The organism is Beijerinckiaceae bacterium (genome assembly GCA_004564215.1).
GTDB lineage: Bacteria > Pseudomonadota > Alphaproteobacteria > Rhizobiales > Beijerinckiaceae > Methylocapsa.
Genome location: CP024846.1, coordinates 3,244,024 through 3,301,033 on the forward strand (window position 1 = coordinate 3,244,024; position 57,010 = coordinate 3,301,033).

The following is a 57,010-nucleotide window of genomic DNA, read 5'->3' on the forward strand; positions in this document are numbered from 1 at the left end:
TATCAATGCTCGTGCGCGCGCCCAGCCTCACATCGACCATGTCGCGCTATTTGATCGACCGGATCGCGGCGCAGGCGAATATTGAGCTTTCGTGCAACACCGAAATCGTCGCGCTCGCAGGCTCAAGCGAAGGGCGGCTCGAACTCGTGCGCTGGCGGCATGCGCCAACGGGCGCTGAAACGGAGCGGCCAATCCGCAATGTGTTTTTGTTTATCGGCGCCGACCCGGCGACCAATTGGCTGCGGGCCTGCGGCGTTGGGCTCGACGAAAAGGGATTTGTCAGAACCGGTCCTCAAGCGGCGACGGCCGACGCCTCAACGGAGGGGCCACGCCGCAAACCGCTCCCGCTCGAATCGAATGTTCCGGGCGTGTTCGCTGTCGGCGATGCGCGGGCCGGCTCGGTGAAGCGGGTTGGCGGCGCCATCGGCGAGGGTGCGGCTGCAGTCGCGCAAGTCCACAGTTTTCTCAAATCGATGTCCGGTGGCTGAGCGCATCGCACACCCGGCCATGCGATTAAAGTTTGGTCGCTCCAACATTAGTCTTCGCCGCGAGCGGCCCGCGCCCGACAGACTCAATGCTGATCGCGTTCGTCGCGGTAGAACCAGTAGCCCGGCCAATCATAATGGGTGTGCAATTGCTGCTCATAAGCATGATCGACCATGGCGACCGAGTCCCACGGCGGGCTGGCCTTCACTTGCGCGCGGGTAATGTTCAGCTCGACATGGCGGTCCGCCCAATCAATCTCGCGCACAGCATAAGGCGAGATCAGGACATGCTGCCCCGGCCACCAATTGCGAGTGTCGACGCCGAGGTAGCGGATGTCCCAATTGGCGTGATCGAAGACAAAATTTTCGATATGGCCAATTTCACCATCGGTCGCATGGAGGCGATAGCCGGTGACCTCGGTGACGCTGCGAAGATGCGGATCGGCTTCATCGGAAGAGGCTGACTCCTCCGCCACTTCTTCCTCCACCGGAGCAGTCTTGATAAGGGGCGGTGGCGAAAAGGGCGTCGCAATCGCACCAACCCCGAAATAACTGTCGCCCCACATCGGATCCCAGCCATAGTAGTCATAGAGATGAGATTGCATCTGACTCGACACCGGCTCATGATCCCGCAAATCGGGGCTTCCTACGACTTCCGCCTTGGTCAGCTTCACCCCAATCGATTGCCGCACGGGATCCGGTACTTCGAGCGCCGAGGGATGCAGCAGAATTCGCCGATGGGGCAGCCAGTCCCCGGGATCGAGGACAAGCCATCTAATCTTCCAGCTCTGGTCGTCGAACAGAAAGTCGCTGACGACGCCGATCTTACCGTCGGCGGCCTCGACCGCGTAACCCTTGAGCGTTGATTCGACGAACAGCATGTCGGACTTCCTCGATAGGATGCTTCTTTATTTAACGGGTTTAGGTAACGGCGCGTTCGCTCTCGTCCAGCCTTGTCACTTTAGCGGGGTCTATTTGTCAATGCGGCCTATCGAGATCGGGAACGATTTTTACCTCGGTCCAGCTCAATTCGCGCAATTGTCATCAAGCAATGCTTCCGCGCTGACGATATCCTTCGGTGACGCGCCGGAGTCATTGGCCAAAAGATAAAATCCGGGCTTCCCGTCATTGAAGGTCGCTCCGAATACAGCGAGGGTTTGGTTCCCCATGGAAAACTTGCCTGACGGAAGCCCATGCGCCAGTAATTTAAAGGGATCGACTTGATCCAGGCTGTCCGTTTCGACTTTCATCGCCACAAATCTGTGCCCGAGAAGTCCTGAACGCAGCGAAGACCAGGCTCCGTGAATCTCCGCTTGGTGGCGGCGCAGGAAATTGGCGACCGGCGGGGCAATGCAGGCAACGTGAATATGCAGCTGATCCTGGCTGCGACTGGCCGCCGAATTGATTGCCATCCCGATCTTGTCACGCGGCAGCTGGCGGTGCGAGCCTTCCTCGACGAAGCGGCGGGCGTCCCAGGCCGCCTCCCAATAATTGGGCGTGGCATCTTCCTGCAACGCCGGGCTTTCAATGCCGGAAATGGGCGTGGTCGGAACAACGATGATATGGGCGGTACTCGAGGGCTTCTGCAGCACGGCAAAGCCTCGGTCGAGACCTTTGGCAATGTTGACCTCCGTGCAGGGAAACGCGACGCCGAAGCCGCGATAGGCGGGCAGGCAAATGTCGTGGACAACCACCCACAGGCCGTTTCTGTTGGCTGCGGCAACACATGGGGGTGAAGCCGCGAGCGCCGCAAGGATCGGTCCCAATATGGCGGCGAAACGCGTGACTCTGTGCAAAAAGAACCCCATCGAAACGCTTCTCACTCTCGAATGGCAGCAAACGGCCAGCTTTTCCCAAGTCAAAAAAATGCAGTGCTCAATGAATATAAGTACATTTGCGCTCCGGGCCGTCGAGCGAAATCGATGGCGAGTTCACGGAGCGGTTTCGCGTTCTGCGTGTGGAGCGCCCTCCTCGGTCGATGGACACCTCTGGGTTCATCCATTTGTATTGACGAATTGCAGCGTGAGCACTAGCGTCAATCAAGCAAAAGCCGACACGCGGAGAACGCCGGTCGGGACGTGTTCGCGGCCAATGCGCCGCGCAAGGCGTGACCGGTTCGGGGTCGAAGGGGGAAAATTTGCAAGTAAATGTCCCCAAGCTGGATATTCAGCAGGCAGGCCTCACCACCATTTCGGTTGGTCAGGTTGCGATCGGGCCGATCACGGTCGGCGATCTCGTCTTGAACAACACCGATTTTGCCCTCACGGGGGCGCAGGGCCTTCTCAAGAATGTGAATGTGACGGTCACGGTGAAAATTTCCGTCGAATGGCATGTTCATGTTGGATTGCCGGATGGAATTCCGGACATCGACGTCGGCGATACCTATGATCTTGGCTCACTCAGCTTCCCGATGCCGGTCGGCGATATCGCAATTCCCGCGTTGAACAACGTCCATATCAACATCCCGACGTTGAACGCGCAAAATCTGTCGGTGTCGGCCAACCCCTTGAGCCTTCAGCTTCAGAACACGACCGCCGATCAAATCCATATCGACCATGCGACGCTGCCTTCGGCAGGCTTCACAATTGCAGGCTTGGCGCTGGCCTCCGTGGAAGGCGAGGCGGTCAGCGTGCCCGCCGCGAAGGTGGATCAGGCGACGATCCGCCATGTCCATGCCGATCCGATCAAAATTCCTTCGTTCACGCTCGGCAATCTGCATCTCCCCGCCGCGCAGATCCCGCACGTCAGCAGTTCGGCGCCGCTCGATATTCCGGCCAATCTGCAGACGAGATCGGTGGGCTTCGACGCCGGCATTTTGCGGATCTCGATCAAGGTCAAGCCCTCGGCATTATCGCACATCGATCATCTGGAAATATCCAACGCAAACGCGAGCGCCACCGTTGGTCAGATCGTGCTGCATAATGTTGTGCTACCCTTTGATGCTCTGAATCTTACATTATCTCAGATCGGGATCAATACGATCGAGATCCCGGCGTTTACCGTCGCGTAGAGGAGGCCCCAATGGCCGACGACGAAACTCCCGAAGTTACGATGGTTCCGGTGAAGAGATACGACGTCAACGTGACACTTGACGAAATTCTCACTCCGCTCGTGGAAATCAGCAACCGGCAAGTCCCGACCGCGACTGGGATCCAAATGACGCAATTGGAGCCGCACCTCCAAAAATTAAGCGATCTCGCCAAGCAGCTAAAGGAGGTTGTCGGGCAGATCAATGAGATCCATCCCGCTCTGCTGACCCCGCAGACACAGAGGCGATCGACGACCGAGTGATCTTTGTAAAATGCGCGCAAGGGTGCGCCGAGACGTCAAGCGAGCGGAAGGGTGGGGCGCATGTTCACGACGATCGCGGAAGCCGACATCAAGCAACTTGGGATCGGCGCCATCAGCGTAGGGCAAGTGGGAATTGGCCCGATCAAGATCGGCCATCTTGTCGTCAGCGACTTCGAGCTTAATGCAGCGGGCGACGGCGCCGTACTTCGCAACTTTCGAGTCATCATCTCATACGACATGAGTATCGAGTGGCGCCTTCGCCTTGAAGTTCCGGGAGTTGCGGCAGAGGACAGCGGCACTGTGGAATTGGGCATTCAAAATTTCGAAGTGGGGTTTGGCGATCTCAAGCTGCCGGGGCTTGAGAATCTCAAGATCAAGATTGACAGTCTGAACGTCGATAACATCGCCGCCGCCGCTGCGCCGATCACCAATCTTGAGTTGGGGAAGGCTGTCGCAGAACAGATCAAGATTCAGAACGTCAAACTGCCGACGCAAGGATTCACTCTGGCCGGGCTTGGACTCGGCGCCCTGAAAGTCGGTGGCGTTGGCGTTCCGGCCGCAAACCTCGATTCGTTTAAGATCGGCCGGTTGAAGGGCGATGCATTTCCGCTCGGCCAGATGTCGATCGGCAATCTCTCGCTTCCCAGCGCTTCGATTGCCGACATTGCCAGCCAAGGTGTCGATGTGAGTGCTGTGCCGAGACCCAAAGCCTTTCATATCGATTTGGGTTGCCTCGATCTCACGATCAAGGTCAATCCGAAGGCGGCAGCGCACATCGACCAATTGCTGATCCACAATGTTTCCGCGAGCACGTCGATCGGCAAAATCGAATTGCGCGATGTTGTGGCGCCCTATGAGTTATTGAACCTGACCTTGGCGCAGCTCGGGATTGACACGATTTCGGTTCCACAAGTCTCCATCGCTTGAAGGAGTGGGCAGATGTCCGATAACAAGGACTTCGACTATGAATATGTGGAAGTCAAAGTCACCAAAAAGATCGAGATAACGCTTTCGCCCGGCGAGTTGCTTGCCTTGGCCCAGAGGCAGGCCGGGGCGGTGGTGAACACGGTGCAGGACGCGCCTCGGCAGGGCGCTGGCCGCATCGCCAAGATGGGGCAAGCTCTGAAGGACACGGTCATGGGACGACCCAAGGATTCCGGCTAGCTCGATGTGCCTGGTTTGAACTCAACCGCCTCGGCACAGCCTTGGGTTTTGCCACGCGCCGGTGTTCGTGTTGACGCTCGCGTCGACGATTGCAAAGCCTAAAAACCATAGACGAGCCTCAGCCCGGCTTCGTAGCGCTCAAAATTTGCAAGATCGGCATGGCGGGCTCCGAAATCCGGAACCTGGAATGCCCAGGCGAACGATGCCGTTAAGCTCTTGTCCAATTGCAGAAATACGTGCGGGCCCACGAACAGCGCGTGAGACCTAGGGAAACCATAGGGCGCGAAATTCTCATGGCGGATCTCCGCGCCGACGAGAAAATTCGGGGTGATCACATAAGAGCCACCGACCAGGACCGTGAAGGAATCGTCGCGCAACCACTGGCCAGCCAATGGCCTCCAGAATGGCGCATAAGCGAGGTTGAGTTCCATAAAGAGTTGGTTGGGGATCACCTCCTTGTCGATGAGCAAGGCCGCGGTAATGGCAGCATTGTCGTTATATCTTCCGAACCCGGGATCGGTGCGGCGCCATTCCGGGTCGAAGGTGAAGGTCATCCCAAAGGGCGACGTCAGCCGATTGAGGATATTCCACCGAATTTCCGCGACAATTCCGCTGAGATTCGCCCCATTTCGGATGCTGAGGCGGGGGTCGTGGATGTTGAGATAATCGGTGAGAGTGCCAACCGAGAATCGAAGCTCATCGGTCACGGTGTACCGAATCGAAGTGTCGTTGGCGATGTTGAAATCGCGTCCGATCGCCCCGAAGCTTCCCCCCGTAAAGCTCTCGATCTCCCATTCTCCCTGAGCGCCAATATCCGATCCCTCGCCAAACCCGAAGATGTGCTCGGTGTCGAAATGCGGCCCGGCATGGCCGTTGTCACTCTGGGCCTCGGTTTGCGACAGTGCGGGCTTGGCTAAGGCGAGCAAAAGGACCATTGCACAGGCAACTATCCTCGTGTGCACCATGTATTTCCCTCCATGGACGCATTTAGAAGTCGCAAAAGCGATCTTTAGGTGCGGTACATAAAGTTAGCTAAGGCTAATAATTGTGTCAACGGCAAAGTCGGGTGGGCCGTCCGATTGGCGGTCCCGAACCCGTTCTAGCTCTTGGTCAGGCGGGGAGTTTTGGCTAGGAGTGCTCTTCCGGGGAGCTGAACATCGCGTTCGGGTTACGCTCTAGGATAGACTGATCGGCAATATGAGGAGCCTGCGATGACCGGCGCTGACAATGAAAAGCAGGAGACCGCTCGTCACGCCGAACGGTTCGGGCGGGTGCGCGACGCTCATCAACGGGAATTGGCCGAAGATTATGTCGAGCTGATCGCCGATCTCATCGACCAAAGAGGGGAGGCGCGCGTCGTGGATTTAGCGGGGCGCCTGGGTGTGACCAATGCGACCGTCAACAACACGATCCAGCGGCTCCAGCGCGATGGTCTGGTGACAAGCAAACCCTACCGCTCAATCTTCCTGACAGTGCAGGGCAAGGAGTTAGCCGACACATCGCGTGAGCGCCATCACGTGGTTCGGGAGTTTCTTGTCGCGCTCGGCGTCGATCTTGAGACGGCGGACATCGACGCCGAGGGAATCGAGCACCATGTCAGCGATGCGACACTGGGCGCTTTCCGCGGCTACCTAAAGAAGCATCGGCCCGTTCGCTGAAAGTGGCAAACCCTTGAGCAAGGTCAAGGACATGTCGCTGTATGCGGACTAGGGTTAGGCATATCAACAATGGAAAACCCGCATGCAATTTAAGAGTGTCTGTCTCGCCCTGAGCTTCGGTGAATTGATCCCGGAGCCCGAGGAACCAAGCTTTGCCGCAGAAAACTATGCCATTTCCTTCTGTGCGCGCGAGCAAGCCCATCTTTCGGTCTTTATGGCGGCGCCAAATCTTCGTCTCCCGAGCGCCGGATTTGTTCCGCTCACGCATGCGCTGGTCGATGAGATCAACGCCGAGCGGTACGCCCATGCCGAAGAAGCCCAAAAAAGAATCACAAACGCCGCAGCGATTGCGGGCGTCACCGTCGAATTTCAAATCGTGCAGCAATCCTACACCGAAACAAACCAATGCCTCGCTGCGGCGGCAAGAACGAGCGACATCGTCATCGTTTCCCGACCGACGGAAGGCCTTTCCCTCGACCGGGACCTGACGGAGGCCATGCTGTTCGCCTCGGGGCGGCCGGTCCTTGTGATCCCGGCAAACTGGGTGCGCGGGGCCGAGTTTCGAAATATCATGATTGGCTGGGATGGCGGCGCTCGGGCGGCGCGAGCCGTCGGGGATGCCATGCCTTTTCTTTTGCGCGCGGAAAAAGTCGAGATCGTTTGTGTTTCACCCGACTCGGAAAAGAGCATGCGTGGGGCCGATCTCGCGGCTCATCTCGCGCGACACTGCAAAAGCGTGACGGTCACGGAGATTCCGGTGCAGCATGGCAATGTTGCCAAAGCCTTGGCAAGTCATGCGGCGATGGGGAAAATGGATCTGATGGTCATTGGCGCCTATGCGCATCCCAAGCTGCTTCAGATGGTGCTCGGCGGTGTTACAAGTGGTATGCTGTCGGAAGCGGAGCTGCCGGTTCTTCTTTCCTACTGAGTCCGAGCCTTTGATGGGGAGTCCATGCCATCGGCGTAGGCGATGGCCGATCCGAAATACTTCGGCTGGTTGACATGAACCTTCCCAGCGATCCAAATCCAATGGAGAAACCAAGCGGGCGGATGCTGCGTCGTTTAAGAGAGCCAAAATGGCGCGTGGTTCGCATTCCAGCCGGTGGGGTGTTCGTTCTTCTGGGGCTCGTCGGTTTTCTTCCTATTGTCGGCTTTTGGATGGTGCCGGTCGGGCTGGCAATACTGGCGGTTGACTTTCCGCTTGCGGGTCGCCTTCTCCGAAAACTGAGGATCATATTCCGCTGGTTACGACGCTCCTTCCATCGTTGGAAGGGAGCGACAAACTCACCTAAATGAAGGCACGGCGCCAGGATGTTTGAACCGGCATTCAGCGTAGTCTCGTTCATCAACGCGCGCATGGTGCGACGTGCTCTCATCGCGATCGCAATATTGGCACTTGGTGTCGGCATTACTCTCGCCCTCACCGGACGCAAGGACCTTGCGGAATGGATTTGGGCGGCGGGTACAATTCCTGTCGCCGCAAGCCTCGCCATCTCGATCGTTCGCAATCTCTTAGCCGGAAGGCTTGGCGTCGACGCCGTGGCGTTCCTGTCCATGGTGGCCGCCTTGGCGCTTGGCCAGACCCTGGCTGGAGTGGTGGTCGCCATTATGTATGCCGGTGGCAACGCTCTGGAGGATATTGCAATTCGGCGCGCCGAGCGGGACTTGAAGGCTCTGGTGGACCGCGCGCCGCGTGTGGCGCATCGAAAACGCGATGCATCGTTCGAGGATGTGCCGATCGAACAGATATCGATCGGCGATGCCCTTCTCGTGCGTGCGGGCGAAGTCGTTCCCGTCGACGGCCAGATCACCACTGCGAATGTTTCCCTCGACGAGTCGGCCGTAACCGGAGAGCCAATTCCGATCACAAGGCGGGGAGGGGAATTGGCGCGGAGCGGTACGATCAATGCCGGCGAGACATTCGAAATGCAGGCGTCGACGACGGCTGGAGAAAGCACTTATGCCGGCATTGTAAGCTTGGTCACGGCGGCTCAAACAGCCAAAGCCCCCTTCGTCCGGATGGCGGACCGCTTTGCGCTTCTTCTTCTGCCTGTGACGCTTTGCCTGGCGGGAGCCGCCTGGGCATTTTCTCATGATCCCATTCGGGCACTGGCGGTTCTCGTCGCCGCGACTCCGTGCCCGCTGATCCTGGCAGCCCCGGCCGCCTTTATCGCAGGGGCGGCGCAGGCCGCCCGCCGTGGCATTCTGATCAAGGGCGGCGGACCGCTCGAAGCGCTGGCACGCGCACACACGGTGATGTTCGACAAGACAGGCACTTTGACCGTCGGCGGGGCAAGGCTAGTTGCGATCGAAACGGCTCTGGGCGAAGACCCCGACGAAGCGTTGCGGCTTGCTGCGTCTCTTGAGCAAGCCTCGCATCACATTGTCGCCGCCGCGATTGTGTCCGCCGCCTTGGCCAAGGGCCTGTCGCTGCAAATGCCGCGAAAGATACGCGAGACCATGGGATCCGGACTCGAAGGACTCGTGGACGACCGAATGATTTGTGTCGGTTCGCATCGACTTGTCTATGGAGGAACACGGCCGGAAGAATGGGCGTTTCGCGCTTTGCGGCGCGCTTCCTGGCGTTCCGCCCTCAGCGTCTTTGTTTCGGTCGATGGCCGCACGATTGCCGCCTTGCTTCTCGCCGATGAACTGCGGCGCGAAACGCCTCGCGCCGTCCAGGCTCTGCGTGCCGCGGGCGTGGCGCGCATTGTCATGGTGACCGGCGATCGCGCCGATTCGGCCGAGACGATTGGCGCCGCGCTGGATCTCGACGCCGTGCTTTCCGATCGCGTTCCGTCCGACAAGGTCGATGCGGTTGCAACCGAGCAGCGGCTTCACCCGACATTGATGGTCGGCGACGGCATCAATGATGCCCCGGCCTTGGCTGCGGCGGACGTCGGCATCGCCATGGGCGCTCGTGGCGCAAGTGCTTCCTCGGAGGCGGCCGACGTGGTCATTCTGGTCGATCGATTGGACCGCGTTTCGGATGCGGTGGTCATCGCTAGGCGCACGCGGCGCATTGCCATCGAAAGCATTGTCGCCGGAATGTCGCTTTCCGCGATTGCAATGGGAGCCGCGGCTTTTGGCTGGCTGACGCCGATTGCCGGAGCGCTGACACAAGAGGTGATAGATGTCGCGGTGATCCTCAATGCGCTGAGGGCTCTCGGACCGGCGCGCGCGCCCCACCGGCTCTCGATGCCGGCGGGGACCGTGCAGGATCTCCATGAGGATCACCAAAAAGTTGAGGCAAGCCTGGACCGGTTGCGCCAGATCGTGGACGCGCTGGACGACGCCAGGCCCGAGATGGCGGTCCAATTCATTCTTGAGGCCAATCGAATCGTGGGCAAGGAGATTGTCGCGCACGAACGCGAAGACGTGGGCAGCGTTTATCCATGGTTGGCAAATATCCTCTCCGAGGCGCATGGCCTCAATGCCATGAGTCGCGCGCATCGCGAGATCCTTCATCTCGCAAGGCTCTTGGCTCGCCTGTCGGAGGGGCTTTCCCCAAGTGAATCGGATAGATATTTGATCCGGGATGCGCAACGCATCATCGAGTCCATCGAATCTCTCGTGCGTCTCCACAATGCGCAGGAAGAGGATATTTACGAGGAGGCCGTCGATTGGAGTGCCGAAAGCCCCTCTTCAACGGCCGGCTCTTTGCGCGCGCCGAGCGCGCGTGACGGGAAAGCAAAAAATCCGCCCCAAGATAAATTCCAAAGCACCCGCACGCGCCGCGCGGGGTGGCGTACGGCGGTTGCGACATTCGTCGTCGTTATGCTGGCGTTCGGGGGCGGCTGGATCCTGTCCTCGCTGCATCGGGATCGGCCAACCCAGTACCGCACCCAGTCACTCGAGCGCGGCGCACTCGTCCGCAGCGTGGACGCGAACGGCGTTCTTGCGCCCACCGCGACGGTCCCGATCAGCGCCCGCAGGACGGGCACGATCCAGTCGCTTTCCTGCGACGTCACTATGCAAGTGAAGGCTGGCCAGCTCTGCGGGAAACTCGATCCGCGTGCCCTTCAGGACGCCCTCGATCGGGCCAAGGCGGAACTCTCGGCGGCAAAAGCCACGCTCGCGACGGACACGGTCGCTCTCGACGCCGCGAAGGCCGCCGTCGCGCGCGACGAGAAGCTGCCAAAGCGGCGGGCCCACAAGGCACTCGCTCAATCGCGCGAGGCTTTGACGCGAGCCCAGTCGCAGGTGAAGCGTGACGCGGCGGCGCTCGCCGCGCGTCAGGCCGCGCTCCGTGCCGCCGAGATCGCTCTGGGTTCGACCGATCTTGTTTCACCGATCGAGGGAACCATCGTCTCGCGCAGCGTCGAAGTCGGCCAGAAAGCGACCCCCTCGGATCGGCTGTTTCTGGTTGCGGATCTGTCAACTCTGCAGCTCATGGCCAAGGTCAACGAGAAGGACATCGGCGCGCTCAAGCCCGGCCAGACAGCGCGTTTTACCGTCGAGGGGTTTGCGGACCGCGGCTTTGCCGGAGAAGTGACCCAGATTGATCCTGCGCCGCCGACATCCGAACCCGCCGCCGATTATAATGTCGCGATCCATGCGCCCAACCCCGAACTTTTGCTGAAACCCGGCATGACGGCAAGGATCGAGATCGAGCTTGCGCGGCGCGAAGATGTTTTCCATGTGCCCCATCAGGCGCTGCGCTATGCGCTGCTATCGGCGGCCGAAAGCGGCGCCGGCGCGCCCAAGGAAGGCTGGTCGCCGCTGTTGATCCTGCGCGCCGGAAAGCCGATGGCGATCCTGGTCAAGCCGGGTCTCGACGATGGAACCGCGACGGAAATCATCGCGGGCGATCTCCGCCCGGGCGATGAGCTGATCCTCGGCGAAAGCAAGGACGTTCCAGGCGAGCAACAGCCTTGCCAAACCAAACCAAACCAATTTGACAACACTGATTGTGGGGATCGCGTAGCTGATTAAGGCGACAACAAATAGGGCAAGGATGCGCAGCAATGCCGAGCGTTGCCACAGCGCCGCGTAGCCGGGACCCTATACGCGGGTTCGGAATCGATTGATCCGTCGCCAGAGCGATGAGCTCTTTTCGGGAATACCAAGCGGAAGCAATCCACCGGTGGTCGACTGAGGATCGATGTTGCAGCCGATCGGATGACCAGTCAGCGCCGCGATCTCCGACTGCGGCCGCTGTGATGCCTCAGATCCGACAGTCGCGTGAAAAATGATTGGGATACCGATCTCCGCTGCCATCTTGATAGCCGTCTGCAGCTGCGTGTCGCTATCATTGTGCCGAAAAAGGATGTACTTCCACACAGCGCGAGTCGGACTCTTGCTCAAACGAATTGCATCCGCCAAATCGCGCGCAAATTGAAGGGCTCGCTTGAAATCGCCGGCGCGGCGATACCCTTCGTAGGAACTTTGATCCACCCCGTCCAAGGCCAGTTTAATTTCGTTAAGCCCGCAATCGGCTATTTCGTCAGCGCGGTGCTTCCCAAAATTGCCGTTTGTATCCAGCCAAATATTGGACTCGGGAAACAAGGCGCGCGCGAGCCGCGCCATATCGGCCACCCTGGAATGAAATAATGGCTCTCCAAATCCAACCAAACCCATGTCTCGCAAGCGCAATCCACTAGCGTGAATGCTGTTCAACGCCTTCTCATAAAGCTCATAATCCAGCAAGACGCGCGCCGGCGGGTTTTGTGTCAATCGTTCAAAGGTGCAAATGCAGGCTTCGCAGTAAAGGTTACATTGATTGCTCGGCTCTATGTGGAGATCGATATAGTCATATTTCTCTTTCGTATCAAAATCCGTCAGCCGAGATGGACACCCGTCACAAAAACTGAAGGGCTCATAACCGCTTGCAAAACTCTCCCGAATGAAACTCATCATTGGGCCATTGTAAAACGCTGCGATATCAACGTCGCGTAAATCTGCGAGAACGTCCCAGTACCGCATGCACGAGCAAGACATAGTCCCGTCCGCTTTGACGAACAGTGACTGGAGCTGCATGCATCCTTTGAAATTAGTCTTGACCCGATTTTCTCGGAATTTCGGTATTTGTTCTTCCGTCACCATGTTCAAGGCCGGCGTAATGGTTTCACTCATTTTTCGCTTCCTTGCGTAAATGCTTTGTGCCGCCCACAGTCCTTTTTCGCACTCAACACGCAAAGGCAGTCTGGTTAGCCACTCAAGCCCAATACATGCTAATCAATTGCGTCGGATGGTCGGAGTGACCTCACGATCCGATCGCCAATGAGACCCTAGGCGCGGGTCCGAAATCGATTGATCCGTCGCCAAAGCGACGAACTCTTTTCGGGAATGCCGAGCGGAAGTATCTCACCGCTGGTCGACCGAGGATCGATGTTGCAGCCGATTGGCTTACCGGTCAATGCCGCGATCTCGGGCGCGGGCCGCTTTGATGCCTCTGATCCCACAGTCGCGTCAAAAATGATTGGGATACCGATCTCACCCGCCATCTTGATGGCCGTTAGGATCTGATTGTCGCTATCATTGTGCCGAAAGAGGATATACTTCCAGACCGCGCGGGTCGAACTCTTGCTCAAACGAATCGCATCCGCCAGATCGTGAGCAAATTGAAAAGCTCGCTTGAAATCACCGGCACGACGATAGGCTTCGTAGGAACTCTGATCTACCCCATCCAAGGCAAGTCTAATTTCGCTGAGCCCGCAATCGGCTATCTCTTCGGCGCGTTGCTTTCCAAAATTGCCGTTTGTGTCCAGGAAAATATAGCAATCGGGAAACAACTTACGCCCAAGCCGCGCCATATCGGGCGCCTTGGAATGGAATAATGGCTCTCCAAATCCAACCAAGGCCAAGTGCCGAACGCGCAATCCAGCAGCTTGGATGTTGTAGAGCGCCTTCTCATAAAGCTCATAATCCAGCGAGACCCGCGAAGGCGGGTTTTGAGTCAAACGCTCGAAGGTGCAAATGCAGGCTTCGCAGTAAAGATTACATTGATTACTCGGCTCGATATGGAGATCGATGTAGTCAAATTGCTGTCTTGCATCAAAATCCGTCAGCCGAGACGGGCACCCCTCGCAAAAGCTGAACGGCTCATAGCCGTTTGCAAAACTGTCCCGAATGAAACTCATCAACGGTCCGTTAAAAAACGTTGCGAGATCAACGCTGTGCAAGTCAGCCAAAATGTCCCAGTACCGCATGCACGAGCAGGAGATCGTCGCGTCGGCTTTGACGAAAACCTGGTAGAGCTGCGTGCATCCTTTGAAATTGGTCTTGACCCGATTTTCTCGGAATCGAGGTATTTGTTCTTCCGTCACCATATTCAAAGTTGGTGTAATGGATTCGCCCATTTTTCGCTTCCTTGCGTAAATTCTTAACTGATTGTTGCCAGAATGTTCACGCAATAAATATTATCTTGGCACTTGGGACGCCAACCTAACGCGCAGTCGACCCAGTATACTCTAATTGCGGCCTCATCCTGCTTTCTTTCCACTTTCCTGACAAGGAGGGGCCGGTACGTTTGGAAGCGCACCCGTCGGATTTCGAGCGTGCCCCGTTTCGTGCTGTAAAGACGCTGGTCTAGGCGCGATTCGCCACTTTCACGTTCGAATTACAGGACCGATGACCTGTACGTGGTAACTTATCCGTCCCAATCTTCCGGGCGATAACTAAGTGTCGGCAAGAAATCGACGAACCACGAAACGGATTTGTCGACGACGATTGCTTACGCTAGGGTATTTGGACCCAACATTATCCAGAGGAAACCAGTGTTCGTTCCACTAGAGGTTGATTACGCGCAGTCGCCCATCGAGCCGCTGTTCGACGTATCGGCCTCTGCCGATTGGAAGTTTCGCCTCTTGGCCGACTTGCTGGCGGACCGGAATTTTCGTGCCGATGGTGAGGACCAGGCAGTCCGACGTGCTCTCGACATGGGCTGCTTTCAGCGCATCGATATCCCCGGCACGAAAAGAACCACGAGTTCCGATCACTCGCGGGTCGCAGTGCTGGGCGGCAATCCACTGCAAACACTTTTCGGTATGCTCACAGACACGGACGGCTCGATCCTTCGCCCGCGAGCCAAGTGGTGCTACCTTGAGCCGACGCTTCCCGACCTGACGGGTAAGACGGTGCTCGATGCTGGGTGCAATTGCGGCTTTTTTTCCTTTGAGTTCGTTCGGCTGGGCGCGGCCCACGTGACCGGCTGCGACCTCGTTAAGGCCAGCGTCGACGCAGCCTCCTATCTCGCGCGCGAGAAGAAGTGCTCGAACAAGGTGAGGTTCGTCTGCGACGATTTCACGCGGTCAACCGAACTCAAATCGCACGACGTTGTGTTCATGAGCGAGGTCTTTACCCACTCACCAAGCCCGGTCAACACACTATATGCCGCTGCCCTTCTTGCCGAGGAGACGCTAATCATCGACGACTTCTTCGAGCGCCAGGACGGGCCGCTCGATTTCTACGTCGCTGTATCGTCAGAGAGCGAACCATTCCCAGGGACCAAACCGGGCCAATTCGTCTTTCTTGCGGCTTCCGTATCAGAGCGCCTGCTGCTTAAATCGCTGCGGATAGCCGGAGTGCTGCCATCAAGGGTTCGACGACTGCAAAACCCGATGGAGCCGCGTCACACGCTGATCATCGCCGACATGCGTGGCGCACGCGAGCGCCGGGAAAACGAGTTGTGGCATCCCTATCTGCGCTCGATGATCGGGGAGGAGCGCAGGTCGGCACATGCAGACCCGTCCACTCCCTCATAGGGTCCTTATCAGAATGACGATAGGCTGTAAGTCCTGCCCTAATGGGCTCAACTCAGAGGAAAATTCGTCCTCGCTGGCCATCGGCCGAAGCCGAGCCGCCAACTAAGGTTTTATGATTGCTCCTGCAGCCCATCTCTACTCCGGACAACGCACTCAACACGCAAAGGCGGTCTCGTCAGTCCACTCAAGCCCGTCTTCCGCAAACCAATCGATGTGATCGCGGTAGAGCGTTCCAAAGTCCTGGTGGCGGGATTTGTCCATATCGTTTGTAAATTTGAGGAAATTAGTGAAATCAGCGCGGTATTGGATACTTTCGTGTTCCGCCAAAAACGTCAGCATGTATTGAGCTGACGCTATATTTTGTGGACGGCAGTTTCCTTCGAGATAAGATTGCAGCCGTTCGGCAGCAATTCTTCGCGCTGTTTTTGGCAAAACAAGCGCATTGAGATATTGCGGGCCCACCAAAAAATGGGTGTATCCATCAATGCCATTCTCGTCGCAGTATTTTAAAATGTCCGTGACGTGCAAGAGATTATATAATTGTACTGCTACGCTGAACGTTCTCACAACATTTGGAAGATCGGCGATCCGCGCAAGATTTTTTTCTATTTCCGACCAATGAGCTGGATAGCGGATGTATTCAAGATAAGGGCCTATGCCGTCGATGCTCGCGCACAAATGCACCTGCTTGAGTTGCGCCAGCTTCTCCAGGGTCGATTGCTTGAGAACGGTCATATTGGACACGATTTCGAACGTGACATGCGAGGCCGCGCCATTCACAATCAATAGATCGAGGATTTCTTCAAACTCTTTCACCAATAGCGGCTCGCCGCCTTGAAAAGTGATACATCTAAGCTGATCGGGTTCGCTTAGAATTTCCCCGAACATGACTTCCTTATTTGCCCACCATCCCTCATTGCAGGAGAATCTCGTTAAAGCACGTTCGTTGGAGGCTGCTCTCACCTCTGACGGCTTGCGCTCAAGCCACGCATCCAGCAGGGCTACCCCCAACGGGCGCCCACCAAATGCTTCAGCGCCCGAGATGAATTCGATTTCGATCTCCGGCTGATTGCCTAGTCCCGGGCGTTCGAAGCGCTCCGTCCAGTCGCCGGAAATCTCGCCGTGAAACTGCTCCAATCCATTTATACGAATGGACACCGAAGTTTTGTTTCGGTAGCCGCGGAGGGAGATGCCAATCGCACATATATCAGCGCCAGGTGGAACGGCCAGAGTCATTTTGCCCGCGCCATTCGTCCAACGCAGGCCGCCGAAGGCACCGCCTTCGTAGTCGTAAAAGCCCTGGTAGCCGACGCCAAAATGGGATCGGGGAGCAAAGTGTAAATTATTGCTCCGCCACCGTGCTACGTCCGGGTAAACCGCTGGCATCCATTTATTGTGAACGGGATCATTCTCGATTCGGGAGGAGTATTGGCTGGAACACATGCGGCAAGCCAAATTGCACAAATTGCCCATGTTGAGCTGAAGGACTTGGGGTCGAGATGCGACCTTCCATTCCTTGGTTCTAGCGTCTTCCAGAAACTCCTCAGGCGTCTTGTCGCTGGCTGCAAGCCAAACCGAGTTCTGCATGATCCGGCGGCTTTGGCCGACCGATGCTTCTTCGCGATAGCAACGCGCGCAAGCCGAAATCTCTTCTCCCGCGGCCATTCCGCGGCGAGCGTCCCGCATATACTTCGAGTTCCAAATGTCCTCGTAAGTTTCGGAATAGAGGGACATTGCGCGGCCGCCATCGGAGATGTCCTCGCCCGCGATGCAGCACATCTTAACCGTGCCATTCGGCGCAATTTGTAAATGGTTGAATGCAAGGACACAGAATGTGTCCTTGCCGCCAATTGCGGCCGCAGGGGTTTCGATACTCCGGCTTGACTCGAGCGCTTTCGGCGCGCGCTTCAGGCGCCGGAGAAGAAACCCAAAAAAGCTCTTGATGCTCATGGTATCCGGCCCAAGGAATTTAACCTGCGTCTACGACCTGAAAAGGAATTTTTACCCGACTTTCTTCCCACCCAACTTTCAACGTATTCGCGCCAGCACAGCAGCGATCTGCCAGATTGCTACGGCACGCCAGCGAACCGTCTCACGATAATACGCACCGAGTTGGAAGGTGGCGGAGCGCCGAGCTGAAAGCGCGCGCATGCTCATCCTCCGCCTCTGAGTGCACCGAATCTCACTTCATACATTTTCTAAACAGGGTCAAGTGGGGCCCTAAGTGCCCTGTTCCACACCGGTTCAGGGCACCAAATGCTTGGCGCCGCCCTGTCACATTGTGCCGATACCCTATATCCAGCCAAGCTTGCTGACGTGGCTGACGGCTCGGTATCCGGCACGAGGCGAGCTGCTGTCGATGTGCCGATTCTCGGCATATTGCCGCGCAATAATGTTTTTTTGATAAAGGCCGCAGGGGGAGGCTGCCTGAAATGACGTCTCCTAACCTACGAGAATGCCTCGACTCCGTCGGAAAAAATCGTAAGGTTCGGCGCCAAATTTAGGGAGAGAAGCATGTTTAAGTACGCTGTCGCGCTCGCGGTGGGACTGACCGTCCTGACCACGCACGCGCCGCTGGCCGCGACCGACAACAAACCGCCAGAAGAAGAAAAGACCGTCACGGTGGAGGGAGCCAACGCCGAGGAGGCGACCGTCGCAGCCACGAAATGGATCGACGACCACGGCGGGATTTTTGTGCATCGGATCATGCTTCGCAAGGATGGGGATAAAACCATTGCAAGCATTGTCTACGTAGAAAAATGGTAAGCTGCCGAGGCTTGTCCCCGATCGGCAATCGGCCAAACTCATCGCTGGCCGAGCGTCTTCTCGACGAGAGCCCGCTCTTTCTTCAACTGGCTTCTGATGTCGTCTCCGCCGCCAATCTTCGACCGCCGCTTGGTCAGGCAAAGACTTGCCCGCGCCGTGAAGTCAGGCTTGGAGGAGTTTCTTCTGGTCCGCGCGCTCGAGGATTTCGGTGAGCGCTTCCGAACCATCAAGCGGGAGTTCAACTTTATTCTCGACGTGGGCACGCCGTCGTCCCGGCTTGCCGCATGGCTTAAGAATGAGTTTCGACCCCACCTGCTCGTCAGAATGTCGCCGCTGGCCGAGACGGCCGGCGACGAGAATTTGTTGCGCTTGGTGGGCGACGAAGAAAACTTGCCGCTCGCGCCGGAATGTTTCGATCTGGCGGTATCGGCCCTCTCGCTGCAAAGTCTCAACGATCTTCCAGGCGGACTCCTGCAGATCCGCCGCGCGTTGAAGCCGGATGGTTTGTTTCTTGGTTGCCTTCTCGGCGGACGAAGCTTGCAGGAACTGCGAATGTCTTTGGCCGTGGCTGAAACCGAGATGAGCGGTGGCGTCAGTCCGCGCGTTGCGCCATTTGCCGATGTGCGCGATATGGGCGGCCTGCTGCAAAGAGCCGGTTTTGCGTTGCCGGTCGCCGATAGCGAACCGCTGACCGTGCGATATGAAAGCATGTTCGCTTTGATGGCGGATCTGCGCGCCATGGGAGTCACCAACGCGCTCGAAGCGCGATTGCGCAAACCGGTGCGGCGCGAACTGTTTTTGCGCGCTGCAGCCGCTTATGCGGAGCGCTTCTCCGATCCGGATGGACGCATAAGGGCGACTTTTGAGCTGATCTTTGTCTCCGGCTGGGCGCCGCACGAGAGTCAGCAAAAGCCTTTGGCGCCCGGATCCGCCAAGATGCGGCTCGCCGATGCGCTCGGGCGTAAGACGAACCCAGCGAAATGAAACCGCCCGAAGATCATAGCGCGCGACACGAGCTACTGAACAAGCTCCCAGGTGACCTGGACTTCGATATGTAACGTTAAAACACCGGGCTCAATGGGAATAACAGCGGAAGCCTCGCGCGGCGGAGCGGCCATCATTTTCGGGGCCATCGCGGCGGCTATGGGGTAGGGGGCCTGCGTCCCGATTTCGAGCACCCGTCCGAGCTTGAGGCCTAGCCCGTCGGCATAGCTGTTGGCTTTCCTTAGCGCGTCGCGGACGGCGTCCCCACGCAGCCCATCGTATTTCTGCTCTTTTTCAGCAAAGTCGAATTCAATGCCCTCGAAATTATTGGCGCCTTTGTCGATCAATTGTCGCGCCAGGGTGCCGGCCTTCGAAATGTCCTTGACCCGGATGCTCAAGCCATTGCGGGCGATGTAGCCGCGCAGACTTCTTTTGGTCAGGCGGCCATTTGAATCGCGACTCTCATCATAGACCGGCGAGAGGGTCACAGACACAGTTGCGACGTCCCGGGCGTCGATCCCTTGCGCCTTGATCTCGCCGATGATCGCCTGCGCGGCGCGGGCATTGTCGCGCGCCGCGTCGGCGGCGTTGGGCCGCTCGGTTTCAACTCCGAGCGATATGATCGCAATATTCGGGACCACCTCGGCATTAGCTCCCCCGCTCGTGGTGATGGAGGGGACCGAATTTTTTAAGGACACGTCCTGCGCGGAGGCGCAATGCGTCCCGATCGCCAGAATAAAAACGAAAGCGACGCCGGCCCATGGCGAGGGTAAAATCTTCCGCATGGAAAAACGCTCGATAGCCAACAGGAAAAGGCTCGCCGTCATTGGTGGAGGCTCGCGGCATCAGGGCGCATAATAGACATGCGGTTCGCCGGGCGGGCGCCATGCTTCGAGATCGCCGGCCAACCGGCGGAGCGGATGGGGCCGATAGCTCGAAAGGCGGGCCCATCGCAATCGGGCGGACAATGATACTTCGTCGGCGGTGTCCGGTCCCGGTCGGTCGGTTGAACCATTGAGCTTGATGACAAGGTCGCCAATTCCAAATTTATCTTTGGGGAAGTCCGCATCAGGACACGCTTCCTGACTATAGCGCGCGAGCTCATACTCATCGAAGGCCAGCCCGGCGCGCGCTGCCCCTTCCGCGATCCATAACAAGGCAGGGAGCGATACGCCGCCGTCCGCGCTGCCGCCGCCCACGCAGCCATGGCCGCCCGGAAACCAGACCTGCTGGTAAGGGCGGTTGGCATAGGCGAGGTCATTGGCATGCGCATTTTGATTGAGCGCCCCGATATTGTCCCAAAGGGCGGGCGCGAAGCTGTTGCGGCGTTCGTCGATCGAAACCGCATGACGGGCCGAGCGGACGAAGCGCGACAGGGTCGTATCGTGGAATTGATATTTGGCGTCCCATAGGGCCGCGAAAGGCACTTTGCGGGGCACTCCAAGAGACCCGACCGTATCCCACACCCCCAGATATTGAATCCAGGCGCATCTGTTTGTGGGACTTAAAGAGTTGGAATTCGCTGGGTCATAGGTCTTTCCTTCGACGAACGGTGTTTCCGGATGGCAATGATCTGCCCGAAACTGCGTCAAAGTAGTTTGGAACGCGGCTTTGGTTGCTTCGGAGGCTCCTTCGTGCGGACGGTTCCGGTAAAGAGCGGTTGCCTCATGGACAAGGTTCGCATCGTTTCTCTTGAGGATCCAAAGGTTCCGCAAGAGTCCTGCCAGGCTTCGAGCCGTATATGCGCCACGACTGAAACCAAAGATGAAAACGCGATCGCCGGGGTTATAGTTGAGACTTAAAATCTCGTAGGCACGGGCGATCTTCCGATCGAGCCCTTTACCCGTCACGCCGCCGACCAAACGGGTCGTGACCTCGGCGACGCCTTGGCCTACGCCGACGCCGTCGTCATAATAGACGAATTGAGTGTTTCCGCCGGCCGTTGCGGCACGGACCGCCCGGGCGAGCCTGCCGACATTCGTCGGATTTCGCTGGTTGAGATGTTGCCAGGTTCCGTCGCAGAAGATGGCGATGTTCTTGCCTGTTTCCGGCATTTCAAATCCCCCCTTGTTTGACTGCGGGCGCAAGCAAATCTGTCGACCGGCAGCCTGATCAATAATTGGCCCGCGCGTACGGGTAGAATTTTTAGCGGCGCGGGGAGCCGCATCGCTCAGGACGATGAGCGGAGCGCGGCGCCAGAACGCCCAAAAACCAACTTCAGCTTTACGAAACTATCCAAGGATCCGTGAGGGCGCAATCTGGACTTTATTCGGACTTGCCAGGATAACGAATCGCAATCCTGGAGAAATCCAAAAGGTCATGCTAATCCTATAATGATCATGTCCCATCTTGCCGAACCTCTTCCAACCTTCATCGAGGCCGTTCCCGGCCGCTCCCTTTCGCTCGCGGGCGCAACCCGGCGAGAGCTTGCGGTGGCGCTTGCCGGCGTAGGGGTGCCGGAGCGGGAAATCCGCATGCGCGTGGCGCAGCTCTGGCATTGGATTTATCATTCCGGCGCAACGTCCTTCGATTCCATGGCGAATGTCAGCAAGGTGATGCGCGGCAAGCTCGCCGAGCGATTCACGCTTGCGCGGCCCAAAATCGTCGCTGAACAGGTATCAAGCGATGGCACCCGGAAATGGCTGATCAGGCTCGATCCAAGCGACGCCCGCGACAAAGGCGCCGAGGTCGAATGCGTCTATATCCCTGAAAGCGATCGTGGCACTTTATGCGTTTCGAGCCAGGTGGGCTGTACGCTGAGCTGCTCATTCTGCCATACCGGAACGCAGAAGCTGGTGCGCAATCTGTCCACGGCGGAAATCATCGCCCAGCTCCTGATCGCGCGGGAAAGACTTGGCGATTTTCCGGGACTGTCGCCGCCCGAAAATGGTTTCGTCCCTGGCGATGGTCTGCGCGCGGTGTCGAATATTGTTTTCATGGGCATGGGGGAGCCTCTCTATAATTTCGACCATGTGCGAGACGCCGTCGCGGTAATGTCCGACGGCGACGGGTTGGCCTTGTCGAAACGCCGGATCACGATTTCGACGGCCGGTGTCGTGCCGCGCATGGAGGAACTTGGTCGCGAAACGGGCGCGATGCTCGCGATTTCCCTTCATGCCGTGCGCGATGATTTGCGCGATAGGCTTGTCCCGCTCAATAAGAAATATCCGATCAAGGATTTGCTCGCGGCCTGCCGGAGCTACCCAGGCGCCTCCAATGCGCGGCGCATCACCTTCGAATATGTCATGCTGAAGGACATCAATGATTCACCCGCCGACGCGCGGGAGCTGGTGCGGCTTCTCAAGGGCATCCCGGCCAAGATCAATCTCATTCCGTTTAATCCCTGGCCGGGCGCTCCTTATGAGTGTTCGTCGTGGGAGCGGATCGAAAAATTTTCCGACATCGTGTTCAATGCCGGCTATGCAAGCCCGGTGCGGACGCCGCGCGGGCGTGATATTCTGGCGGCCTGCGGCCAGTTGAAGAGCGAAACAGAAAAGCTGCGGGCGAGGGCGCGGCTCGCGCTTGAGTAGGCTCTCTCGGGATTGCCACTCTAGAGCGCTTCCCGATCAGATGGAATCATCTGATCGAAAAGGAATCGCTCAAGTTCAACGAGTAGGAGCATGTTCTGATCGAAAAAGTCGGTCAACTTTTTCGGAACATGCTCTAGCTCTTGATTCGCAGTCCCAGCAGCGCAAGCCCCGTCAGGCCCAAAGAAATTAAGGTGTTCCAGGCCGCGAGCGAAAGCCCGAAGACGTGCAGGGCCGCGGCATCGCACCGGGTGACCTTGACGGTCTGCAATTGCTTCAAGAAATCCCCGACCGAGGCAGCATGGTCGAGCGACCCGGTGCATTCCTTGGGGCCCGGCCAAAACCCCCATTCGACGCCCGAATGATAGGCTCCGAACATCGCGCTCCCGGCGAAAATCAGCGCGAGCGCGGCGAAAGCCGCGATCAGCGGAATTTTGGGTCCCTTCGCCGCGAACAGGACGGCGAGGGCCGCGATTGGAATTGCAACATAATAGGGGATGCGTTCCTTGAGGCAAAGCTCGCAAGGGGCATAGCCCAGGGCTTCGAAGATGAGCGCACCGACGATCGACAAAACCGCGATCGCAAGGATCGCAAGCGAGATGGCGAGGGGAGGTTTGAGGCGCATCGGTGCTAAATGACCTTTGCAGCGATCCAGAATCCCACGACGACGGCAAGTGCCAGGATAACCAGGAACCAGCCGAAATATTTGTCGAGAAGCCGCTTGATCGGTTCGCCATAATGGTTCAGCAGCACGGCGATCAGAAAAAACCGCGCGCCGCGCGTGACGAAAGACAAGGCAATGAAAAGCGGCAGGCTGTAGGCCAGAAGGCCGCTTGTGATGGTCACGATTTTGAAGGGTATCGGCGTCAATCCCTTGAACAGGATGACGGCCCAGCCCCAATGCGCATAGAGTGCGCGTAATTCATCGACCCGCGCGCCGTAACCGTAAACAGTGATAAGCCATTTGCCGACGGTCTCGAAAAGAAGCGCTCCAATTGCATAACCGAGCACCGCTCCTGCGACCGAGCCGACCGTGCAGATCAACGCATAGATCCAGGCGCGTGACGGCCTAGCGAGCGACATCGGGATGAGAATAGCATCGGGCGGAACCGGGAAAAACGAGCTCTCGGCAAATGCGATGATGCCCAGCGCCCATGGCGCTTGCGAGCTTTCCGCGAGGCTCAGGGTCCAACGATAAAGCTTTTGAAACATAGTCGATCATTCACCGGGTCAGGCATCGGCTGGGTGCGAATGCAACGCAAAAGGGAAGATGGCCCCTGCTTATACCCGAGTGGACCACAATTGAAAGTAGCGGAAGCGTGGGCTGTTTTTCGGTCCCGATCCGGTGGCTCAGACGATGGTGTCAATGACGCCATCCTCAACGCGAAGGGCCGGTGACAATGGCAGTTTTGCCGGAAAGATCGATGTGCGTGGGGCCTCCATGAGTCATCTGGATCATCAACAGTGGGGTGCGCGGGCGCACTTGCTTTGCCGGTGCGCCAGTAGGCTGAAATCAATCAGTTGTGCTATGACAGCCAAGTGTTCATTTGCCACCAAACCGCAATTTGCCCTATGGAAACGCCGGCGTGCGCCTTCTCTGGATTGGAACAATAGTGACGTTGAATCTCTGCGCTTCAGCGATTTCGGCCGACCCCGTCGTGAGACCGACCGGCACCCCGTGGCCGGACACATTGCTCGCGCGGGTTGAGGCGCTCGCCTTGATCGAGACCCTGAACGCGAAGCTTCTTGGCGCCCATACCGCGACGGAAGTTCTCGATAAATGGTGCGCCGATCACAAAATGGCGAGCGATCCCACGGTTCGGGCGCGGATTGTTGCCGGCGCCAAAAAGCCGGTCTCGGCGGAACAACGCGAGAGGCTTCAAATCGGCGCCGACGAGAAAGTCGCCTATCGGCGGGTCGAACTCACCTGCGGAGAGCATGTCCTGGTCGAGGCGGATAATTGGTATGTGCCGAGCCGGCTCAGCCCGGAAATCAATCATGTCCTGGAAACCACCGACACGCCGTTTGGCCGGGCGGTCCAGGCGGTGAAGCCCATTCGCCAGAATTTTGCGGTCGAAATCCTGTGGAAGCCACTTCCCGACGGGTGGGAGCTGGGGCCGAGCGCGGCGGACCGGCCGCATGAGAGCCTGACTATACCTTGGCAGTTATTCGAGCATCGAGCGCTCGTCTACGATAGCGCGCATCGGCCGTTTTCGGAAGTGAACGAGATTTACACCCGCGAAACCCTGGCTTTTGGCCCGCCGTGAGCCCTTCCGTATAGGAAACGCGATGGCCGGCGCGCAGACCAGCTTGCGGAGTCTGTCAAAGCTGCTTCACAGCCCCATCGGCGCCCGTGCTTTGCCGTTCTTGCGAAGCCTTGGGCGTCTTGCGACCGATGTTGTGTTCCCGCCGGCCTGTCTCAACTGCCGCCAATCCACGGATAGGGCAGGCGGGCTCTGCGCCGCGTGTTGGGCGCAAATGCGCTTTATTGAGCGGCCTTTTTGCGATCGGCTCGGCACGCCTTTCGCGGCCGATTTCGGCCATGACGGGCTTATCTCGCCCGAGGCGGTTGCCGATCCTCCGGTTTACGGGCGTGCCCGGGCTGTGGCGCTTTTCGAGGACGGCCCGGCGCGCCAATTGGTGCATCGGCTGAAATACGGCGATCGGATGGAACTCGCCAAGCCGCTCGGGGCTTGGATGGCGCGCGCGGGCCAGGAACTTTTGACCGAGGCAGACCTCCTTGTGCCGGTTCCCTTGCATCGCCGTCGTCTTGCCGCCCGCCGCTTCAATCAGGCGAATGCCTTGGCGCAGGCGATCTCGGCCGAATCGGGCGTGCCGGTCGATCCTTTCGTCCTCGCCCGGGTGAAGCCGACCCCTTCGCAGGTGGGACTGTCGCGCTCGCAACGGGCGCTCAACATGCAGGGCGCTTTTCGGGTGTCGGAGCCGCACGCCGCGCGGCTCGAAGGGCGGCGCATTGTCCTGATTGACGATGTCATGACTTCGGGCGCGACCGTCAACGCCGCTTCTCGCGCGCTTCTTCGCAGTGGCGCCAAACATGTCGATGTGTTGGTTTTTGCCCGCGCGGTTTAGTGGCCGTGGGAAGGGCCAGCCCTAACAGAAGCGTGGCGCGCGGGGGCGCGCCACGCGGAAGATATGCCGGTCTGTCGGTCAGCTAAAGCTTATGCCGCCGAGCGCCAATAGCCCGACAAGAACAACAAAAAAGCCAGCGATAATGGCGATCATTCCGGCCTTTCCATACAGGCGACCCGTAAAATACGCCGCTGCGCCGAAAAGGATGATCATCGCAATCAAAATGACAAGGCTGGCGCCGCTGCCCTCTACTCTATCGATCTGACCGGTTCCAATGGGATTCACAATAGCCATCGTCCACTCCCTTTTTTCCCGCTTATTGGTTTCAGTCGGCCCCCCTCCCTGAGCCAAAACTCTCTGCGTATGATCTACGCAGTCAGCCGACCGTCTCCCTGCAGGGTTAGTAGCTCACGGGGTCCATGCTGCGGGGCATGGTCGCACATCCTAGCAGAGAATTTTGCGCTTTCATAGAATCTTCAAAATCCACTGATCCAGATCAGACTCTTTTAAAATAATCGTCAGGAATCCCCGGTGGGTTCTTTGTTCAATGCTCTGATTTTAAAGGTGTTGTGCTCAAAAAATAGGCGATTGATGAGGACGATGCAGAGGCAGCCTGGGCTCGTCCTCAACCACGTTCGTTCGACCCCGCCCGATCGACGAAGGTTGAGGTTGTCGTCCCATCTGACTTCCCAACATCTCTGGCGCGCCGCGTCAAAATCGCTTGGCGGCGATTCGGAAAATAGCTCAGGCAGCTCTGGCAGCCAGGTCCGGGGCCACCTTGAAAGTCGCTTCAGTTTTCGCCTTGATCTCGTCCAAGGTCACCCCGTCGGCAAGTTCGATCAGAGTCATGCCGCCGTGTCCTTCCTTGTCGATCGAAAATACCGCCAGATCGGTGATGACAAGGTCGACCACGGCGGTGCCGGTGAGCGGCAGGCTGCAGTGATGCAGCAATTTCGGCTGGCCTTTCGCGGTGTGTTCCATGACGACCACGACCCGCTTGACGCCAGCGACGAGATCCATTGCGCCGCCCATCCCCTTCACCATCTTGCCCGGGATCATCCAATTGGCGAGATCTCCGCGCTCGGAGACCTCCATCGCGCCCAAAATGGCGAGATCGATGTGACCGCCGCGGATCATGCTGAAACTATCGGCCGAAGAGAAATAGCTCGTGGTCGGGAGTTCGGTGACGGTCTGTTTGCCCGCGTTGATAAGGTCTGCGTCCTCTTCTCCCTCGAACGGAAACGGCCCCATGCCGAGCATGCCGTTTTCGCTCTGCAGCTGCACATGCATTCCAGCCGGAATAAAATTCGACACAAGCGTGGGAATGCCGATCCCCAGATTGACGTAGAAACCGTCGTGCAATTCCTTGGCCGCGCGCTCCGCCATCTGATCCCTGTTCCAGGCCATTTGCTCTTCTCCTCAGGCGGCGACGCGCGGGCGCGTCGTGTGTTTTTCGATGAGTTTGGTGATGTTGGGAGTGTGGATGATGCGGTGAACGAAAATCCCCGGCGTATGGATGCAATCGGGATCGATTTCCCCTGGCGCAACGAGATTCTCGACCTGTGCGACAGTTATTTTTCCGGCGCTTGCCATCATCGGGTTAAAGTTACGCGCGGTCTTGCGATAGACGAGGTTGCCTTCCGTATCGCCCATATAAGCATGGACGATCGCAACATCCGCGACGAGGCCACGCTCCATGACATAAGTGGCGCCATCGAATTCACGCAGCTCCTTGCCGTCCGCGATCACGGTTCCAACGCCGGTCTTCGTGAAAAAAGCCGGAATGCCGGCCCCGCCGGCCCGAATCCGCTCGGCGAGCGTTCCTTGTGGATTAAATTCCAGTTCGAGTTCACCGGAAAGATACTGGCGCTCGAAAAGCTTGTTCTCGCCGACATAAGACGAAACCATTTTTTTGATTTGCCGGGTCTCAAGAAGAAGCCCCAGGCCCGCCCCGTCGATGCCGGCATTGTTCGAGATCACGGTCAAATCCTTGACCCCCAAATCGCGGAGGGCCTCGATAAGGACATGGGGAATTCCGCAAAGGCCGAACCCGCCGGACATCAGGACCATTCCGTCCCTCACGATATCGGTAAGGGCCGCTCTGCCATCGGGGAAAACTTTATTCATGGTCGACCTCGCTGCGGCCCTCGCTTCCCGCTGGCCGGACTTAACTCTGCCATTTACCACGCTTCTCCGACCGCTGGCCGGGGTGCGGTAGCTGAAGTGCTTCTATCGGGTTGGAACCGCCGTAGTCTATATCCCAAGCAATGATTTTGCCAGGGCGGAGCAGGGGCCCCGCAGATTGCTCGGTTTTTTGAGGGCGTGTGATGGATCTCGGCTTGCCGAGCTTATCCGCCGGCCTTTTTTGGGCGGTTGCGAGACAATTCGGCTTTGCCGACATCAAAGGGCGGGCTTGGCCGCCGTGACCAGCGTGTTCACTCCATCCCGTCCACGAACCTCAACCGGCTTGAACCCGAGTTTTTCCATCAGCGCGAGGGAGGGGCCCAACCGCATGATGTGATCGGGCGATTCATCGCTGAAGAGATGGATGATCCATTGCTCCAGCAGATCCACCCGGTTGAGGGCCGAAAAAACTTGAAAATAATGGCGTATTTCATCCTGGGTCAGGCGCGTGTGTTGGGCGGTATCGTCGAGGCCATAGCGGTCCCCATTCACAAAAATGCCGCCAGGCCGCAGCACCCGAAAAATCTCGGCGAGGACGCGGACGCGATAGGCTTCGATGAAATTGTGCAGCGAATAGGCCGAAGCGACCAGATCGATACTTTCCGCCGGAAGGAATTGGAGGGCCGCGAGCGCATCCGCTTCGACCAGCCGCACCCGCCCTCGATCCATGAATGCCGACAAAGCGACGCGGGCTTGGTCCAGCATGGTCGGCTCGTTATCGACGGCAGTGATGATCAGATCCGCGCGGGATCGAAGCAGGGCCTCTGTGGTTCTGCCCGTGCCGCACCCGATCTCAAGCACGTTCAGCGCGCCCGTCTTCGATGGCGGCAAGCTCGCGACATAATCTCCAACGCATTGGCTCATCGCCGCTACGGCAGGGCAGATCAGATCGAGCAGTTGATATTCTTGGCCGATCGGACCGGAAAAAAGCCGTTCGACCTGGTCGTCTGCCGTGCTACCCGCGGCGATGCTCTGGCGCGTCAATGAGAATGTCCTGATAATATTGCGCCAGAGTCCGCGAACCCGATTGCGTCAATATCTGGATGGCTGAGTTCTGCGGCTCAATTACATCGCGTGCTTGTCGTTATGCATGGAAGCTCCCTCCGGTGCTGCGTCTTCCTTGGGCGCGGTATCATCCGGCTCGACCATGAAGTGGATCGGCACGCTGTGAAGCTTTTCGAAGATAAGAGTGCCATCGACCATCGAGTCTTCGGTCAATGCCTTGGTAATTTTGTTGAACCTGATTTGATAGGTGCTGGGGCTGAGTTCGATGCTGCCGTGCGGTTTGATCAAAAGCCCGTGCTCGACGACCTTGGAACTGAATTTGCCGTCTTTTTCGGTGATTTGATAAATAACGCCATCACCCGCTCCGTCGAGCGTCGCGCCCAGCAATGTCTCCGGCTCGTCGCCTTCGTTCTTGATTTCGATGACGCAAGCGTAAGTGCTCGGCGCGCCGGCGTCTACCATGCGAACCCAGGGGTGCCCGATCTTCAAATGGCCAACAGTCTCTTGATGCGCCAAGGCAGGCATAGCCCCAGCAGTTGCTAGGGCTGTTACGAAAGCAAACAGGGAAAACGACAATCTCATGGGTTTCCTCCAGCGTTTTTTAATGAGGTTATTTCTTGATTTGAACTAAGCACGAAATGGCAAAGCCGGGCAAGAATTGGTCGCCCTGCCGCGTTCGGATCAATTCAAGTTGATGGATGAGTCCCTGGAATCCCGAGCTGTTTCTCGGTCAAGGCAAGGGCGGCTGCGACAACTTGATCCATGTTGTCGTAGCGAATTCGGCCCCGGTAAAATACAGATTGGGCGGCTCTGTGGGCTAGGTGGGGACGTTGCAATCAGCTCCCGCGAGACGCATCAGATATTTTCCATAGCCCGACTTGCCATATTGATTCGCGTTCTCGATCAAACGATCGCGGCCGATGAAACCTTTATAGTAAGCGACTTCCTCCGGGCATGAGATCTTCAGGCCCTGACGACGCTCGAGAATCTCCACATATTTGCCTGCTTCCAGCAAACTATCGTGGGTTCCGGTGTCGAGCCATGCGAAGCCACGGCCCATGATCTCGACCGCTAGCTGTCCGCGTTCCATGTAGATCCGGTTAACATCCGTGATTTCGAGTTCGCCGCGCCCGGAGGGCTTCAAGGAGGCAGCGATGTCCAGCACGTTGTTGTCATAAAAATAAAGCCCAGTCACCGCTAGACTCGAGCGCGGCTTTGCCGGCTTTTCCTCGATTGAAATTGCCCGCCCGCGCCCGTCAATTTCGACAACGCCGTATCTTTCCGGATCCGCGACAACATAACCAAAAACGGTCGCGCCTGAGGGACTGGCCTGGGCCGACAGCAAAAGGTCCGGCAAGCCATGGCCATAGAAGATATTGTCGCCCAAGATCAATGCGACGTGATCATTGCCGACAAAATCGCGGCCGATCGTAAAGGCTTCCGCGAGCCCGCGTGGCTGATCCTGCGTCGCGAAACTGAGATGGATTCCGAGATTGCTCCCGTCGCCAAGCAGTTGCCTGAAAAGACCTTGGTCCTGCGGCGTCGTGATGATCAGAATATCGCGAATACCGGCCATCATCAGCGTAGATAATGGATAATAGATCATTGGCTTGTCGTAGACCGGCAATAATTGCTTTGAAACGACCAATGTCAGCGGGTAGAGCCGCGTGCCCGATCCGCCCGCCAATATAATTCCCTTCATCTTTCCGCCCGGCTTTCTTCGAGAAGCATTTCGACCGTCTCCTGCGCTCGTGTTTGCCAATCAGGCGCGCGATAGCCGAAGGTCGTATTGAAAAGGCGGCTATCGAGTTCGGAATTGGCGGGGCGCCGGGCCGGGGTTGGATATTCAACGCTCGCAATCGGTATCACTTGCGGCCGGCTCCCCGTCGCTTGCGCCTGAGCCTCGACGATGACGTTCGCGAGACCGCACCACGTGGTAACGCCCGTGCCCGCGAAATGATAGGTGCCGGGGGCATGGGCTCCGCTCGCCCAGGCACGGTCGATGGCGAAGATAGCTTCCGCCAAATCTTGGGTTGAAGTGGGACAGCCGTGTTGATCCGCGACGATACGCAGTTCCGGGCGTTCGCGCGCGAGTCGCAGGATTGTTTTGAGAAAATTCGCCCCAAAGCGGCCGTAAACCCAGGCCGTCCGCAGGATGAAATGGCGTTCGTTTTCGGTCCGAACCCGAGCCTCGCCCTCGGCCTTCGTCGCTCCATAGATGTTGATGGGAGCGATCGGATCCGTTTCCACGTAAGGGCCAGCTTTCGTCCCGTCAAAAACATAATCCGTCGAAATATGGATTATGGGCAAACGCTGCGCGGCAGCAGCGCGGGCGACAACTCCCGCGCCGACGACATTGGCGGCGTAGGCTGCTTCTTGCTCGGATTCCGCTTTGTCCACTGCGGTATAGGCGGCCGCGTTTAGGACGATACGGGGCTTCACCGAGGCGATCGCGGCCTCGACGGCAGAGGCATTGGCTATATCGGCCTGCTCGCGCGTAAAACCGGCGACCTCGATTTTTTTGGTCTTCGCAAGTGCCATCACTTCGCGCCCGAGCTGACCTCCAGCTCCGAAAACGAGGATTGGTCCGCTCATGCGAAGGTTCCAAGCCGTTCGCCCCGATAGAGGCCCGAGCGGATCCGGTTCCACCATTGTGGATTGTCGAGATACCATTGAACGGTCTTGCGGAGGCCGGTGTCGAAAGACTCGCGCGGCTCCCAATTGAGCTCGCGCTTGATCTTGCCCGCGTCTATCGCGTAACGCCGATCATGTCCCGGGCGGTCGGAAACAAATTCAATCAGCTCTTCGCGCGGTTTGCCCGAGGAAGCCGGCGCCAATTCGTCCATGAGTCGGCAGATGTGGCGCACCACCTCCAGATTGGTTTTCTCGCTCGCTCCGCCGACATTGTAGCTTTCGCCGGTCGTTCCCGACATCGCGATCTGAATGAGAGCCCTGGCGTGATCCTCGACATACAGCCAATCGCGGATATTGCCGCCATCGCCATACACGGGAATGGGCTTGCCCTCGAGCGCGTTTAAAATCGCCAGCGGAATGAGCTTCTCAGGAAAATGATAGGGCCCATAGTTGTTGGAACAATTGGAGCTGACTACAGGCATGCCATAGGTATGATGCCAAGCCCGCACCAAATGATCGGAGGCAGCCTTGGAGGCTGAATAGGGTGAGTTCGGCTGATAGGGGCTCGTTTCTAGAAATAGGCCTTGCTCGCCAAGCGAGCCAAACACTTCGTCGGTGGAGACATGATGAAAGCGAAACCGCGCTTGTTCGATCCGGTTGAGGTTCTGCCAATGGTGGCGTGCAGTTTGAAGGAGCACGTAAGTGCCCATGACGTTGGTTTCGATAAAAGCGCCTGGCCCATCGATGGATCGATCGACATGGCTTTCAGCGGCAAGATGCAGGACGATGTCAGGGCGAAAATTTTCGAAAATTGGCCGTATCGCCCGCGCATCGCAAATGTCGGCCTGTTCAAACGCATAGCGCGGATCGGCAGCGACGCTGGTGAGATTATCGAGATTTCCGGCGTATGTTAGCTTGTCGACGACGCAAACCTCATGGGGCGTTTCCGTGATCAAATATCGGACCACCGCCGAGCCGATGAAGCCTGCACCTCCTGTGACGAAAAAACGTCTGCTCATGTTTTTATCAAACATCAAAAGGTGAAACAAAGGCTTTGAAAAAGGGGAGATCGGCGTCCTTTTTGGAGATCACGACATTTGCCGGTTCGACAGGCCACGAGATCGCCAAATCCGGATCGTCCCAGCGAAGGCCAGCATCGCAGGAAGGCGCGTAATAACTATCGACTTTGTAGGCGACCTGCGTATCTGGCTCAAGCGTACAAAATCCATGCGCAAAGCCGCGCGGCACGAAGAGCTGCTCGCCTCCGTCCGCGGTCAAGGTTGCCGAGCACCATTGGCCGTAACTAGGACTGGCCGGGCGTAAATCCACAGCCACATCGAAAATCGCGCCGTGCAGCACGCGCACCAATTTTGTTTGAGCCGCCGGAGGGCGTTGAAAATGAAGGCCCCTCACGGTTCCGGCTTTGCGCGAAAGCGACTGATTATCTTGTATGAAAATAGCGTCGATGCCGATCTCAGCGTAACTCTGCGCGTTGAAAGTTTCGACGAAATATCCACGTTCGTCGCTAAACTTCTTTGGATGAAGCAAGGCTACACCATCGAGTTTAAGGGCTTTCACTTCCAACGACATTTGCAACAGCTTCCCCGGCCATCGGCCATGATGCGGTAATGAATATCACATACGGCTGCGTCAACAGCCTTTCGAAGCAGATGGAGATGAAGCGAGAAACGCGTCGCACATCAGTTGCATTACAGGACCAATCTACCACTTTTACTCTGCATATCAATAACACGACAAAATTTGCCGCACCTCGATGAGGCAGCGGCAGGCCCTACGCTCAGTTTGTGACAAGCATTATAAGTCAGGCCGTACTTGCCTTAGCCTGCGGCTTCGCATGGCGCAGAAGATATTCTTCCAAGGAAGAGCCGGCGCGTTCCCATGTAAATTGGCGTATGTTGTTCGTCCCACGCTCTTGAATGGCACGCCGCAATTCGACGTCATCGGTAACAGCGATCAAGTTTGCGAGCATTTTCGCGCGGTCGCCTGGAGCGCTGAGGAGAGCTGTATCTCGGTCGGTAGCATAATCCCGGAAGCCGCCGATATCGGTGCCGACGAACACACATCCGCAGGCCATGGCCTCGGCAGGTGGCAAGGCCCACCCTTCTTCCCTGCTGGCTCCGAGATAGACAGCGTGCTTGTTGTATATTTCCCTGACCAGAAAATCCTGGTCTGGATTTTGATAATACGTGATCCAGTCGGGGACCTCAGCTCCGCGCGCCATGGCGCCGAACATCGTGACCGGAACGTCCGGGTATTTCTGGTGGAACATCGTCAGAACGGCCAGCGCGTCGGGTACGCCCTTCATTTTCTGAATATGGTACATCGAGACTATGCTCATGGGCCGTTGCGCCGGCGGCTCCGTGATCAAGAATTTTCCAAAATCGATTCCATTCGGAATGTGTTGGATATTTGAAGCACCGAGTTGTGCGCCGACGTCCGCAAGCCATTTGGATATGACAATCTTGAACAGGGGCAGGCGCCAAGTCGCGTCGACCGCCTCTTTAGGTCCAGCCCATGTTTCGTAATGCTGGATCAGGTAAAATTTGGCGCCCTTTTTTGCTCCGAGCGCTGCGACGGGTGCCGCCGTCTGCCAACCGGTTGCAACGATTGCATCCGCGTCGGATAAATTGGCGTCCGTAAAATTGGGCACGAGCCTCAGCCGAATCCGCGGATTGAATCGATGCCAAGACACCAACGGACGATGCAGCAGACGAATCCTCAGAGCCCAAAGCCATCGTTTCAGGAATTCAACCGGCGACCATGACCCGTCATCGGGCCGCGGACCTCGCATGTAGACAATATTGACCTCGTGGCCGCGGCGGGCGAGAAAATCGGCATATTCGTAAACGACACGGTATCCTCCGATCGGTTCGGGACGATAATCGGGGAGCACGAGGGTTACGCGAAGAGGCGTCATCATAGAGTTCTCCCCCGACGCAGTGGCAGCACGCGGAGAGCGAAACGCCGAAACGCATCTTTATCTTCGTCAGTCCAAAACTTTAGCAACGTCAGGGCTCCGAAAAAGACGCCCAGGTATAGCAAACCTGTAGCGGTGACCAGTGAGAGTTCAAACCATCGGCTGAGCGAGTATCCGACGGGAAAGGCGAGTTCTATGAGCCAGACTGCGAGGCAGGCGACGCCCGTCGAGAAAACTAATTTCCAGATCCAAACGCCAATGGATCGCGACCATGGGAATTTGAAAACGTGGTGAAACAGAACCAAGAAATAGAGGGAACCAATGATGTTCCCGATGATCGTACCCACAAGAATACCGGCGATGCCGAACGGCTTGGCTAGGACGACGGTGATTATGACATTCAGCACCGATGAAACCCAGGCGTAATAGGTTTCATAACGAGGTAGCCCGGCGCCCCTGACAATCGTCGTGCCAGCGCCGGTTAAGTTATTGAGAGCGAAAGAAATTGACAAAGCTATGGTGACATACGCGGCCTCTGGGTTGGGCTTGCCCAGCCAAACCGTCAGGATATGACCGGCCGCAATGGAAACGAAGCCGGTAATCATCATCGTGATGAGCATCAGGTATCGCGACGTATGGGTATAGAAAACTTCTATACTGTTTGGATCGTTTTTTATTCTTATACTCGATGCGGCGGGCATAACGGCCGAAAGCAATTGAAAGGGGAGGACTCGGTTGAGCGCCGCCAGACGATTGCCGAGCTGATAAAATGCAACGGTTTCCAAGTTGACGAAGGCCGCGATGATCAGCTTGTCGGCTTCAAGGTTTATGAGTGCCGAGAGGCCGTTGAGCTGCATCCATCCCCCAAACGCGAACAGCTTGCGGACTAGCGAAATGGGAATTTTGCGGGGGTCGGAGAAGACGCGCGGTTCGCGGCGGACAACGATTAGAAAAGTTGAGACGCCATTCACAAACAACTGCAAGTAAACGAGCATAATGGCAGCAATTACCGTAGGATATAATGGTATAATAATAAATACAGAGATCCCATATATGATTTGGCCGACTAGGCCAATAGAGGCGGTTATGTCCATCCGGTGCAAAGACACGAGCCTTGCAGAGAAGATACCGCTAATTCCAGATAGAATAAAGTATAAAAACATTGATATAATACAGATACGCGCTAAATCCTGCATATCGCTATTTACGGATAATAAATTGCTTAGAGTCGGCGCCAAATAATAAACAATGGGAGTGAAGACGACACCAAGTAATAGGTAAAAAAGGGTCGCGAATGTCGTGACTTGGCGTACGGCCAAAGGGTCATCGCGTTCCGAAAATTCCGTGAAGTGCTTGATCAGGCCGGGGCCAATGCCAAAGTCGAGCAATCCGGCATAGGCCGCCAGGGAGCCAAGGATCGCAAACAGGCCGAATTGTTCCGAGCCCAAATGATTGAACAGGATCGGCGCAGTGAAGAAACCGATCAATAAAGATGCAATTCGAGCCCAGGTCCCAACCGCCGTGTTAATAATGATTCTGCGGGTCCTGAAATCCAAACTGTCATCTCCATTGACTCCACAGTCGCGGGGTGCCGCGGGTAGCTGCGGATGCTATCAACCTAAAGCGGTGTAAGGGGGCTGCCTTGGCAAGGATAAGGAATCGGAGGGCGGTTCACGCGGTTTCCTTGTAGTGAAGTAGAGGCCGTAAAACCAGCGCCCAGGCGCAGTCCTTCACGAGCGCGTGGAACCCCAGGCCACCGGATTCGAAGGGTTTGTAAGCGTCTCTTTTCAGGAGCTTCACAAAGATCGAGATTTGCTTGGTGACCGGCGGTGATCCGTGCAGAGCGGCGCGCAGCTCATAGACCTTTGCAAGGCCTTCCCACCGGCGGCTCGACAGTTCCGCCTGCCGCGCAAGGGCGGCGTCCGGCAACCTTGCCGCCGCCAGCGAAAGAATTCTTGCGCGTTCACTCGCCATCCCCTGATGGATCAGCAGGTCGTCCCGGGAAAGGGCTATCTTGCGCTTAAACATCGACAATCGGGTCGATTTTTTTGCACCGAACAAGTTAGCCCCGTGTTGCCGGTAGCTCGCGAGCGGTTCAGCCAGTGCAACGGTTTTCCCGAAGCTGGAGGCCAAAAAATACACCCATCGGTCGTGGGCGAGCAGGCCCTCTTTCTTGTGATTGTCGAGACCGCGTGAAGCAGGGTCTATGAGGCTAAGCAAAGACCTTTCGAAGACTTCCGTAAAGCCGAAGAAACCGCCCCAGGGAGGAAGCGTTAAAGGCTGCCAAACTTTCGTGTTTCGGATTTTTTGGGAAAAGAACCCAATGTTGTTTGAGTCTTCGTCAATCAAGTCGGCGGGGTGGGCACACAGCAACGCTTTTTCGGCCTTGAGTGCCGCCGTGCAGCGCTCCAGTTTTTGCGGATACCAGATGTCATCCTGGTCGCAGAAGGCAATATATCTGCCCGTTGCCAAGGCCGTGGCCGTGAGAAAGTTTTCGCCATATCCGAGGCGCTGCGGATTTCGACGGATTCTTACGGGAAACGGCGCTCTTTGCGCAAAAGCTTCGACGATCGAAAGCGTGCCATCGGTCGATCCATCGTCAGACACGATCAGCTCAACCGGCGGCAAAGTCTGCGCAGCTAAACTTTCGAGCTGAGCTGCGACGTGCTTTTCCCCGTTGAACGTCGCCATGACAATAGAAACGTCTTGTGCTCCATCAAGGCGAGTGCCGACGAATTGGGGTTCTGAGGCCACAGCAGTTTTTCCCTATTCCCACGCGTTATCGAGGCCGCCCACGCCGCGGCTGAGTCCAGCTCGATTCGAAGCGGAAGCTTGAGCCGCAAGTCCGAGTTCCGGACGCGATCGGTCCATCGCTATCAAGCTTGCGATTAAGCCCAATGTGGCGCCGACCCCGACACCGAGATCTGGCGTTGTCCCCGCCAGCGCTCCCATGACAAAACCTGGCAGCAGGCTGAATTTGAGCGCCGTCGCAAACTCAGCCATGAGGCGGTCGCCGCGGCAGCGCTGGATGTAAAGGCGGACAATAAACCAGGCGAGCAGGGCTGACCCGATAATGCCGGTATTGCACAGGATGCCCACGTACCAATTTGAGGTGCGCTCCGAACCGAGGCCGACGCCGAGGCCGCCTGTCGTATATAAAGCTTCCATTCCGACCCGCGTCCACATCGATCGTTCGGCGTAAGAGTCGGACTCGGTTTTTTTGAAGATGGTTTGATCGATCATTTCATAAACCGAATCGAGCATATTCGGTGCAAGCACAATGACCGCAACCAGCATGAAGGTAGCGGCGAGCACCAGTCCTGCTTCCCATTTCAAACTCTCGCGGGCGGGAGCATCCGGGGAAAGCGCACGGCGCAGCCAATTTCCCCCGTAGACCAGGCCGAAGATGGCAAGTCCGACATAGGCCGTCGAAGAGGTTGAAAGCGCAGCCATCGCAATTGACCCGAAAATAGCTACGGGTACGAGCCGGTCACGCCAAAACGGATTGTCGAAACATGGGCGCAGGAAGGCAAGGCTTGCCGCAGCCCCTACGCAGGCCGATCCGAAAGAGGAAGCCTCCGGCGTCAGGCCCACCACGCGCCGGGCCCCGGCCATCTCGACGTTAACGAGCAGGCCATATTTGGCATTTCGAAACACGTCCAAAGTGTCGCCGAGGCCTACGGCCGAAAACACGATGTCGACAAGGCCAGTGCCAATTAAGACGAAACTTCCGACCAGGACCGCTTGCAGAAAATGACGTCGGAACGAGGCGTTTCCTCCGGCCAAATAGAATGCGAGGGCCATGCCGATCGATAAGGTCATGTAGGCAGGCTGGGTAAAATTCGCAGAGGTCGGCTCAAGAGGCACGGCCCAGGGCACGTTCGCATTGATAGGGATGACCTCGACCAAATGAGAAAAAAGCCGCGGCATTACATAGGCAGTAAAATATCCATAAATGAGAAAGATAAAAAGGAGGCCCAATCGTGCCGGATCAATCGCAGTATCGAACGCGAGGCGCAGTTGGCCATTGAATAAGACCATTTTGCAAATGAGAAACACGGCGCAGACCGACTGCGCTACGAGATTGACGCCGACGGACTCGTTGGGAATCATGGCCAGCGCCATAAACGGGCCAAATGCAAAAAACAGATAAAGCAGAAAGGGACCGCGCGTAAACACACCAATGATGAGCAAGATCCAAAATAACACCCCTGGCCAGGTCATCGGCAAATTCCAATAGAAATAGCTTTAATTGTTCATTTCCTATTTTGGTAAGGGGCTCGCCATTGTTCTCGCCACTGTGCGTTCCCACACATCGCAAAAGATGCGCGATTTTTTTTATTCGCGCATTACGCTTTCCATCTGCATAAAAGGCTGAGTGATAACGCGTTCGATCACTCGGAAACTTGGGGTAAGCAATGAACGGCCGTCACCTGATAATCTTGTAACCTTTCGGTTACCAGCCTGCAAAGTGTGGTTCACAACAAGGTGTGACGCCAAATTATGGATCATTGGCGCTCCCTAGGGGAATCGAACCCCTGTTTTCGCCGTGAGAGGGCGACGTCCTGGACCGCTAGACGAAGGGAGCCTAAAGTTAGGCAACAGCCTTCTATAACGCGGCGGGCAACGCCGCAAGCTTGGTCGGATGCGGTCCACACGCCGCCGGTTCGGCTTTCTCCGTATGGTAGCGGTTTAGACAGCAAAAAATCACAAGAAATCGCGTCCAGCCCTGTTTGGGCGCTGTTGAGCAAAAGGTGCGGACTCGAAAATGGGCCGCCCGCCCAATAGATGGGAATCATGACAGATCTCCTTGTGGAACCGCCGCGGCCGCCCGCACCCGTCCCACGCGACGCGCCGCTTGGCCCCTTATCGACGATGCGGGTCTTACGACGAAATCCGATCGAGACCTGGACCAAAGCGCACTTTGAATTGCCGATTCTGATGGGTCCGACGATCCTCGGCACCATTGCCGTCCTGAACGAACCTGCCGCCATTCGCCGCGTCTTCGTCGACAATACGGCCAATTATTGCAAAGACGCTCTGCAAAAACGAGTCCTCGGGCAGGGCTTGAGCGATGGGCTCTTGGAAGTCGAGGGCGACGACTGGCGCATGCAACGGCGCACCTTGGCGCCGCTCTTTACCCCCAAGACGGTGAGCTCTTTTGCCGTCGCGTTCAACGCCGCGGCAGAGGATCTTGTTGCCCGTTGGAGCCGTCTGCGCGAAGGACGCATCATCGATGTTCAGCCGGAAATGGCGCGGGTAACACTCGACGTTCTCGGACGCACAATCTTTTCGGATGGGCTCGGGCGGGACCTCGATGAGTTCGCGACGGTGATCTCCGGCTATTTTGCGACGGTCGGACGACTCGATCCTTTCGATCTTCTGGATTTTCCGGAATGGGTCCCACGTCTGACCAAGTTTGGAAGCGGCTCGGTGCAGAGTTTCTTCGCTGGCGTGGTCGATTCTATTATCGACAAACGCAAGCAGCTCCTTGCCAAGGACAGGGCCAATTCCCCGCGCGATATCCTTACCCTCTTGCTCGAAGCCGAGGATCCGCAGACGGGGGCGGGATTAAGCTCCGCGGAAATCAAAGCCAATATTTTGACCTTTATTGGCGCTGGTCACGAGACCACCGCCAATGCCTTGACCTGGTCCTTGTTTCTCCTCTCGCTTTCGGAGGAATGGCGGGAAAGGCTCGCCGAAGAGGCCGATCTGGTTTTGCCGGGTCCCGTGGAGGACTATGCCGGAAGGCTCGTTCAAACGAGGGCGGTGATCGAGGAGGCTATGCGGCTCTATCCGCCCGTCGCCAGCATGAGCCGGCAGGCATTGGGGCCCGACGATCTCACTGGCCGGCGCATCCGCAAAGGTACCCTGGTCATGGTGTCGCAATGGGTCTTGCACCGGCACCGTCTGCTTTGGGACAATCCAGATTGCTTTGATCCGCGCCGGTTTCTGCCCGGCGCGCGGGAAAAAATCGATCGCTTTGCTTATCTGCCCTTCGGCGCGGGTCCGCGCGTGTGCATCGGCGCGTCCTTCTCGCTGCACGAGTCGGCAATCATCCTTGCCCATATCATGCGTTCGTTCCGGCTCGAACTTAAAAGAAACTATCGGGTGCGTCCGGTGCAGCATATCACCCTGCGGCCGGAGGGTGGCCTGCCGATGATTTTGCGACGGCGGGGGTCTGGCGTCAGCGCGTGAATGCGCGCGCTTCAACCAAGCGGATAGGCGGCCTCGACGATATAAGGGCCGCCGCCGGTCGAGGCTCGCGACGAAAACAGGACGAACCTCCGGGCCTCAAATCGGCGTGACAGGAAAAAGCCGCGCGTGGCCAGATATTCGGCCACACCCATGCAGGAGGCCGCGCGCAGCCGCGCCAAGGTGACATGGGGGGTGAATTTGCGAGGTTCCGGCGCGATGCCGATACGGCGGAACAGCCGTTCCTGTTGGGCTTGAAGTTCGACCAGATCGGTGCCCGGCTTCGCTTTGGCGACGATCGCCCTTGGCTTGGCGCCACCAAACGAACTCAAACCTTCAAGTGTCACGGTAAAAGGCCGCCGGCGGATTTGCTCCAGGGACGAATGAACCTCACGCGCTGTCGCATCATCGATATCGCCGATGAAACGCAAGGTCATGTGGTAATTTTCGACATCGATCCAGCGCGCCCCGCAAAGCCCGCCGCGCATCATTGCGAGGTCGGTTGCAAGATCGGAGGGGATTTCGAGGCCCGTGAACAACCGGGGCATGGATCCCTCCTCGTCGATGGCGAGGCGCCACGAATCATCGCGGTGCCTAGCGGATGATATCAGCAGCTATAAGTATACCGAAGATTCGCCTCCGAAGGAAACCCCGGGCCTCAAAAACGGGGTGAATTATCGGTCGGGCTGAGCTTTCAGCCCCAATTTTTCGATAAAGGTGCGAATGTCGGGAAGAATGGCTTGAACGATGCGCTCGACCCCGGCGGAGCTTGGATGCAAGCCGTCCGGTAATTTGAGGGTTGGATCGCCGACCACCCCTTCAAGAAAGAACGGATAAAGCGGCACGCCGTATTTCGTGGCGAGGTCCGGGTAAATCGCGTCGAAGCGGGTTTTATAGTCCTGGCCGAGGCTTGGGGTGGCTTTCATCCCCGCTATCAAAGTTTTGATGTTGCGCGCCTTCAATTCTGCGAGAATAGCGTCCAGCGCGGCCTCCGTCACATTTGGGTCAATCCCGCGAAGCATGTCATTTGCGCCCAACTCCAAAATAACACCGTCGGCGCCGTCGGCCAGCGTCCAATCGAGGCGCGCGAGACCGCCCGAGGAGGTCTCGCCGGAGACGCCGGCGTTGACGATCTTGACGTCATAGCCTTCCGTGCGAAGCGTCTTTTCGAGCACCGCCGGAAACGCGGCCTCGGCCGGCAGGCCAAAGCCGGCGACGAGGCTGTCTCCGAAGACGATGAGTTTCACCTCCGGCGCCTCGTTCGGTGTGGTCGCTTGGGCAGGGCGGAGCCAAGCTGACAGCATCAGCGCGGCCGTAAGTCGGAGGAATTCGCGGCGATGGCCATAGGCACTTGGCCGCGGGTATGGCATCGGAATAGGCGGGGCGGGTTTGGAAGCATTGGATGGCATGGATGGATGGACCTGTGGTTGAACTTGAAAACGTGCATCTGAGCCTGGGGCGCGGTGCGGCGAGGGTTCATATCCTCAAGGGGATCTCGCTCAAGATAGGGCGCGGCGAAACAGTAGGTTTGGTGGGGCCGTCGGGATCTGGCAAATCCACGCTCTTGACGGTCATGGCTGGCCTTGAGCGGCCGGATATCGGTACGGTCAAGGTGGACAATGTCAGCCTCGATCGGCTGGGCGAGGATGCGCTCGCGCGTTTCCGTGGCAAACGGATCGGGATCGTATTCCAATCGTTCCACCTCATTCCAACCATGACTGCCCTCGAAAATGTCGCGATACCCCTTGAATTGGCGGGTGCCGACGCGCCCTTCGAAAGGGCGAGGGCGGAGCTCGATGCGGTGGGGCTGGAGGATAGACTTGCGCATTATCCGGCACAATTATCGGGCGGCGAACAGCAGCGCGTCGCGCTCGCCCGCGCGCTGGCGCCCAGTCCTTCGATCCTCGTCGCCGACGAGCCGACCGGAAATCTCGACGAGGCGACAGGTCAAAGCATTATTGACCTCATGTTCGCGCTGAAGCGCGAGCGCGGCGCGACGTTGATCCTGGTGACCCATGATCTCGCGCTCGCTGCCAATTGCGATCGCAAAATCAGGCTGCGGTCTGGCCGCATTGAGGATGTTGCCGAAACTACGGCGCCTAAAATGACCGTGTAAGGGCTGGCGTGCGGCGCTTGTCCGCGTGGATCAGATCTGACCCCGAATTGGATTGGCACTCACAGCATTTCCTTCAGTTTTTTTGCTGCGCGCGGCGCGAAATAGGTGAGGATCGCGTCGGCGCCGGCGCGCTTGAAGCACAGCAAGGATTCCAGCATGGCTTTATCGGCGTCGATAAAGCCATTGTTGGCCGCTGCCTGGATCATCGAATATTCGCCGGAGACTTGGTAGACGAAAGTCGGCATTCCGAACTGATCCTTGACCCGAAAGAGGACATCCAGATAAGGCAGGCCAGGCTTCACCATGATCATGTCGGCACCTTCCTCGATGTCGAGCGCGACCTCGCGCAAGGCTTCATCGGAATTCCCCGGATCCATTTGATAGGTGCGCTTGTCGCCGATCAGCGTCGCATTGGTGCCGACCGCATCGCGGAACGGACCATAAAACGCCGAGGCATATTTGGCGGCATAAGACAAAATCTGAACATCATCGAAATTTTCGCCGTCGAGCCCGGTCCGGATCGCGCCGATGCGGCCATCCATCATATCGGAAGGGGCGATGACATCGGCTCCAGCGCGGGCTTGATTCAAGGCTTGCTGGACCAGGACAAAGACCGTCTCATCGTTCAAGATCCGGTCGCCGCGCAGAAGTCCGTCATGGCCGTGGTTGGTATAGGGGTCTAGCGCGACATCGGTGATCAGGCCGAGATTTGGCACCTCACGCTTGATCGCACGGCAGGCACGGCAAATAAGATTTTCAGGATTGAGCGCTTCGCTGCCCTGGGCGTCGCGCAAGCCGGCGTCCGTGTAGGGAAAAAGAGCGAGCGCCGGAATGCCAAGTTGCGCCGCCTCAAGGGCCGCGCGCACGGCCTGGTCGATCGATAGCCGCTCGACCCCCGGCATGGCTGCTACAGCCTCGCGGATATCTTCCCCGTCGCGGAGAAAAATCGGCCAGATCAAATCCGCGGTGGTCAGGCTATGTTCGCGGACGAGTTTTCGCGTCCAGTCCGCTTTGCGGTTACGCCGCATGCGGACGCCGAGGTCGAGCTTGGCCGGCCGATCAAGGGTGGCCGCGGCGGCGCGCGCCGAAGGGTCGCTTTTCGAGGACTGAGGTAAAGGCCAAACCATGCAGGGCTCCCGGCGAGGGGTTCGCTTCATAGCACATGGGGGCGGCAAGGTTTCAAGTCTTAAGGACGCGGATAAAACGACCCGCCGTCACGGCGCCTCCGCAGGGCGAGACAATAATTCGCGCGCGGCGGCGATGACCGAGGGATCATGCCCGGACTGACCCGCAAAGGCGAGGAGAAGGGTTTCATCGGAGCCAAGATGATCGAGAACGGCCGTCAAAAATCCAGGATCCGCCGCGGCCGCCCGCAAATGCTCCAAGCCGAGGCCCGATAAAGCCAGGAAACGTTCGAGCCTGGGGGCATCCCCGGCCAAGAAAGACAGGGCGTCGACGGCGATCATTTCGGCTGAATCTCGACTGGGTTTTGCAATTTTAGGCTTAGGACCCAGAAAATTGAGCTTTGACATGATAACGGTTTCTCTTTCGTCAATTTCTATCCGTTAATGGCGGGTACGACTGGATTTTCGAAGCGCGGCCAGTTGGCTGCCCGGAGCCGGGATTAGTAGATGCAAAAAACCATTCTGATCGTAGAAGACAATGAATTGAATATGAAGCTCTTCAACGATCTTCTTGAAGCGCATGGCTACAAGACGGTGCAAACCCGCAGTGGCGTCGAGGCGCTCGAACTCGCGCGTTTGCACAAACCCGATCTTATTTTAATGGATATCCAATTGCCGGAGGTGTCCGGGCTTCAGGTCACGCAATGGATCAAAGCCTGCGAGGATCTGCGCCATATCCCGGTAGTCGCCATTACCGCTTTCGCCATGAAAGGGGATGAAGAAAAGATCAGGCAAGGGGGATGCGAGGCCTATCTATCGAAACCGATCTCCATCGTGAAATTTTTAGAAACCGTGCGCCATTATCTTCACGAGCAATAGCCCTCAAAGCTGTGTCAAGGGCTTCGGCGTTGAGCGGCGACCCAACCGGTCACGCTATTCGACAACACAATATATCCGAAATTCAATATTTGACCGGATTTCGCTGCACTGCAATTTGTAACTGAGCCGATCTCGCTGCAGCGGCCGAGCTTTGCACCGCTCCCGCGGGTCGCCCCTCGGCCGCGTTAACGAAAGAAACGGCGAGATAAATAAGGCGATTGCAATTTGCCGTGTTCGCGGGTTAACTTGCCGTGCCGAGCATGATTTTTATCTGCGGCGTGACGCAGGCTCCTTGAAGAAAGCCTTGCTCGCAGCCGTGCGTATCATAATGCGTATTCGGCAACGAACTTAGATACCCTGCGGAGTGCTCGGGTCCGCCGCATCTCCTGGGTCCGTAGGGTTGGCCGGCGTGCAGATGGTTATAGGAGTGGCCTCCTCGAAACGCCATTTGCCGCCGGCCACCTTCGCGTCATAGCCCCAGCGGCCCGCCTCATTGGTCGTCCGCGACGAGGAATGACCCTCACACCAAGACAAGGTCTGTCGCGGCGGCAAAGGCGGCCCGCTCCTGGATGAAGGCGAACCGGGCCTCCGGCTTGTTGCCCATCAACCGCTCGACGGAATCCGCCGTCCCCTCCTGATCGTCAGCCAGGACCACCACCCGCTCCAAGCTGCGCTTGGCTGGGTCCATCGTCGTTTCTTTAAGTTGGGCCGGAAGCATTTCACCTAACCCTTTGAAACGGCTAATCTCTATCTTGCCCTTACCGGTTAGTGTCTTGGCGATCAATTCGTCTCGATGGGACTCATCGCGGGCATAAACATGCTTGGCGCCTTGGGTCAGCCGGTAGAGCGGCGGAACCGCGAGATAGAGATGGCCGGCTTCAACGAGCTTCGGCATCTGCCTGAAAAAAAAGGTGATGAGCAAAGAGGCAATATGGGCGCCGTCGACATCGGCGTCGGTCATGATGATGATTTTTTCGTAGCGGAGATCTTGCTCCTTGTATTGCGCGCCGGTGCTGCATCCCAGCGCCTGGACAAGGTCGGACAGCTGCTGATTGCCGGCGAGCTTGTCGCGCGTGGCGCTCGCGACATTCAGGATCTTTCCCCGCAACGGAAGCACCGCCTGATTGGTCCGATTTCGGGCCTGTTTCGCAGAGCCGCCGGCGGAATCGCCTTCGACAATAAAGAGTTCAGAGCCTTGAGCTGAATTGTTAGAGCAATCCGCGAGTTTTCCGGGGAGCCGGAGCTTGCGCGTCGCCGTCTTCCGCGCGACATCCTTTTCAGCGCGGCGGCGCAGCCTCTCCTCGGCACGCTCGACGGTCCAATCCAGAAGTTTTGCGGCGTGCAGCGGGGAGGCGGCGAGCCAATGATCGAAGGCGTCCCGCAGCGTCCCTTCAACAATGCGCGCAGCCTCATTGGACATCAGCCGGCCTTTGTTCTGGCCTTGGAACTCGGGCTCCCGAAGAAAGATGGAAATCAGCGCGGCGCAGGACGCCATGATGTCGTCGCCCGTCACCGCGGCGGCGCGCTTGGCCTGTCCGATTCGCTCGGCGTGGTCCTTGAGGCCGCGCACCAGCGCCGCACGCAGTCCCGCCTCATGGGTCCCGCCGTCCGGGGTGGGGATTGTGTTGCAATAGGAGTGAACGAACCCGTCGTCGAAACTGAGCCAGGCAAGGGCCCATTCCAGCGATCCGTGGCCGCCGGGCTTTTCGACCTTGCCGGCAAAAATCTGATCGGTGACGAGGTCCTTGCCCTCGATATCCTGAAGAAGATAATCCTTGAGGCCGCCGGGAAAGCGAAAAACCGCCTCGGCCGGAACGCCGGAATTAGCCTCGAGCCATTCCGCCGCGCAGTGCCATCGGATCTCTACCCCGCCGAAAAGATAGGCCTTCGCCCGCGCCATTTTGAACAGCCGCGCCGGCTTGAAATGGGCGCCCTTGCCGAAGATCTTTTCGTCCGGCTTGAAGCGGACGCTCGTGCCGCGCCGGTTTTGGACTTTTCCGAGTTTTTCAAGCGCGGTTTTGGGGTGGCCGCGTTCGAAAACCTGCCGATAAAGAGTTTGACCCCGCGCGACTTCGACTTCCAGACGTTCCGACAGCGCGTTGACCACGGAAATGCCGACGCCATGCAAGCCGCCGGAGGTGCTGTAGGCTTTCGAGTCGAATTTGCCGCCGGCATGCAGCGTCGTCATGATGACTTCGAGCGCCGATTTCTTGGGAAATTTCGGGTGCGGGTCGATCGGGATGCCGCGCCCATTGTCGGTGACGGTGAGAAAGCCGGAGGCCTCATAACGAACATCGATGAAACTGGCGTGGCCGGCTACTGCCTCGTCCATCGCATTATCGATGGCCTCCGCGAAAAGATGGTGGAGCGCGGCTTCATCGGTGCCGCCGATATACATGCCGGGCCGCCGCCGGACCGGCTCCAGCCCCTCCAGCACCTCGATCGAGGCGGCGGTATAGCCGGCTTCGCCTGGGGTCGAAAGGTCCAGCTCTTTCGGCGATGGTTTGGACGCCGAGCCTTGACGATTTGGTCCCGATCGCGTCGACGGTTCTCTGCGTGCCGCATTGCCGAAGAGGTCACCATTCCTTGCCATGTACCGGTCCGTCCTCCAAATTCGCGTTGGTTAGTCGCCCCTGCCTTGAAGTAGCAAGTCTGCCTTGCTTTTTAAACGACGACGCGCGGGCCGCCGACAGAGGACAATGCCGAAATCTGCGCGGGCCGCGTGTCGGTTCCTGTCCGATCACTTGCCGCGGTGATCGGGAAGTCTGAACACCCAATAGGCGAGGGGCGCCTGAAAGAGCTCCGCGACCAGATAGAAAAGCAAAAGGGGCGATGGCCGCCCATCGACGAATAGGCTGATGATTCGACCAACCACCAGCCCAGCAGGAAAAATCATGACCGTCAACACGGCGGCGTTGGTGTATTTCTCATTGAACGCGCCGAACAGCCAAAACATCCCGAAACCAAGATATAGGCACATCATGGCTCGGAGGATATGTGCCAGATTCACGTCCAGGGGGGAAACCCCGAAAAACGTCGCCGCGAACCAATAGGGCGAAATCCCATAGAGCAGGGCGACGATCAGCAGCGAGGCAAACGCGAGAAGTAAGAAGATCTTTTTTATTATCATTATGCGGCCATGCTTTCGACTGACGCGGGCAGGAGGCGGAAACGCGCCATCCGATTCGCTGAGGTTACCTCAACCCAACCGGAAAAATGAGCCCATCGCATGGCGCACGTCCGTGTGGCCATGCCCGTATTCCGAGCGCATAAACACAAGCCAGCTTTTTGGACAGAGCCCTAAACTAGACACCAAACGGTTAAAGAAATTCGGCAAGACCCAATCCGTAGCAGAAACTGCAGGAGTTTGTAGATGGCCGAAATCCAGAATGTGACTGGCACAGCCTTCATCGTGGCCGAATTCCGAGCGGAAGAAAACGCCGCAACTCAACCGCTCTATACTGACCCGATTGTTCCCTTGTTTCTCAACGAGGAAACGAAGCGCGCCGCGGCGCGCATGTCGGAAGCTTTTCCCGCGGTTAAGAAGATCGTCAGGATTAGAACGCGCTACCTCGATGACAGATTGGATCGGCAACTTCATCTTGGTTGCGGGCAGGTCGTCATCCTTGGCGCGGGCCTGGATACGAGATCGATCAGAAAGCAAGCGCCTAGCGTTGCTTTTTTTGAAATCGACGACGAGGGCACGCTAAATTTCAAGAAAGCAAGACTTGAGGAAAACGCCCTGAACAGTCAGGCCACGTTCATCCCCGGCAATTATGTCACCGACAATCTGGTTCAGCTGCTGAAAACGAATGGGTTTGATTTCACCCAGCCGACCCATTTCATTTGGGAAGGCAATACGATGTATTTGACCGCGCCTTCCATAAGGCAGGTCATGCGAGACCTCGCGCAACACGTCGGTCGATTCACACTCTCTTTCGATTACTTTAAAGATGGCGTGATCGAGAAGGCAACGGGAGATGCCGCCGTGACGGGCATTGTCGAACGCTTCGAGGCCATGGGCGCTCCATGGATTTCCGGCGTGGAAAATCTCCAAAGTCTCGCGGATGACGCCGGGATGACGATCGTGGACGATGTCGCAACGGCGGAGCTTCATCAGACCTATTGGCCTGACGAACCGTTGGATTCGCCGATCTTTGATTATTATTTTTTATGCACTTTAGAATCCCCTGCGCCCCGCTCCGGCGTTCATTTTCAAGGGGGAATCTCTGCCAGTTAAAGCGATGCTGCCGATCGACGCGCGATCGGCAGCTTTAGGATACGCCAGCAAGTAGGCGATGCTTAGAGCGAATAATACATATCGAATTCGACCGGGTGGGGGGTCATTTCGAAACGCATCACCTCGGCCATCTTCAGTTCGATATAGCTATCGATGAAGTCATCGTCGAAGACACCGCCTGATTTGAGAAAATTGCGGTCCTTGTCGAGATTGACGAGGGCTTCACGCAGCGAGCCGCAGACGGTCGGAATTTTCTTCAATTCCTTCGGCGGCAAATCGTAGAGATCCTTGTCCATCGCCTGACCCGGATCGGTCTTGTTCAGGATTCCGTCGAGGCCCGCCATGAGCATGGCCGAGAAGGCGAGATAGGGGTTGGCCATCGGATCCGGGAAACGGACCTCGACGCGCTTCGCCTTGGGGTTCGACGTATAGGGAATACGGCAGGATGCGGACCGGTTGCGGGCCGAATAGGCGAGCAGAACCGGCGCCTCATAGCCGGGCACCAAGCGCTTATAGGAATTTGTCGAGGGATTGGTGAACGCGTTCAGAGTGCGCGCGTGCTTGATGATCCCGCCAATATAGTAAAGGCATTCCTGGCTGAGATCGGAATATTTGTTGCCGGCGAACACCGGCTTGCCGTCTTTCCAGATCGACTGATGGACATGCATCCCCGAACCATTGTCGCCGAAAACCGGTTTCGGCATGAAGGTCGCCGTCTTGCCGTAACTTTGGGCAACCTGGTGGATACAATATTTATAAATCTGGAGGTGATCGGCCATCGTCGTCAACGGACCGAATTTCAGTCCGAGCTCATGCTGCGCGGAGGCCACTTCATGGTGGTGCTTTTCCACCTTGGCGCCCATCTGCGCCATGGCGGCCAGCATTTCGCCGCGCATATCCTGCGCCGAATCCTGCGGCGGAACGGGGAAATAGCCGCCTTTTGTGCGAATGCGGTGACCAAGGTTGCCGCCCTCGTAAGGTGTATCCGTGTTCGAGGGCAGTTCGGAGGAGTCGAGGATGAAGCCCGTATTATAGGGATCGGATTTGAAGCGGACGTCGTCGAACACGAAGAACTCGGCTTCCGGGCCAAAGTAAGTGGCATCACCGATCCCCGCGGAGGCCGCATAGGCTTCGGCCTTCTTGGCGATTCCGCGCGGATCGCGGTTATAGGGTTCGCCGGTTGACGGTTCCAAAATGTCGCAAATGATCGACAGGGTGGGCGCCGCAAAGAAGGGGTCGAGCACGGCCGTGGTCGGATCCGGCATCAAGGTCATATCGGACTCGTTGATGGCCTTCCAGCCGGAAATCGACGAGCCGTCGAACATCGTCCCTTCGGAGAAAATTTCCTCGTCGATCATGGTGATGTCGAAAGTCACATGCTGCCACTTGCCGCGCGGATCGGTAAAGCGCAGATCGACGTATTTGATATCCTGGTCTTTAATTGTCTTAAGCACATCCTTGGCGGTCTTCATATTTTACCTCTTTGTCCTGGAATGATCGTAAGGGTGAGGAACGGGGGCAGCCGATTGCTATTTTGCGGTAATCCGCGCGTTTGCGGCAATCCGCGCGTCAAATCGCATCCGTTCCAGTTTCACCGGTGCGGATACGGATCGCGTTTTCCACGTCTGAGATGAATATTTTCCCGTCTCCGATCCGCCCGGTCTGGGCGGCTTTCCGGATCGCCTCGGCGGCGAGGCCGGCGCTGGCTTCGGAAACGACCACTTCGATTTTAACCTTGGGAAGGAAATCGACGATATATTCCGCACCGCGATAAAGTTCGGTGTGGCCCTTCTGCCGTCCAAAGCCCTTGACTTCGGTGACGGTGATACCGGAGACGCCCGCTTCGCGAAGGGCCTCTTTCACCTCATCGAGTTTGAAGGGTTTGATAATCGCCTCGATTTTCTTCATTTGCATCTTTTGTTGGACTTATTTTCGTGTGTCGCCTCGGCGAACGGGAAGGAAACCGTCCAGGAGCAAGCTTATCCGGCTCATACACCTGCCACAGAGAACTGCCAAGCAAAACTAAGCTGGGCCGAGGAGCGGCGTTCGCTGGTTTGCCGATTCGCTGGACGCAAATCGCGGGCCACCTGGCCGAAATAACCGAAAGAAGGGTCTGAAAGTCAGATTCGGGAAACGGGCAGAAACGGGTGTCGAACTTTTAGGAAACCTCAGCGCGGTGGGCGTCAAGGCAAGCCCGCGACGGCCGGATCGGCAACCGAGCGGGGAAACGGGCAAGGTTCGGCTCGGCCTATCCCTGGCCGGCGTCGGACGTTGTCCGATGTTAAGAGGGTGAGGGGAGACCGGGCGTGCCTCGACCGAGGCATCAAGCCTTTGGCCGCACTGTCCCGTCAGGGAAGACCGGAGAAGGCAAAAAGAGACCCGCCGCATGCCAAGGGCATGGAGCGGGTCGTAAGAGGTTTGGCCTTATTCCACGGTTTCGAAAGCGTCGCGACGTTCGCGGACGATCTCGGGTTTTTCTGCTGTCTCGACGAGCCTTGCTCCAACACCTGAGCCAAGAAGCTGCAGGGAGATTTCTTTGCCATTCGCGAATTTAATACCATCGCGATAAGCGCCATGTTCAAGTCGCGCGAACGTGACCTGTTCCTCGGCTTTGACGCCCAAGCGGGTTTGCAGATCGCTCGAGATACCTTCGAGCTTGAGGCGGGTATCATATTGAACACAGACTGCCGTTGTGCAATCGCCGGGGGCGGCGAGGCCGATGCTTCCCGAAGGAAAACGTGTGGTTACATACTTCTCGGACTCGCGTGCAGGCCGGGAGGCGTACATTTCAAGCGAATAGTCACACATTTGTGTCACTCCTAATGTCTCGAGACGGTTGCATTCCCCTTCCGTGCTTAGCCGGGCCAGCCGGCCCGAACAGGAGACGGAGGGTCGGCATCGGAGCTCTGAAAGTGGGTAGCCCCCCAAGAAGGGAGGGGAAACGTGGAAGCCTCTCAGGGCCAGCTGGTTCGATCCTGGAGAATAACGCTAGCGCGTGCCGCGTTGGACCCAACCACATCCGACGGCCGTCGGATGTTCCACTTAAGCATCGAACGCTCAGAAACACACTAAGGTTTCAAGTCATTCATGCATATAACTATGCTAGCGCAACCTTATGCCGCGTCAAGCTTTTTTGCTGCGGCCAATGAATATTGCCGTGGGATTTCCAGCCGACACGCAAGTTGTTCGTGGGTATGACAAAGCTCATGATTCCTTGTGGGCAACCGGCAAATCCTGGCGCCCGCCCCATTCAGCCCATGACCCGTCATAAAGAATGACATCCTTCTTCCCCGTCGAGGCAAGAGCGGCCAGGAGAATAGCGGCGGTCACACCAGAGCCGCAGGTGGTGATCACCGGCCGATCGAGGTTCACGCCGGCCTTCTCAAAAATAGATTTGACTTGATCGGAAGGTTTGATTTCGCCGGACGCGACCAGCTCTCGCCACGGCAAATTGAAGCTGCTGGGAATATGGCCCGAGCGCAATCCAGGCCGCGGCTCGGCCACGGCGCCGCTGAACCGCGGAGCCGCGCGCGCATCGACAATTTGCGCCGAACCCGTTTCGCTAGCCCGCTTCACCTCTTCCGCATTGGCGACGGCGCGCGAATCGAAATTAACGGCGAACCGACGTGGGGGGCGATGCACAGGCCCTTTTTCCAACGGGCGTCCTTCAGTCCGCCATCGCGGCATCCCGCCGGCCAAAAGCCTTACCTCCTTGACCCCAAAAATCTTCAAGGTCCACCACACCCGCGCGCCGCCTTGCAGGTTCGATGAATCATACACAACGAACCGCATGGTCTCGCTGAATCCGAGCGCGTTCATGGCGGCGGCGAAATCCGCGGGCTGCGGAAGCATATGCGGTAAGTTGGTCGTATGATCGGCGATCGCATCGATGTCGAAAAAAACCGCGCCTGGGATGTGGCCCTCAAGATATTCGGCACGAGCGTCGCGATTTTCATCCGGCAGAAAAAAAGTTCCGTCGATGATGGCGAGATCGGGAGAATTTAAATTCTCCTCGATCCACGCGGTCGAAACAAAAAGGGACTCGTTGACTTCAGGCATGCCGCCTCCGAACGGAGCAAAATTAAGATAGGTTCGAGCTGGGTGAACGCATGGCGACGAAAGCCGTGCTGCTTAAACCGTGCGGTTTCTCACACTGATCCCTGTTCCATTCCTGCATGGTTTCGCTCGCACCCTATTCGAACTGCCAGAGCCTGCCATGTTCCGCAACCAAGAGTTCTGCCCCGCCCTTGCCTTCGCGATCTGGGCCGCCGCTTTTTCCTTCGTGATCATTTTTTATCGCTGAGTTCGGTGCCTGGCATCAGACGTCAACGGCTGGTCATAGCCTCTTCAGTCCAAAGGCAGCGGTCAGACAAAATCCGGCTTGATCGACGGCTTGCGTTCCATCCAATCCGGGACGGGCAGATTTTTCGCGCGCAGGAATTCGGGGTTAAACAGTTTCGATTGGTACCGCACGCCGGAATCGGCGAGGATGGTCACGATGACGTGCCCTGGCCCAAGGTCCTTGGCGAGCCGAATCGCGCCGGCGACATTAATGCCTGACGAGCCGCCAAGCAGAAGTCCTTCATGCTCGGCCAGATCAAAGAGGATCGGCAAGGCTTCGTCGTCCGGGATCTGATAGGCGAGGTCGACCGGCGCCTCCGCGAGGTTGGCGGTTATCCGGCCTTGACCGATCCCTTCCGTGATCGACGAGCCGCTCGATTTCAATTCGCCGCTTGTGTAATAGGCATAAAGCGCCGCCCCTAAAGGATCGGAAATGGCGATCTTGATATTCGGGTTCTTGAGCTTCAAGGCGAGGGCAACGCCGGCAAGCGTTCCACCGGTGCCGACGGCGCAGGTGAACCCATCGATCCTTCCGTCTGTTTGCTCCCAAATCTCGGGACCGGTGGTTTCGAAATGACCCTGGCGATTGGCGACATTGTCGAACTGATTGGCCCAGATCGCACCCGCCGGAAATTCCTTGGCAAGTCGTTCAGCCAGCCGGCCGGAGAGCTTGACGTAATTGTTCGGGTCGGAATAGGCGACCGCAGGGACCTCGATCAACTCGGCGCCCTGCAGGCGCAGGAGATCTTTTTTCTCCTGGCTTTGGGTATCTGGAATGACAATCACCGTTTTGTAGCCCAAGGCGTTGGCAACCAGAGCGAGGCCAATTCCAGTGTTTCCGGCGGTGCCCTCGACAATCAAACCACCCGGATGCAGGACGCCGCGCTTGACCGCATCTCGGACGATGGCAATCGCCGCGCGGTCCTTGACCGATCCGCCCGGATTCATGAACTCGGCCTTGCCGAGAATGGTGCAGCCGGTCAGTTCCGACGCGTGGCGCAGCTTTATGAGCGGGGTTCGCCCGATCGCCTCGATCACATTTTCCGGAAAGCTCATTTGCGTCAAAGATCCTCGTCGCTATCTTGATGATATAGAACCTGCCTGCGCGGTCTGTCGAGCCGGTAAGCTTTGCGACCCGGTCTAGCAAGAATGTTGCCGAGGGAAGCCCGACTCGTTCGATGGGCGCAAAGCGGCAGGTGGATTTTAAGCAACCGCCGCGACCGCCGCCTTGGTCGAAGCTGTGACAGGAGGCAAGCCCATGGACAGACCGTTGCAGATCGTCTTCCGCGACCTCGGGCGTTCGGTCTTTCTGACCGGGATCATCCGAGAGCGGGTTCAGCATCTAGAACGCGTCTACTCCCATATCATTGGATGTCGTGTCGTGGTCGAACCATCCCATCGCAATGTCATGGCTGCCGTCAAACCCCTGGCCATTTCCGTCGAGGTCGAGGTTCCGGGTCGGCCCAAGATCGTGGCCAAATCCACATCCCGCGGGGCGAGTGCGCAGAGGTCCCGCAGCCGAACGGCCACCGTCCATCAGGTTTTCAATACGGTCCAGCGCCGGTTGGAAGAATTTGCCGCGATTTTGAAAAGCAATGTCAAGAAGCACTGAAATGCCGCAAGACTGAAGGCACTGAAATCCGCCGGGCGATTCTCGACACCGGCGGATTTCAGAAGAGCTTTGGACCAAAGGATCTACGCTGCTGCTGAGTATAGCTCGGCCACGTAGTCCCAATTCACCAAATTGTCGACAAAGGCCTTGAGGTAATCGGGGCGCCGGTTGCGATAATCGATGTAGTAGGTGTGCTCCCAGACATCGACCGTCAGGATCGGGGTTCCCCCCTGAATCAGGGGATTCTCAGCATTTGCGGTTTTTGAAACGGAAATCTTGCCATCTTTTACGACAAGCCAGGCCCAGCCGGAACCAAACTGCGTGGTCCCCGCCTGAACCAGCTCTTCCTTGGCTTTTTCGACCGAGCCGAAGCTTGAGGTCAGCGCTTTCTCGAGTTCGCCAGGAATTTTTCCGCCGCCGTTTGGCTTGATGGATTTCCAATATTCGGAGTGGTTGTAATGCTGCGCCGCGTTATTGAAGAGAGGCGTGTTTTTTCCATAGCTTTCCTTGACAACTTCTTCCAAGGACTTACCCTCGAGTCCGCTGTCCTTTAAGAGATTATTCGCGTTGGTGACATAGGCCGCGTGATGCTTGTCGTGATGATATTCAAGCGTCTCCTTGGACAGATAAGGCTGGAGCGCTTCATAGGGGTAGGGCAGTTCTGGTAGGGTAAACGACATTTAGAGACTCCTGAATCGAACGCAGGGCACGCGGCAATTTCCGGTGGGCGCAAAAGTAAACGGCCTCGGCCGGATCGACAAGCTTCGGAGCGTGGCAAAGTTTCCGCCACTCTTCATATTCCCATCCCTGAGGCAATTTGTTGCAGGATCTGCGCCGCGTTAAGGACCGACAGAAAAATGAATGCAAAGCGATCGATGGAGTTTGAATGCGCGCGAGTTCGCAAGCGTCTGGGTCACACGCAATGTGGGCCTGGGGCGCTCTTTTCCAAAGGTTGAGGGTTGACCGGCAAGGACACCAGAACATGAGCTATTTGATTCTTGGTCTGGGAACACTGCTCTCGTTGGGCGGCGCTTGGGTGATCATTGCCAGCTATGGAATCATCCAAGTCGAGCGCGGCTGGGCGGGGGTCATTGCGGGTACGATGGCGCTCTCCTGTGGCATTGTGACGATTGCATTGGCGCTCATCTTGCATCGCCTCTCAGGCCTCTACGCCTTTCTGCAAACCAGCCAAGGGCGCCTGACACAATCGCCGCAGGAATTTGCTGCGGAAGAGGTGGAGGACGAAGACGATTTGCAACCCTTCGGCCTGGAAGCGGCGGTGCCTCAAAACGCCGGCTCCGCGCCAGCCGCTGCGCCTCCTCCGCGCTCATGGCTGGAGCGCATGCCGCGTCCTGATTTCGGGACGGCTAGAAGCTCCGAGGCTCCTGACGAGACGGCTCGAGTCGACACCGAGGTGACTGCGAGCCCGGCGGCTGGTCTATCGAGATTCTCGCGGTTTTCCCTGGGCTCTTTGAAGGGCTCTGCCGCGCCTCCGGCTCCGCCGGTCGTTGCCGGGTCGATGCATGCGCCGGCTGAGGAAGATAAAACAGTAGAATGGGAGATCCCGGTTGAGCGTCTAGAAGGAGAAGCTTCTGCCGATGCCACGGAGCCCGTCCTGCCAGAACCTACTCAGTTTGAAGAGCCTACATTCGAGGGCGTGCGCGAGGATTTGGAGCGCAGCCTCGATGAATTATTGGCACAATCCGAATTCCGCATGACATGGCCCCCGGCCACTACACAAATTTCTGAAATCTCCGTCGAGGAAACATTTTCCAAGTCCGTGCCGGATCCGCAAAGCACGAATGTCGCGCCGTCCAGCCACGAACCCGCTTTCAAAGAAGAGGATCTGTCTGATACGCCCGATGACACGTCGTCCGATGCGTCATGGCCCGCTTCGCTCCGCGATCGCCGCACGATCGTGGGTCAATATGAATCGAAAGGAACATCTTACGTGATGTATTCCGATGGCTCGATCGAGGCGCGATCGGACCGCGGGGTCCTTCACTTCGAGTCCATGGCTGAACTCAAGGCCTTCATGGAAGGCCAAGCGTGACGGCTGGCATGCCAGCTAT

General features: G+C 57.5%; 56 protein-coding genes and 1 tRNA gene (1 of these 57 cut by a window edge). 21 read left to right on the forward strand and 36 right to left on the reverse strand.

The genetic code is table 11. The features are described from left to right. Window positions 1-488, forward strand: partial view of a thioredoxin reductase gene (locus CU048_15475; protein QBR72451.1) — the final stretch only. It extends 1,186 nt beyond the left edge of the window; the window shows 488 of its 1,674 coding nt (coding positions 1,187-1,674); its start codon lies off the left edge, out of view; it ends in the stop codon at window positions 486-488. Between the two features lie 83 nt (window positions 489-571). On the opposite strand, the gene CU048_15480 is transcribed toward CU048_15475, so the two are convergent. Beyond that, window positions 572-1,366, reverse strand: coding sequence for a photosystem reaction center subunit H (locus CU048_15480; GenBank protein ID QBR72452.1), 795 nt, complete (start codon window positions 1,364-1,366; stop codon window positions 572-574). Window positions 1,367-1,510: 144 nt separating this feature from the next. Further along, window positions 1,511-2,293 (reverse strand): CDP-diacylglycerol pyrophosphatase, encoded by a 783-nt coding sequence (locus tag CU048_15485; protein QBR72453.1) that lies wholly within the window; start codon window positions 2,291-2,293, stop codon window positions 1,511-1,513. A 299-nt stretch (window positions 2,294-2,592) separates the two neighbouring features. On the opposite strand from CU048_15485, the gene CU048_15490 reads away from it, so the two are divergent. Genes CU048_15490 through CU048_15505 form a run of 4 tightly spaced genes read left to right on the forward strand, consistent with a single transcriptional unit; the run spans window position 2,593 to window position 4,940 of the window. After that, window positions 2,593-3,495, forward strand: a complete 903-nt coding sequence (locus tag CU048_15490; GenBank protein QBR72454.1) for a hypothetical protein — start codon at window positions 2,593-2,595, stop codon at window positions 3,493-3,495. An 11-nt stretch (window positions 3,496-3,506) separates the two neighbouring features. Further along, complete coding sequence (locus CU048_15495) at window positions 3,507-3,776, forward strand: hypothetical protein (protein ID QBR72455.1); 270 nt, start codon at window positions 3,507-3,509, stop codon at window positions 3,774-3,776. 60 nt (window positions 3,777-3,836) lie between these two features. Next, complete coding sequence (locus CU048_15500; protein ID QBR72456.1) at window positions 3,837-4,703, forward strand: hypothetical protein; 867 nt, start codon at window positions 3,837-3,839, stop codon at window positions 4,701-4,703. 12 nt (window positions 4,704-4,715) lie between these two features. Further along, the gene (locus tag CU048_15505; GenBank protein QBR72457.1) at window positions 4,716-4,940 is read left to right on the forward strand and encodes a hypothetical protein; all 225 of its coding nucleotides are present in this window, start codon (window positions 4,716-4,718) and stop codon (window positions 4,938-4,940) included. Between the two features lie 98 nt (window positions 4,941-5,038). Here the strand turns inward: CU048_15505 and CU048_15510 are convergent, their stop codons facing one another. After that, complete coding sequence (locus tag CU048_15510; GenBank protein QBR72458.1) at window positions 5,039-5,875, reverse strand: hypothetical protein; 837 nt, start codon at window positions 5,873-5,875, stop codon at window positions 5,039-5,041. Between the two features lie 276 nt (window positions 5,876-6,151). Between CU048_15510 and CU048_15515 the strand changes: the two genes are divergently transcribed. The 4 genes from CU048_15515 to CU048_15530 all read left to right on the forward strand — a co-directional run bounded on the left by CU048_15515 (window position 6,152) and on the right by CU048_15530 (window position 11,533). Further along, the gene (locus tag CU048_15515; protein ID QBR72459.1) at window positions 6,152-6,598 is read left to right on the forward strand and encodes a transcriptional regulator MntR; all 447 of its coding nucleotides are present in this window, start codon (window positions 6,152-6,154) and stop codon (window positions 6,596-6,598) included. Between the two features lie 82 nt (window positions 6,599-6,680). Further along, on the forward strand, window positions 6,681-7,526 hold the full coding sequence (locus CU048_15520) for a hypothetical protein (GenBank protein ID QBR72460.1): 846 nt from the start codon (window positions 6,681-6,683) through the stop codon (window positions 7,524-7,526). Window positions 7,527-7,600: 74 nt separating this feature from the next. After that, window positions 7,601-7,894 (forward strand): hypothetical protein, encoded by a 294-nt coding sequence (locus tag CU048_15525; GenBank protein QBR72461.1) that lies wholly within the window; start codon window positions 7,601-7,603, stop codon window positions 7,892-7,894. A 60-nt stretch (window positions 7,895-7,954) separates the two neighbouring features. Beyond that, on the forward strand, window positions 7,955-11,533 hold the full coding sequence (locus CU048_15530; protein ID QBR72462.1) for a hypothetical protein: 3,579 nt from the start codon (window positions 7,955-7,957) through the stop codon (window positions 11,531-11,533). 69 nt (window positions 11,534-11,602) lie between these two features. Here CU048_15530 and CU048_15535 read toward each other — a convergent pair whose 3' ends face one another. Then, the gene (locus tag CU048_15535) at window positions 11,603-12,673 is read right to left on the reverse strand and encodes a hypothetical protein (GenBank protein QBR72463.1); all 1,071 of its coding nucleotides are present in this window, start codon (window positions 12,671-12,673) and stop codon (window positions 11,603-11,605) included. 155 nt (window positions 12,674-12,828) lie between these two features. Then, window positions 12,829-13,899 (reverse strand): hypothetical protein, encoded by a 1,071-nt coding sequence (locus CU048_15540; protein ID QBR72464.1) that lies wholly within the window; start codon window positions 13,897-13,899, stop codon window positions 12,829-12,831. A 687-nt stretch (window positions 13,900-14,586) separates the two neighbouring features. Between CU048_15540 and CU048_15545 the strand changes: the two genes are divergently transcribed. Further along, window positions 14,587-15,303, forward strand: a complete 717-nt coding sequence (locus tag CU048_15545) for a hypothetical protein (GenBank protein QBR72978.1) — start codon at window positions 14,587-14,589, stop codon at window positions 15,301-15,303. A 153-nt stretch (window positions 15,304-15,456) separates the two neighbouring features. Here the strand turns inward: CU048_15545 and CU048_15550 are convergent, their stop codons facing one another. Further along, window positions 15,457-17,253, reverse strand: coding sequence for a hypothetical protein (locus CU048_15550; protein QBR72465.1), 1,797 nt, complete (start codon window positions 17,251-17,253; stop codon window positions 15,457-15,459). Window positions 17,254-17,817: 564 nt separating this feature from the next. Here CU048_15550 and CU048_15555 point away from each other — a divergent pair. Next, the gene (locus tag CU048_15555) at window positions 17,818-18,069 is read left to right on the forward strand and encodes a hypothetical protein (GenBank protein QBR72466.1); all 252 of its coding nucleotides are present in this window, start codon (window positions 17,818-17,820) and stop codon (window positions 18,067-18,069) included. A 96-nt stretch (window positions 18,070-18,165) separates the two neighbouring features. Continuing rightward, window positions 18,166-19,053, forward strand: a complete 888-nt coding sequence (locus CU048_15560; protein ID QBR72467.1) for an SAM-dependent methyltransferase — start codon at window positions 18,166-18,168, stop codon at window positions 19,051-19,053. A 32-nt stretch (window positions 19,054-19,085) separates the two neighbouring features. Here CU048_15560 and CU048_15565 read toward each other — a convergent pair whose 3' ends face one another. Together CU048_15565 and CU048_15570 are read right to left on the reverse strand one after the other, a co-directional pair. Then, window positions 19,086-19,838: an SIMPL domain-containing protein gene (locus CU048_15565; GenBank protein QBR72979.1), complete on the reverse strand. Its 753-nt coding sequence runs from the start codon at window positions 19,836-19,838 to the stop codon at window positions 19,086-19,088. Between the two features lie 60 nt (window positions 19,839-19,898). Continuing rightward, a complete protein-coding gene (locus tag CU048_15570; GenBank protein QBR72468.1) occupies window positions 19,899-21,107 on the reverse strand; it encodes a hypothetical protein in 1,209 nt (402 codons plus the stop codon). Between the two features lie 279 nt (window positions 21,108-21,386). On the opposite strand from CU048_15570, the gene rlmN reads away from it, so the two are divergent. Beyond that, window positions 21,387-22,583: a 23S rRNA (adenine(2503)-C(2))-methyltransferase RlmN gene (rlmN, locus tag CU048_15575; protein ID QBR72469.1), complete on the forward strand. Its 1,197-nt coding sequence runs from the start codon at window positions 21,387-21,389 to the stop codon at window positions 22,581-22,583. Between the two features lie 133 nt (window positions 22,584-22,716). Here the strand turns inward: rlmN and CU048_15580 are convergent, their stop codons facing one another. Both CU048_15580 and CU048_15585 read right to left on the reverse strand, forming a co-directional pair. After that, window positions 22,717-23,205, reverse strand: a complete 489-nt coding sequence (locus tag CU048_15580; protein QBR72470.1) for a disulfide bond formation protein B — start codon at window positions 23,203-23,205, stop codon at window positions 22,717-22,719. 5 nt (window positions 23,206-23,210) lie between these two features. Continuing rightward, window positions 23,211-23,792, reverse strand: a complete 582-nt coding sequence (locus CU048_15585) for a cytochrome B (protein QBR72471.1) — start codon at window positions 23,790-23,792, stop codon at window positions 23,211-23,213. A 353-nt stretch (window positions 23,793-24,145) separates the two neighbouring features. On the opposite strand from CU048_15585, the gene CU048_15590 reads away from it, so the two are divergent. Next, window positions 24,146-24,847, forward strand: a complete 702-nt coding sequence (locus CU048_15590) for a hypothetical protein (protein ID QBR72472.1) — start codon at window positions 24,146-24,148, stop codon at window positions 24,845-24,847. Window positions 24,848-24,869: 22 nt separating this feature from the next. After that, complete coding sequence (locus CU048_15595) at window positions 24,870-25,670, forward strand: amidophosphoribosyltransferase (GenBank protein QBR72473.1); 801 nt, start codon at window positions 24,870-24,872, stop codon at window positions 25,668-25,670. A gap of 78 nt (window positions 25,671-25,748) precedes the next feature. On the opposite strand, the gene CU048_15600 is transcribed toward CU048_15595, so the two are convergent. From CU048_15600 to CU048_15665, 14 genes are all read right to left on the reverse strand, one after another. Beyond that, complete coding sequence (locus tag CU048_15600; protein ID QBR72474.1) at window positions 25,749-25,964, reverse strand: hypothetical protein; 216 nt, start codon at window positions 25,962-25,964, stop codon at window positions 25,749-25,751. Between the two features lie 450 nt (window positions 25,965-26,414). Continuing rightward, window positions 26,415-27,077, reverse strand: coding sequence for a succinyl-CoA--3-ketoacid-CoA transferase (locus CU048_15605; protein ID QBR72475.1), 663 nt, complete (start codon window positions 27,075-27,077; stop codon window positions 26,415-26,417). Between the two features lie 12 nt (window positions 27,078-27,089). Then, on the reverse strand, window positions 27,090-27,797 hold the full coding sequence (locus CU048_15610; protein QBR72476.1) for a succinyl-CoA--3-ketoacid-CoA transferase: 708 nt from the start codon (window positions 27,795-27,797) through the stop codon (window positions 27,090-27,092). 273 nt (window positions 27,798-28,070) lie between these two features. Beyond that, window positions 28,071-28,838, reverse strand: a complete 768-nt coding sequence (locus CU048_15615) for an SAM-dependent methyltransferase (protein ID QBR72477.1) — start codon at window positions 28,836-28,838, stop codon at window positions 28,071-28,073. 81 nt (window positions 28,839-28,919) lie between these two features. Further along, complete coding sequence (locus tag CU048_15620) at window positions 28,920-29,441, reverse strand: hypothetical protein (GenBank protein QBR72478.1); 522 nt, start codon at window positions 29,439-29,441, stop codon at window positions 28,920-28,922. Window positions 29,442-29,676: 235 nt separating this feature from the next. Continuing rightward, complete coding sequence (gene rfbA, locus CU048_15625; protein ID QBR72479.1) at window positions 29,677-30,561, reverse strand: glucose-1-phosphate thymidylyltransferase; 885 nt, start codon at window positions 30,559-30,561, stop codon at window positions 29,677-29,679. Then, the gene (gene rfbD, locus CU048_15630) at window positions 30,558-31,454 is read right to left on the reverse strand and encodes a dTDP-4-dehydrorhamnose reductase (protein QBR72480.1); all 897 of its coding nucleotides are present in this window, start codon (window positions 31,452-31,454) and stop codon (window positions 30,558-30,560) included. Before rfbD ends, rfbA begins: the two co-directional genes overlap by 4 nt. Further along, a complete protein-coding gene (gene rfbB / locus CU048_15635) occupies window positions 31,451-32,512 on the reverse strand; it encodes a dTDP-glucose 4,6-dehydratase (protein ID QBR72980.1) in 1,062 nt (353 codons plus the stop codon). Before rfbB ends, rfbD begins: the two co-directional genes overlap by 4 nt. A gap of 7 nt (window positions 32,513-32,519) precedes the next feature. Further along, on the reverse strand, window positions 32,520-33,083 hold the full coding sequence (gene rfbC / locus CU048_15640) for a dTDP-4-dehydrorhamnose 3,5-epimerase (protein QBR72481.1): 564 nt from the start codon (window positions 33,081-33,083) through the stop codon (window positions 32,520-32,522). A gap of 232 nt (window positions 33,084-33,315) precedes the next feature. Next, window positions 33,316-34,434, reverse strand: coding sequence for a glycosyl transferase family 1 (locus tag CU048_15645; protein QBR72482.1), 1,119 nt, complete (start codon window positions 34,432-34,434; stop codon window positions 33,316-33,318). Then, a complete protein-coding gene (locus CU048_15650) occupies window positions 34,431-35,987 on the reverse strand; it encodes a hypothetical protein (GenBank protein ID QBR72483.1) in 1,557 nt (518 codons plus the stop codon). The genes CU048_15645 and CU048_15650 overlap by 4 nt, the downstream gene beginning before the upstream one ends. A gap of 115 nt (window positions 35,988-36,102) precedes the next feature. After that, window positions 36,103-37,122 carry a hypothetical protein gene (locus tag CU048_15655; protein ID QBR72484.1) on the reverse strand — a complete coding sequence of 340 codons (1,020 nt, stop codon included), beginning with the start codon at window positions 37,120-37,122 and terminating at the stop codon, window positions 36,103-36,105. 75 nt (window positions 37,123-37,197) lie between these two features. Continuing rightward, on the reverse strand, window positions 37,198-38,655 hold the full coding sequence (locus CU048_15660) for a hypothetical protein (protein ID QBR72485.1): 1,458 nt from the start codon (window positions 38,653-38,655) through the stop codon (window positions 37,198-37,200). Window positions 38,656-38,943: 288 nt separating this feature from the next. Next, window positions 38,944-39,019, reverse strand: a tRNA-Glu gene (locus CU048_15665). A gap of 209 nt (window positions 39,020-39,228) precedes the next feature. Between CU048_15665 and CU048_15670 the strand changes: the two genes are divergently transcribed. Continuing rightward, complete coding sequence (locus CU048_15670) at window positions 39,229-40,629, forward strand: cytochrome P450 (protein QBR72981.1); 1,401 nt, start codon at window positions 39,229-39,231, stop codon at window positions 40,627-40,629. 11 nt (window positions 40,630-40,640) lie between these two features. Here CU048_15670 and CU048_15675 read toward each other — a convergent pair whose 3' ends face one another. Then, window positions 40,641-41,174: an RNA 2',3'-cyclic phosphodiesterase gene (locus CU048_15675; protein ID QBR72486.1), complete on the reverse strand. Its 534-nt coding sequence runs from the start codon at window positions 41,172-41,174 to the stop codon at window positions 40,641-40,643. Window positions 41,175-41,300: 126 nt separating this feature from the next. Next, window positions 41,301-41,930: an arylesterase gene (locus CU048_15680; protein QBR72982.1), complete on the reverse strand. Its 630-nt coding sequence runs from the start codon at window positions 41,928-41,930 to the stop codon at window positions 41,301-41,303. A gap of 107 nt (window positions 41,931-42,037) precedes the next feature. Between CU048_15680 and CU048_15685 the strand changes: the two genes are divergently transcribed. Then, entirely contained in the window at window positions 42,038-42,742 is a 705-nt protein-coding gene (locus CU048_15685) for an ABC transporter ATP-binding protein (GenBank protein QBR72487.1), read from the forward strand. A 59-nt stretch (window positions 42,743-42,801) separates the two neighbouring features. Here CU048_15685 and CU048_15690 read toward each other — a convergent pair whose 3' ends face one another. Beyond that, window positions 42,802-43,869, reverse strand: coding sequence for a porphobilinogen synthase (locus CU048_15690; GenBank protein ID QBR72488.1), 1,068 nt, complete (start codon window positions 43,867-43,869; stop codon window positions 42,802-42,804). An 87-nt stretch (window positions 43,870-43,956) separates the two neighbouring features. Next, window positions 43,957-44,274, reverse strand: coding sequence for a DUF3572 domain-containing protein (locus CU048_15695; protein ID QBR72489.1), 318 nt, complete (start codon window positions 44,272-44,274; stop codon window positions 43,957-43,959). A gap of 99 nt (window positions 44,275-44,373) precedes the next feature. Between CU048_15695 and CU048_15700 the strand changes: the two genes are divergently transcribed. Next, complete coding sequence (locus CU048_15700; GenBank protein QBR72490.1) at window positions 44,374-44,745, forward strand: two-component system response regulator; 372 nt, start codon at window positions 44,374-44,376, stop codon at window positions 44,743-44,745. Between the two features lie 520 nt (window positions 44,746-45,265). Here CU048_15700 and parE read toward each other — a convergent pair. Continuing rightward, entirely contained in the window at window positions 45,266-47,338 is a 2,073-nt protein-coding gene (parE, locus tag CU048_15705) for a DNA topoisomerase IV subunit B (GenBank protein QBR72491.1), read from the reverse strand. A gap of 147 nt (window positions 47,339-47,485) precedes the next feature. Beyond that, window positions 47,486-47,875, reverse strand: a complete 390-nt coding sequence (locus CU048_15710; protein QBR72492.1) for a DUF4345 domain-containing protein — start codon at window positions 47,873-47,875, stop codon at window positions 47,486-47,488. Between the two features lie 243 nt (window positions 47,876-48,118). Between CU048_15710 and CU048_15715 the strand changes: the two genes are divergently transcribed. Continuing rightward, entirely contained in the window at window positions 48,119-48,985 is an 867-nt protein-coding gene (locus tag CU048_15715; GenBank protein QBR72493.1) for an SAM-dependent methyltransferase, read from the forward strand. A 62-nt stretch (window positions 48,986-49,047) separates the two neighbouring features. On the opposite strand, the gene glnA is transcribed toward CU048_15715, so the two are convergent. From glnA to CU048_15740, 5 genes are all read right to left on the reverse strand, one after another. Beyond that, the gene (gene glnA, locus CU048_15720) at window positions 49,048-50,457 is read right to left on the reverse strand and encodes a type I glutamate--ammonia ligase (GenBank protein ID QBR72494.1); all 1,410 of its coding nucleotides are present in this window, start codon (window positions 50,455-50,457) and stop codon (window positions 49,048-49,050) included. Window positions 50,458-50,554: 97 nt separating this feature from the next. Beyond that, on the reverse strand, window positions 50,555-50,893 hold the full coding sequence (locus CU048_15725) for a transcriptional regulator (protein QBR72983.1): 339 nt from the start codon (window positions 50,891-50,893) through the stop codon (window positions 50,555-50,557). A 516-nt stretch (window positions 50,894-51,409) separates the two neighbouring features. Next, the gene (locus tag CU048_15730; protein ID QBR72495.1) at window positions 51,410-51,793 is read right to left on the reverse strand and encodes a hypothetical protein; all 384 of its coding nucleotides are present in this window, start codon (window positions 51,791-51,793) and stop codon (window positions 51,410-51,412) included. A gap of 396 nt (window positions 51,794-52,189) precedes the next feature. Then, the gene (locus tag CU048_15735; GenBank protein ID QBR72496.1) at window positions 52,190-53,044 is read right to left on the reverse strand and encodes a 3-mercaptopyruvate sulfurtransferase; all 855 of its coding nucleotides are present in this window, start codon (window positions 53,042-53,044) and stop codon (window positions 52,190-52,192) included. Between the two features lie 306 nt (window positions 53,045-53,350). Further along, a complete protein-coding gene (locus tag CU048_15740) occupies window positions 53,351-54,382 on the reverse strand; it encodes a cysteine synthase A (GenBank protein QBR72497.1) in 1,032 nt (343 codons plus the stop codon). 172 nt (window positions 54,383-54,554) lie between these two features. Between CU048_15740 and CU048_15745 the strand changes: the two genes are divergently transcribed. Then, entirely contained in the window at window positions 54,555-54,938 is a 384-nt protein-coding gene (locus CU048_15745; protein ID QBR72498.1) for a hypothetical protein, read from the forward strand. 83 nt (window positions 54,939-55,021) lie between these two features. Here CU048_15745 and CU048_15750 read toward each other — a convergent pair whose 3' ends face one another. Then, a complete protein-coding gene (locus CU048_15750) occupies window positions 55,022-55,618 on the reverse strand; it encodes a superoxide dismutase (GenBank protein ID QBR72499.1) in 597 nt (198 codons plus the stop codon). A gap of 302 nt (window positions 55,619-55,920) precedes the next feature. Here CU048_15750 and CU048_15755 point away from each other — a divergent pair, with 302 nt between their 5' ends. Then, window positions 55,921-56,991 carry a hypothetical protein gene (locus tag CU048_15755; protein QBR72500.1) on the forward strand — a complete coding sequence of 357 codons (1,071 nt, stop codon included), beginning with the start codon at window positions 55,921-55,923 and terminating at the stop codon, window positions 56,989-56,991. The last annotated feature ends 19 nt before the right edge of the window (window positions 56,992-57,010 follow it).

Coding starts and splice junctions, on each gene's coding strand:
- CU048_15480 (QBR72452.1), bottom strand. CDS start 1,366: ATGCTGTTCGTCGAATCAACGCTCAAGGGTTACGCGGTCGAGGCCGCC.
- CU048_15485 (QBR72453.1), bottom strand. CDS start 2,293: ATGGGGTTCTTTTTGCACAGAGTCACGCGTTTCGCCGCCATATTGGGA.
- CU048_15495 (QBR72455.1), top strand. CDS start 3,507: ATGGCCGACGACGAAACTCCCGAAGTTACGATGGTTCCGGTGAAGAGA.
- CU048_15500 (QBR72456.1), top strand. CDS start 3,837: ATGTTCACGACGATCGCGGAAGCCGACATCAAGCAACTTGGGATCGGC.
- CU048_15505 (QBR72457.1), top strand. CDS start 4,716: ATGTCCGATAACAAGGACTTCGACTATGAATATGTGGAAGTCAAAGTC.
- CU048_15510 (QBR72458.1), bottom strand. CDS start 5,875: ATGGTCCTTTTGCTCGCCTTAGCCAAGCCCGCACTGTCGCAAACCGAG.
- CU048_15515 (QBR72459.1), top strand. CDS start 6,152: ATGACCGGCGCTGACAATGAAAAGCAGGAGACCGCTCGTCACGCCGAA.
- CU048_15520 (QBR72460.1), top strand. CDS start 6,681: ATGCAATTTAAGAGTGTCTGTCTCGCCCTGAGCTTCGGTGAATTGATC.
- CU048_15525 (QBR72461.1), top strand. CDS start 7,601: ATGAACCTTCCCAGCGATCCAAATCCAATGGAGAAACCAAGCGGGCGG.
- CU048_15530 (QBR72462.1), top strand. CDS start 7,955: ATGGTGCGACGTGCTCTCATCGCGATCGCAATATTGGCACTTGGTGTC.
- CU048_15535 (QBR72463.1), bottom strand. CDS start 12,673: ATGAGTGAAACCATTACGCCGGCCTTGAACATGGTGACGGAAGAACAA.
- CU048_15540 (QBR72464.1), bottom strand. CDS start 13,899: ATGGGCGAATCCATTACACCAACTTTGAATATGGTGACGGAAGAACAA.
- CU048_15545 (QBR72978.1), top strand. CDS start 14,587: ATGCTCACAGACACGGACGGCTCGATCCTTCGCCCGCGAGCCAAGTGG.
- CU048_15550 (QBR72465.1), bottom strand. CDS start 17,253: ATGAGCATCAAGAGCTTTTTTGGGTTTCTTCTCCGGCGCCTGAAGCGC.
- CU048_15555 (QBR72466.1), top strand. CDS start 17,818: ATGTTTAAGTACGCTGTCGCGCTCGCGGTGGGACTGACCGTCCTGACC.
- CU048_15560 (QBR72467.1), top strand. CDS start 18,166: ATGTCGTCTCCGCCGCCAATCTTCGACCGCCGCTTGGTCAGGCAAAGA.
- CU048_15565 (QBR72979.1), bottom strand. CDS start 19,838: ATGCGGAAGATTTTACCCTCGCCATGGGCCGGCGTCGCTTTCGTTTTT.
- CU048_15570 (QBR72468.1), bottom strand. CDS start 21,107: ATGCCGGAAACAGGCAAGAACATCGCCATCTTCTGCGACGGAACCTGG.
- rlmN (QBR72469.1), top strand. CDS start 21,387: ATGATCATGTCCCATCTTGCCGAACCTCTTCCAACCTTCATCGAGGCC.
- CU048_15580 (QBR72470.1), bottom strand. CDS start 23,205: ATGCGCCTCAAACCTCCCCTCGCCATCTCGCTTGCGATCCTTGCGATC.
- CU048_15585 (QBR72471.1), bottom strand. CDS start 23,792: ATGTTTCAAAAGCTTTATCGTTGGACCCTGAGCCTCGCGGAAAGCTCG.
- CU048_15595 (QBR72473.1), top strand. CDS start 24,870: ATGGCCGGCGCGCAGACCAGCTTGCGGAGTCTGTCAAAGCTGCTTCAC.
- CU048_15600 (QBR72474.1), bottom strand. CDS start 25,964: ATGGCTATTGTGAATCCCATTGGAACCGGTCAGATCGATAGAGTAGAG.
- CU048_15605 (QBR72475.1), bottom strand. CDS start 27,077: ATGGCCTGGAACAGGGATCAGATGGCGGAGCGCGCGGCCAAGGAATTG.
- CU048_15610 (QBR72476.1), bottom strand. CDS start 27,797: ATGAATAAAGTTTTCCCCGATGGCAGAGCGGCCCTTACCGATATCGTG.
- CU048_15620 (QBR72478.1), bottom strand. CDS start 29,441: ATGAGATTGTCGTTTTCCCTGTTTGCTTTCGTAACAGCCCTAGCAACT.
- rfbA (QBR72479.1), bottom strand. CDS start 30,561: ATGAAGGGAATTATATTGGCGGGCGGATCGGGCACGCGGCTCTACCCG.
- rfbD (QBR72480.1), bottom strand. CDS start 31,454: ATGAGCGGACCAATCCTCGTTTTCGGAGCTGGAGGTCAGCTCGGGCGC.
- rfbB (QBR72980.1), bottom strand. CDS start 32,512: ATGAGCAGACGTTTTTTCGTCACAGGAGGTGCAGGCTTCATCGGCTCG.
- rfbC (QBR72481.1), bottom strand. CDS start 33,083: ATGTCGTTGGAAGTGAAAGCCCTTAAACTCGATGGTGTAGCCTTGCTT.
- CU048_15645 (QBR72482.1), bottom strand. CDS start 34,434: ATGATGACGCCTCTTCGCGTAACCCTCGTGCTCCCCGATTATCGTCCC.
- CU048_15655 (QBR72484.1), bottom strand. CDS start 37,122: ATGGCGACGTTCAACGGGGAAAAGCACGTCGCAGCTCAGCTCGAAAGT.
- CU048_15660 (QBR72485.1), bottom strand. CDS start 38,655: ATGACCTGGCCAGGGGTGTTATTTTGGATCTTGCTCATCATTGGTGTG.
- CU048_15670 (QBR72981.1), top strand. CDS start 39,229: ATGACAGATCTCCTTGTGGAACCGCCGCGGCCGCCCGCACCCGTCCCA.
- CU048_15675 (QBR72486.1), bottom strand. CDS start 41,174: ATGCCCCGGTTGTTCACGGGCCTCGAAATCCCCTCCGATCTTGCAACC.
- CU048_15680 (QBR72982.1), bottom strand. CDS start 41,930: ATGCTGTCAGCTTGGCTCCGCCCTGCCCAAGCGACCACACCGAACGAG.
- CU048_15685 (QBR72487.1), top strand. CDS start 42,038: ATGGATGGACCTGTGGTTGAACTTGAAAACGTGCATCTGAGCCTGGGG.
- CU048_15690 (QBR72488.1), bottom strand. CDS start 43,869: ATGGTTTGGCCTTTACCTCAGTCCTCGAAAAGCGACCCTTCGGCGCGC.
- CU048_15695 (QBR72489.1), bottom strand. CDS start 44,274: ATGTCAAAGCTCAATTTTCTGGGTCCTAAGCCTAAAATTGCAAAACCC.
- CU048_15700 (QBR72490.1), top strand. CDS start 44,374: ATGCAAAAAACCATTCTGATCGTAGAAGACAATGAATTGAATATGAAG.
- parE (QBR72491.1), bottom strand. CDS start 47,338: ATGGCAAGGAATGGTGACCTCTTCGGCAATGCGGCACGCAGAGAACCG.
- CU048_15710 (QBR72492.1), bottom strand. CDS start 47,875: ATGATAATAAAAAAGATCTTCTTACTTCTCGCGTTTGCCTCGCTGCTG.
- CU048_15715 (QBR72493.1), top strand. CDS start 48,119: ATGGCCGAAATCCAGAATGTGACTGGCACAGCCTTCATCGTGGCCGAA.
- glnA (QBR72494.1), bottom strand. CDS start 50,457: ATGAAGACCGCCAAGGATGTGCTTAAGACAATTAAAGACCAGGATATC.
- CU048_15725 (QBR72983.1), bottom strand. CDS start 50,893: ATGAAGAAAATCGAGGCGATTATCAAACCCTTCAAACTCGATGAGGTG.
- CU048_15730 (QBR72495.1), bottom strand. CDS start 51,793: ATGTGTGACTATTCGCTTGAAATGTACGCCTCCCGGCCTGCACGCGAG.
- CU048_15735 (QBR72496.1), bottom strand. CDS start 53,044: ATGCCTGAAGTCAACGAGTCCCTTTTTGTTTCGACCGCGTGGATCGAG.
- CU048_15740 (QBR72497.1), bottom strand. CDS start 54,382: ATGAGCTTTCCGGAAAATGTGATCGAGGCGATCGGGCGAACCCCGCTC.
- CU048_15750 (QBR72499.1), bottom strand. CDS start 55,618: ATGTCGTTTACCCTACCAGAACTGCCCTACCCCTATGAAGCGCTCCAG.
- CU048_15755 (QBR72500.1), top strand. CDS start 55,921: ATGAGCTATTTGATTCTTGGTCTGGGAACACTGCTCTCGTTGGGCGGC.